This is a genomic window from Gelidibacter sp. (assembly GCF_053579655.1).
In genome coordinates, this window is record NZ_JBMDWE010000008.1 from 1 (window position 1) to 57671 (window position 57671).

Annotated in this window: 53 protein-coding genes and 1 pseudogene (1 of these 54 running past the window's edge); 20 read left to right on the forward strand and 34 right to left on the reverse strand. The window is 36.9% G+C overall.

The genetic code is table 11. The features are described 5' to 3' along the window. Positions 1–168: 168 nt before the first annotated feature. Entirely contained in the window at positions 169–1125 is a 957-nt protein-coding gene (locus ACOH2D_RS05805) for an endonuclease/exonuclease/phosphatase family protein (protein WP_449534671.1), read from the reverse strand. A gap of 72 nt (positions 1126–1197) precedes the next feature. On the opposite strand from ACOH2D_RS05805, the gene hflX reads away from it, so the two are divergent. Further along, complete coding sequence (gene hflX / locus ACOH2D_RS05810) at positions 1198–2415, forward strand: GTPase HflX (RefSeq protein ID WP_348037916.1); 1218 nt, start codon at positions 1198–1200, stop codon at positions 2413–2415. Between the two features lie 66 nt (positions 2416–2481). On the opposite strand, the gene ACOH2D_RS05815 is transcribed toward hflX, so the two are convergent. The 14 genes from ACOH2D_RS05815 to ACOH2D_RS05880 all read right to left on the reverse strand — a co-directional run bounded on the left by ACOH2D_RS05815 (position 2482) and on the right by ACOH2D_RS05880 (position 14720). Then, a complete protein-coding gene (locus tag ACOH2D_RS05815; protein WP_348037918.1) occupies positions 2482–3423 on the reverse strand; it encodes a DUF3078 domain-containing protein in 942 nt (313 codons plus the stop codon). Positions 3424–3511: 88 nt separating this feature from the next. Continuing rightward, on the reverse strand, positions 3512–4018 hold the full coding sequence (locus ACOH2D_RS05820; RefSeq protein WP_348037920.1) for a DUF2480 family protein: 507 nt from the start codon (positions 4016–4018) through the stop codon (positions 3512–3514). Positions 4019–4072: 54 nt separating this feature from the next. Beyond that, on the reverse strand, positions 4073–5908 hold the full coding sequence (locus ACOH2D_RS05825; RefSeq protein ID WP_449534672.1) for an ABC transporter ATP-binding protein: 1836 nt from the start codon (positions 5906–5908) through the stop codon (positions 4073–4075). 166 nt (positions 5909–6074) lie between these two features. Next, on the reverse strand, positions 6075–6398 hold the full coding sequence (locus ACOH2D_RS05830; protein WP_348037924.1) for an SUF system Fe-S cluster assembly protein: 324 nt from the start codon (positions 6396–6398) through the stop codon (positions 6075–6077). A 219-nt stretch (positions 6399–6617) separates the two neighbouring features. Beyond that, the gene (locus tag ACOH2D_RS05835) at positions 6618–7040 is read right to left on the reverse strand and encodes a SufE family protein (RefSeq protein ID WP_348037926.1); all 423 of its coding nucleotides are present in this window, start codon (positions 7038–7040) and stop codon (positions 6618–6620) included. A gap of 83 nt (positions 7041–7123) precedes the next feature. After that, positions 7124–7774, reverse strand: a complete 651-nt coding sequence (locus ACOH2D_RS05840; protein ID WP_449534673.1) for a DUF4377 domain-containing protein — start codon at positions 7772–7774, stop codon at positions 7124–7126. A gap of 26 nt (positions 7775–7800) precedes the next feature. Next, the gene (locus ACOH2D_RS05845) at positions 7801–9018 is read right to left on the reverse strand and encodes an aminotransferase class V-fold PLP-dependent enzyme (protein ID WP_348037930.1); all 1218 of its coding nucleotides are present in this window, start codon (positions 9016–9018) and stop codon (positions 7801–7803) included. A gap of 277 nt (positions 9019–9295) precedes the next feature. Further along, positions 9296–9535 (reverse strand): hypothetical protein, encoded by a 240-nt coding sequence (locus ACOH2D_RS05850; RefSeq protein WP_449534674.1) that lies wholly within the window; start codon positions 9533–9535, stop codon positions 9296–9298. Positions 9536–9724: 189 nt separating this feature from the next. Next, positions 9725–11038 carry a Fe-S cluster assembly protein SufD gene (sufD, locus tag ACOH2D_RS05855; RefSeq protein WP_348037934.1) on the reverse strand — a complete coding sequence of 438 codons (1314 nt, stop codon included), beginning with the start codon at positions 11036–11038 and terminating at the stop codon, positions 9725–9727. A gap of 56 nt (positions 11039–11094) precedes the next feature. After that, complete coding sequence (locus tag ACOH2D_RS05860) at positions 11095–11484, reverse strand: four helix bundle protein (protein ID WP_348037936.1); 390 nt, start codon at positions 11482–11484, stop codon at positions 11095–11097. A gap of 37 nt (positions 11485–11521) precedes the next feature. After that, entirely contained in the window at positions 11522–12274 is a 753-nt protein-coding gene (gene sufC, locus ACOH2D_RS05865) for a Fe-S cluster assembly ATPase SufC (RefSeq protein ID WP_348037938.1), read from the reverse strand. Positions 12275–12364: 90 nt separating this feature from the next. Continuing rightward, entirely contained in the window at positions 12365–12772 is a 408-nt protein-coding gene (locus tag ACOH2D_RS05870; RefSeq protein WP_348037940.1) for a hypothetical protein, read from the reverse strand. A 103-nt stretch (positions 12773–12875) separates the two neighbouring features. Then, on the reverse strand, positions 12876–14333 hold the full coding sequence (gene sufB, locus ACOH2D_RS05875) for a Fe-S cluster assembly protein SufB (RefSeq protein WP_348037942.1): 1458 nt from the start codon (positions 14331–14333) through the stop codon (positions 12876–12878). A gap of 57 nt (positions 14334–14390) precedes the next feature. Beyond that, positions 14391–14720 carry a HesB/IscA family protein gene (locus ACOH2D_RS05880; RefSeq protein WP_348037944.1) on the reverse strand — a complete coding sequence of 110 codons (330 nt, stop codon included), beginning with the start codon at positions 14718–14720 and terminating at the stop codon, positions 14391–14393. A gap of 173 nt (positions 14721–14893) precedes the next feature. On the opposite strand from ACOH2D_RS05880, the gene thiL reads away from it, so the two are divergent. After that, positions 14894–15943 (forward strand): thiamine-phosphate kinase, encoded by a 1050-nt coding sequence (thiL, locus tag ACOH2D_RS05885; RefSeq protein WP_449534675.1) that lies wholly within the window; start codon positions 14894–14896, stop codon positions 15941–15943. Here the strand turns inward: thiL and ACOH2D_RS18265 are convergent. The 3 genes from ACOH2D_RS18265 to ACOH2D_RS05895 form a co-directional block, all read right to left on the reverse strand. Beyond that, positions 15937–16191 carry a DUF1660 family phage protein gene (locus tag ACOH2D_RS18265; RefSeq protein ID WP_510172134.1) on the reverse strand — a complete coding sequence of 85 codons (255 nt, stop codon included), beginning with the start codon at positions 16189–16191 and terminating at the stop codon, positions 15937–15939. The two genes, thiL and ACOH2D_RS18265, sit on opposite strands and share 7 nt — an antisense overlap. Positions 16192–16567: 376 nt before the next feature. Then, positions 16568–16813, reverse strand: a complete 246-nt coding sequence (locus ACOH2D_RS05890; protein WP_348037948.1) for a DUF1660 family phage protein — start codon at positions 16811–16813, stop codon at positions 16568–16570. Between the two features lie 62 nt (positions 16814–16875). Then, positions 16876–17652, reverse strand: a complete 777-nt coding sequence (locus tag ACOH2D_RS05895) for an alpha/beta fold hydrolase (RefSeq protein ID WP_348037950.1) — start codon at positions 17650–17652, stop codon at positions 16876–16878. A gap of 79 nt (positions 17653–17731) precedes the next feature. On the opposite strand from ACOH2D_RS05895, the gene brnQ reads away from it, so the two are divergent. Beyond that, positions 17732–19015: a branched-chain amino acid transport system II carrier protein gene (brnQ, locus tag ACOH2D_RS05900; RefSeq protein WP_449534676.1), complete on the forward strand. Its 1284-nt coding sequence runs from the start codon at positions 17732–17734 to the stop codon at positions 19013–19015. Here brnQ and ACOH2D_RS05905 read toward each other — a convergent pair. Next, positions 18993–19649 carry a hypothetical protein gene (locus ACOH2D_RS05905; RefSeq protein WP_348037954.1) on the reverse strand — a complete coding sequence of 219 codons (657 nt, stop codon included), beginning with the start codon at positions 19647–19649 and terminating at the stop codon, positions 18993–18995. The two genes, brnQ and ACOH2D_RS05905, sit on opposite strands and share 23 nt — an antisense overlap. 102 nt (positions 19650–19751) lie before the next feature. On the opposite strand from ACOH2D_RS05905, the gene ACOH2D_RS05910 reads away from it, so the two are divergent. After that, complete coding sequence (locus tag ACOH2D_RS05910) at positions 19752–21074, forward strand: aspartate kinase (RefSeq protein ID WP_449534677.1); 1323 nt, start codon at positions 19752–19754, stop codon at positions 21072–21074. A 92-nt stretch (positions 21075–21166) separates the two neighbouring features. Here ACOH2D_RS05910 and ACOH2D_RS05915 read toward each other — a convergent pair. Then, positions 21167–21553: pseudogene (locus ACOH2D_RS05915) on the reverse strand (M24 family metallopeptidase); the annotation flags it as partial. A gap of 156 nt (positions 21554–21709) precedes the next feature. On the opposite strand from ACOH2D_RS05915, the gene ACOH2D_RS05920 reads away from it, so the two are divergent. The 4 genes from ACOH2D_RS05920 (at position 21710) to ACOH2D_RS05935 (ending at position 26995) form a co-directional block, all read left to right on the forward strand. Then, positions 21710–22381, forward strand: a complete 672-nt coding sequence (locus ACOH2D_RS05920) for a succinate dehydrogenase cytochrome b subunit (protein ID WP_348035823.1) — start codon at positions 21710–21712, stop codon at positions 22379–22381. A gap of 12 nt (positions 22382–22393) precedes the next feature. Next, positions 22394–24391 carry a fumarate reductase/succinate dehydrogenase flavoprotein subunit gene (locus ACOH2D_RS05925; RefSeq protein WP_449534678.1) on the forward strand — a complete coding sequence of 666 codons (1998 nt, stop codon included), beginning with the start codon at positions 22394–22396 and terminating at the stop codon, positions 24389–24391. Between the two features lie 11 nt (positions 24392–24402). Next, a complete protein-coding gene (locus tag ACOH2D_RS05930) occupies positions 24403–25149 on the forward strand; it encodes a succinate dehydrogenase/fumarate reductase iron-sulfur subunit (RefSeq protein ID WP_449534679.1) in 747 nt (248 codons plus the stop codon). Between the two features lie 76 nt (positions 25150–25225). Continuing rightward, positions 25226–26995 carry a MutS-related protein gene (locus ACOH2D_RS05935; protein WP_449534680.1) on the forward strand — a complete coding sequence of 590 codons (1770 nt, stop codon included), beginning with the start codon at positions 25226–25228 and terminating at the stop codon, positions 26993–26995. Between the two features lie 112 nt (positions 26996–27107). On the opposite strand, the gene rpmA is transcribed toward ACOH2D_RS05935, so the two are convergent. The 4 genes from rpmA to ACOH2D_RS05955 form a co-directional block, all read right to left on the reverse strand. Continuing rightward, a complete protein-coding gene (rpmA, locus tag ACOH2D_RS05940) occupies positions 27108–27368 on the reverse strand; it encodes a 50S ribosomal protein L27 (RefSeq protein WP_348038874.1) in 261 nt (86 codons plus the stop codon). A 41-nt stretch (positions 27369–27409) separates the two neighbouring features. Continuing rightward, positions 27410–28072, reverse strand: a complete 663-nt coding sequence (gene rplU, locus ACOH2D_RS05945; protein WP_348038876.1) for a 50S ribosomal protein L21 — start codon at positions 28070–28072, stop codon at positions 27410–27412. Between the two features lie 620 nt (positions 28073–28692). Beyond that, the gene (locus tag ACOH2D_RS05950) at positions 28693–28851 is read right to left on the reverse strand and encodes a P-loop NTPase family protein (protein WP_449534681.1); all 159 of its coding nucleotides are present in this window, start codon (positions 28849–28851) and stop codon (positions 28693–28695) included. A 191-nt stretch (positions 28852–29042) separates the two neighbouring features. Further along, positions 29043–29531, reverse strand: coding sequence for a DUF4199 domain-containing protein (locus ACOH2D_RS05955; protein ID WP_348038880.1), 489 nt, complete (start codon positions 29529–29531; stop codon positions 29043–29045). 191 nt (positions 29532–29722) lie between these two features. Between ACOH2D_RS05955 and ACOH2D_RS05960 the strand changes: the two genes are divergently transcribed. Continuing rightward, positions 29723–31042, forward strand: coding sequence for a M16 family metallopeptidase (locus ACOH2D_RS05960; RefSeq protein ID WP_449534682.1), 1320 nt, complete (start codon positions 29723–29725; stop codon positions 31040–31042). A 27-nt stretch (positions 31043–31069) separates the two neighbouring features. Further along, the gene (locus tag ACOH2D_RS05965; RefSeq protein ID WP_449534683.1) at positions 31070–33145 is read left to right on the forward strand and encodes a M16 family metallopeptidase; all 2076 of its coding nucleotides are present in this window, start codon (positions 31070–31072) and stop codon (positions 33143–33145) included. A 54-nt stretch (positions 33146–33199) separates the two neighbouring features. On the opposite strand, the gene ACOH2D_RS05970 is transcribed toward ACOH2D_RS05965, so the two are convergent. Next, complete coding sequence (locus tag ACOH2D_RS05970; RefSeq protein WP_348038889.1) at positions 33200–34078, reverse strand: DMT family transporter; 879 nt, start codon at positions 34076–34078, stop codon at positions 33200–33202. 215 nt (positions 34079–34293) lie between these two features. Here ACOH2D_RS05970 and ACOH2D_RS05975 point away from each other — a divergent pair, with 215 nt between their 5' ends. Beyond that, positions 34294–34689: a heavy-metal-associated domain-containing protein gene (locus ACOH2D_RS05975; protein ID WP_348038891.1), complete on the forward strand. Its 396-nt coding sequence runs from the start codon at positions 34294–34296 to the stop codon at positions 34687–34689. A gap of 140 nt (positions 34690–34829) precedes the next feature. Here the strand turns inward: ACOH2D_RS05975 and ACOH2D_RS05980 are convergent, their stop codons facing one another. Together ACOH2D_RS05980 and ACOH2D_RS05985 are read right to left on the reverse strand one after the other, a co-directional pair. Further along, positions 34830–35312 carry a CYTH domain-containing protein gene (locus tag ACOH2D_RS05980; protein WP_348038893.1) on the reverse strand — a complete coding sequence of 161 codons (483 nt, stop codon included), beginning with the start codon at positions 35310–35312 and terminating at the stop codon, positions 34830–34832. Further along, positions 35305–35964: an NAD(P)H-binding protein gene (locus ACOH2D_RS05985; RefSeq protein WP_348038895.1), complete on the reverse strand. Its 660-nt coding sequence runs from the start codon at positions 35962–35964 to the stop codon at positions 35305–35307. Before ACOH2D_RS05985 ends, ACOH2D_RS05980 begins: the two co-directional genes overlap by 8 nt. 43 nt (positions 35965–36007) lie before the next feature. Between ACOH2D_RS05985 and dinB the strand changes: the two genes are divergently transcribed. Next, complete coding sequence (gene dinB, locus ACOH2D_RS05990) at positions 36008–37117, forward strand: DNA polymerase IV (protein ID WP_449534684.1); 1110 nt, start codon at positions 36008–36010, stop codon at positions 37115–37117. Positions 37118–37358: 241 nt separating this feature from the next. Here the strand turns inward: dinB and pyk are convergent, their stop codons facing one another. From pyk to ACOH2D_RS06015, 5 genes are all read right to left on the reverse strand, one after another. Next, positions 37359–38801 (reverse strand): pyruvate kinase, encoded by a 1443-nt coding sequence (gene pyk, locus ACOH2D_RS05995; protein ID WP_348038175.1) that lies wholly within the window; start codon positions 38799–38801, stop codon positions 37359–37361. Between the two features lie 3 nt (positions 38802–38804). Then, positions 38805–39284 carry an IPExxxVDY family protein gene (locus tag ACOH2D_RS06000; RefSeq protein ID WP_348038177.1) on the reverse strand — a complete coding sequence of 160 codons (480 nt, stop codon included), beginning with the start codon at positions 39282–39284 and terminating at the stop codon, positions 38805–38807. A 126-nt stretch (positions 39285–39410) separates the two neighbouring features. Continuing rightward, positions 39411–40157: a ribonuclease III gene (rnc, locus tag ACOH2D_RS06005; RefSeq protein WP_348038179.1), complete on the reverse strand. Its 747-nt coding sequence runs from the start codon at positions 40155–40157 to the stop codon at positions 39411–39413. Between the two features lie 7 nt (positions 40158–40164). Continuing rightward, entirely contained in the window at positions 40165–41415 is a 1251-nt protein-coding gene (gene fabF / locus ACOH2D_RS06010; protein WP_348038181.1) for a beta-ketoacyl-ACP synthase II, read from the reverse strand. A 12-nt stretch (positions 41416–41427) separates the two neighbouring features. Beyond that, complete coding sequence (locus ACOH2D_RS06015; RefSeq protein ID WP_007647141.1) at positions 41428–41661, reverse strand: acyl carrier protein; 234 nt, start codon at positions 41659–41661, stop codon at positions 41428–41430. 300 nt (positions 41662–41961) lie between these two features. Here ACOH2D_RS06015 and purN point away from each other — a divergent pair, with 300 nt between their 5' ends. Together purN and ACOH2D_RS06025 are read left to right on the forward strand one after the other, a co-directional pair. Then, positions 41962–42531: a phosphoribosylglycinamide formyltransferase gene (gene purN / locus ACOH2D_RS06020; protein WP_348038185.1), complete on the forward strand. Its 570-nt coding sequence runs from the start codon at positions 41962–41964 to the stop codon at positions 42529–42531. Positions 42532–42655: 124 nt separating this feature from the next. Next, complete coding sequence (locus ACOH2D_RS06025; RefSeq protein ID WP_348038187.1) at positions 42656–43294, forward strand: ribonuclease H1 domain-containing protein; 639 nt, start codon at positions 42656–42658, stop codon at positions 43292–43294. A gap of 906 nt (positions 43295–44200) precedes the next feature. Here the strand turns inward: ACOH2D_RS06025 and ACOH2D_RS06030 are convergent. Continuing rightward, positions 44201–44446 carry a hypothetical protein gene (locus ACOH2D_RS06030; protein ID WP_348038189.1) on the reverse strand — a complete coding sequence of 82 codons (246 nt, stop codon included), beginning with the start codon at positions 44444–44446 and terminating at the stop codon, positions 44201–44203. A gap of 223 nt (positions 44447–44669) precedes the next feature. On the opposite strand from ACOH2D_RS06030, the gene ACOH2D_RS06035 reads away from it, so the two are divergent. Together ACOH2D_RS06035 and ACOH2D_RS06040 are read left to right on the forward strand one after the other, a co-directional pair. Then, positions 44670–45605, forward strand: coding sequence for a PfkB family carbohydrate kinase (locus ACOH2D_RS06035; RefSeq protein ID WP_348038191.1), 936 nt, complete (start codon positions 44670–44672; stop codon positions 45603–45605). 282 nt (positions 45606–45887) lie between these two features. After that, the gene (locus tag ACOH2D_RS06040) at positions 45888–47786 is read left to right on the forward strand and encodes an amidophosphoribosyltransferase (RefSeq protein ID WP_348038193.1); all 1899 of its coding nucleotides are present in this window, start codon (positions 45888–45890) and stop codon (positions 47784–47786) included. Between the two features lie 569 nt (positions 47787–48355). On the opposite strand, the gene ACOH2D_RS06045 is transcribed toward ACOH2D_RS06040, so the two are convergent. Next, positions 48356–48964 carry a superoxide dismutase gene (locus ACOH2D_RS06045; protein WP_348038195.1) on the reverse strand — a complete coding sequence of 203 codons (609 nt, stop codon included), beginning with the start codon at positions 48962–48964 and terminating at the stop codon, positions 48356–48358. Positions 48965–49175: 211 nt separating this feature from the next. On the opposite strand from ACOH2D_RS06045, the gene ACOH2D_RS06050 reads away from it, so the two are divergent. From ACOH2D_RS06050 to ACOH2D_RS06065, 4 genes are all read left to right on the forward strand, one after another. Further along, positions 49176–52322, forward strand: coding sequence for a UvrD-helicase domain-containing protein (locus ACOH2D_RS06050; protein WP_449534685.1), 3147 nt, complete (start codon positions 49176–49178; stop codon positions 52320–52322). 22 nt (positions 52323–52344) lie between these two features. Beyond that, on the forward strand, positions 52345–53538 hold the full coding sequence (kbl, locus tag ACOH2D_RS06055) for a glycine C-acetyltransferase (protein WP_348038199.1): 1194 nt from the start codon (positions 52345–52347) through the stop codon (positions 53536–53538). 121 nt (positions 53539–53659) lie between these two features. Then, the gene (locus ACOH2D_RS06060; RefSeq protein ID WP_449534686.1) at positions 53660–55021 is read left to right on the forward strand and encodes an OmpA family protein; all 1362 of its coding nucleotides are present in this window, start codon (positions 53660–53662) and stop codon (positions 55019–55021) included. Between the two features lie 61 nt (positions 55022–55082). Next, a protein-coding gene (locus tag ACOH2D_RS06065) for a PD-(D/E)XK nuclease family protein (RefSeq protein WP_449534687.1) crosses the window boundary here: on the forward strand, positions 55083–57671 show its 5' portion. It continues 174 nt past the right edge of the window; 2589 of the gene's 2763 nt are visible here — the first part of the coding sequence; its start codon is at positions 55083–55085; its stop codon lies beyond the right edge, outside the window.

The following is a 57671-nucleotide window of genomic DNA, read 5'->3' on the forward strand; positions in this document are numbered from 1 at the left end:
TGGATTCAGTACAGCGGTAAAAAACGAAAAATCATGAATGCCAATCAAAAGAAGAAAACCAACTACGGCATTATCACGTTATGGTCAATCCCTATTGTGGCTTTGTTTTTGGCTCTAATTTTTATGAGAGTTTTTTAATTTAAAAGCTAGCTTTTCTAATTATGAATTTTACTTTTTCAACTGAATATATACCGGAAAGTGATCACTAAAACCACCCAAATATCTTTTTCCCTCATAAGTTCTATAAGGCTGGCCCTTAGAGTTACCATAATTTTGAGTTAAGAAGGTTTCATCAAAAATGTCTGCTTTTAAAAACTTAAGTCCTTTTTGCTGTGGTTCTAAAAAATTAGTAGTCATCAATATTTGATCAAACAACATCCATTTCGAATTATGATTGAAACTGCCTCTTTTATAAGACATCAATTTCTCCATAGGATTAAAGAGCGCCGCTTCATTTTTTAAAAATTGAATACTGTTGTTTTTAGGATTGTCATTAAAATCGCCCATAATAATGACTTTCGCGTTGGCATCATCAGTGAGGATTTCGTTAATAAGCTCCACTATCTTTTGGGCTGCAAACATGCGATTATGCCCTGTTCTGTCCGACTGTTCATGTCTGGACGGCCAATGGTTAACCAAAACATGAATCTTTTCGTCCTTCAAGTAGCCGCTTACCTTAAGAATATCTCTTGTATTACCCTTTACACCGAACTCACTTTCAATAGGAAGAACAATAGCTTCTGAGTTTTCAAGCGTAAAACAGTCCTTATCATATAACATGGCGACATCAATACCACGCTCATCTGGAGAGTTAAAATGTACAAAACCGTAATTATAATCTTCTAAATAAGTGCTCTTGATTAAATCTGTCAAGACCCTATCGTTCTCAACTTCAGCTAAACCTATTAATGCGGGTGGCTTTTGAAGATCCTCACTTCCAATTTTGGAAATGGCCATCCCTATTTTATAGATTTTATTTTCGTACCGCTCCTTATGCCATCTTTTAGTTGATGTTTCTAAAAGGCCAACCTCATTCGTCAATGGACCGTTTATATAATCAAATAAGTTCTCAGTATTATAAAAGGCAACCGTGTAGATATCAGGATTTGGGGATTGTAAGCTCACATAAATAATTTAGCTTTAAAAATACTAAATGATAGCCAATCAATTATGTAACTTTGTGTTTTAATCCCATTTATGCTAGAAAAGAAAGACTTTAATTTAGAAAGAGCCGTTTTAATTGGTGTGATCACCAAAGATCAAGATGAGGTAAAATCTAAAGAATACTTAGATGAACTCGAGTTCCTGACCTTTACAGCCGGCGGAGAAGTGATAAAACGCTTTACACAAAAAATGGACCTGCCCAATCCCAAAACTTTTATAGGGACTGGAAAAATGCAGGAAATTCAAAATTTCATCAAGGAAAACGAGATCGGCACCGCCATTTTTGATGACGAATTATCGGCGGCCCAAGAACGAAATATAAGCAAGGTTTTAGAATGCAAGGTCTTGGACAGAACCAACCTTATTCTTGATATTTTTGCTCAACGCGCACAAACAAGTTATGCCAGAACACAGGTAGAACTTGCACAATGTGAATATTTATTGCCGCGACTAAAAGGAATGTGGACGCACTTGGAACGACAACGAGGTGGTATTGGTATGCGTGGTCCTGGAGAGCGCGAAATTGAAACTGACCGTCGTATTGTTAGAGAACGCATCACACTATTAAAGGATAAACTAAAAACGATTGACAGACAACAGGCCATCCAACGTGGCAATAGAGGCCAATTGGTGCGTGTTGCTTTAGTGGGTTACACCAACGTAGGTAAGTCGACTTTGATGAATGTGATTAGCAACAGCGAGGTTTTTGTCGAGGATAAATTGTTTGCAACGCTTGATACCACCGTAAGAAAAGTAGTGATTGGTAATCTGCCATTTTTGGTAACGGATACGGTAGGATTTATCAGAAAATTACCTACCCAATTGGTGGAATCCTTTAAAAGCACTTTGGATGAAGTGCGAGAAGCTGACTTATTATTGCATGTCGTAGACATTTCGCACCACAACTTTGAGGATCAGATTGCTTCTGTAAATAAAATCTTAGGCGAAATTGGCTGTGCCAATAAACCCACCATCATGGTGTTTAATAAAATTGACGCCTACGAAGCCGTTCCTTTTGATAACGACGATTTAATCGCTGTAAGAACAAAAGAAAACTACACACTTGAAGAGTGGAAAAGGACCTGGATGAACAAAATTGGCGATGATGCCATTTTTATTTCCGCCTTAAACAAAAAGAATTTAGAAGGTTTTAAAAGACGTGTTTATGATGAAGTCAGAAACGTTCATGTCACCCGTTTTCCTTATAATGACTTTCTTTATCCTGATTATGAAGGAGAAGAAGAGGAATAATATCAACTTAATCTAAACAAAAAATGCTACCTAAAACAGGTAGCATTTTTTTATGATCTTTAATTTTTACATGAATTTATAACTCAAACCAAGCGTATAGTAGGTTTGTAATTTATTATCAACATTTCCGAAAGTAGGTTCGTTAGCAATTGGACCGGTATACTGACCAAGTGCATAATTTAAAGCTTCTTGTTTGTTGCTTCTTAAAGCAAAGTCAAAACCTACACCAATGTTTTTCCAAAGCGTATAGCTAAACGCATTGCTCCACTGCCAGTTGGACAAGTAGGACTTTTTGTAGCTTAAAAATGCAGACAGGTTAGATTTAAAAGCAATAGAACCAATTTGTCTGGTATAATCAGCAAGAATTTTAGCCCCCAAAGAAGATTCAAATACAGCGCTGTTATCAGAAAACACAAAGTTGTAGTTCAAAGGATGGATGACCACGATTAGATTATCAAGAGGCGTCCATGTAAAACCGACACCCACGTCAAGATATCCTGGATCATTAAAATTGCTTAAAACAGTAGTCCTATACTCTGCCAAAGCAGACGCGGCCCATTTTTCAGTCAATTTCTGACCGTACAAGGATGAGATATCAAACACATCCGTAGTGGGCTGAAATTTGTTACTATCGTTTGGATTGTCCTTATTATCCAATTTTACCCATGCGAAGTTAGCCGTCAAGGAATTTCTCCAAAAATAGCTGTCTTCCAATTTATTGGCAAAAGCATTAAAATTGATACCAATATTACCCGAACTATTATTGGGTGCACCTTGTGCATACCAATTATTGAAATTGGAAAGGCTTCCTCCTATCACACCAAAAGCACCTATTCTCCAACCTGGAAGTGCGTCTATTTTTGCCTGAATCGCATTTGCTTCTTTTTGTTCTGCATCTGCTATGGCTTGTTTTTCTGATTTTTGAGCCTGTAATTCTTCTCTAGTTTGTGCAAAACCAAAGGAGACTGTCAGCATCAAGGCGAGGGATACAATTAGTTTGTTCTTCATCTTTTTTTGGATTAATTATTAAAAAAGAGCAGTCTGTACTGTATATAAAGATAATGAATAATTATTTTTATTGTATCAATCCCTCAACTTATTTCCGTTTGTACAAAGGCACCGAAGAGCAAGCTTCTCCATACATGATAGATTTTGCAAGTGGCTTCAACTTTTGAGACAACATAACATAAGCATTTGCAGGAACAGGTTTATGTGCACAACCTTTAATGATGAGCATTTGGTCAACATAGCTTTCAGTTTCCAAATTTTGAATAATCTCCTGATAAATTGAGGTTTCTAGCTGTTCCAAATTCCCTACAACTATTCTTTTCGCAAAAGGTTCCAAGTGCATGGTCAACAACATATAGGCCCAACCAGGAATTATGGCGTCTGCTGTGCAGGTCAAGGCCACATAATGATCTTGATATTGCGTCCAATCATGTTGGTTGACATAGTCCCTAAAATCCTTTTCGCGCAGCACTAATTCGTGAAACAACCAATCCTTGATATCGAAAACAGTCCGAGGACCTTTTGGATAATAATCTTCTAAATCGACAACGACCAATTTACTATTGGCTACTCTGTTGATAATTTCATCTTCCATAATATAAAATTAAGTTATTTATTAGTCAAAGCGCTCAATGACGGTCCATTTTAATTACTGATAACCTTCGGCCTGCAATTGAAAAAGTTCGGAATACAAGCCAGCCTTTTCCATCAATTCCTCATGCGTCCCCATCTCCAAAACCTTACCTTCTTCCAATACCAAAATCCGATCGGCCTGTCTTACCGTACTGAATCGGTGCGAAATGATGATACTCGTTTTCCCTTGCGTCAAGCCAATAAAGCGTTTAAAAACATCACTTTCAGCCTTGGCGTCCAGTGCTGATGTTGGTTCATCCAAAATCATGACTTCGGCATCCTTCATATACGCTCTTGCCAAAGCCACTTTTTGCCATTGTCCGCCAGATAATTCCTGGCCTTTATAAAAACGCTTTCCAAGTTGTTGGTCATAGCCCTTTTTCAATCCAGCGATGACTTCGTTGGCCAAACTCAATTGGGCAGCATTCTCAATTTTTTCGATATTATCCAATTGATCAATGTCTCCGATGGCAATGTTTTCTTTAACGGTAAATTCATATCGAAAAAAGTCTTGAAAAATGACTCCAAAAAACTCTTGATACTCCTCCATCTTAAAGCGGTTGATATTAATCCCATCCAACAAAATCTCTCCTGAAGTCGGTTCATAGAACCGTAACATCAATTTGGTAAGCGTTGTTTTTCCAGCACCATTTTGACCTACAAAAGCCATTTTTTCGCCTGCAGAAATTTTAAAACTTACGCCTTTTAGGATTTCAGTTTCAGAATCTGGATAAGAAAAATGAACATTCCTAAACTCAAAGCCAGATTTGATTTTATCTGGTAAGTGTTGATCTTCATTGTGTTTTGGCGCGATAGAAATATCGATAAATTCAAAATAATCTTTTAGGTAAAGCGCGCTCTCAGTGATTCTTGTGAATTTTGAAAAGAAATCCTGAAGATTTCGAGTCAACCTATTGAACGATCCTGATAAAAAGGTCAACTCCCCGAGCGTTATCACTCCTGAAATGACCCGATAAATGATAAAAATATAAGCGCCATAATAGCTTAACGTTCCTAGCAGATTGAATACAAAGCCAAGAGAGGAGCGTTTGATCGTGAGCTTTTTATTCAACTCATAATATTCTTCTGATAGATTTTTGAAGCGATCAACGATAAAATCCGTCAGTCCGAAGAGTTTAATCTCCTTTGCCGTCATATTATTCGCCCCTATAAACCTGAGATAATCGAGTTCGCGTCGCTCTGCCGTCCAGCCTCTTGCCAAGGAATATTGCTGCTGACTGAACCAAATTTCATTAACAAAAGATGGAATGATACTCAGCACCAATAAAATGATCAAATAGGGTTCAAAATAAATCAGACCCGCGACAAGCGTTGCAATAGAAATTAAACTTTGAACTTCCCCCAACGCATTCGACATGAGCCCTACACGTCCTGCAGTTTGGATTCGGGCACGCTCCAACTTATCATAAAATTCAGAATCTTCCAAGAGACTGATATCTATTTGATTGGTTTTTTTAATAATCGTAACGGATGATTGTATGGAATACGCATCGCCCAAAAGACTGTCGGTCAAAGAAATGGCGCGGCTCATCAAATCAGAAATCACAATTAAGCCAAATTCAATCGCGACGTAAGTCCAAAGTTGTGTAAAGTCTGAGACCTCTATTTTAGTTTGAAGAATGATCTCATCAATAATGAGTTTCCCAACCCATAAAATAGCCACAGGTAAAACAGCACCAATAAGGCGGCAAAATGCGGATAGAAGGAATAGTTTTTTGTTTGTTCCCCAGATTTCCTTAAAGAAACGCGGAATAAAAACCAATGCACTAAAAGACTTTATTAAACTCGTCTTATCCTTATCTTTTAATGATTTTAGAGTTGGTCTTGCCATTTTTTAAGATTGAAGGCTTGGTTTGAGGTTGTGAATTCTTGTTTATTAATTAATTTTAATAACAAAGACTGATGACGAACGGCATAAGAAAGACTCGTTCATCATCAAAATTCTAAATAAAATCACACTGAAAACTGAAAACTGACAACTGAGGATTGAAAACTACCTAAAGCATTCCCAATTCCAACTTGGCCTCTTCACTCATCAAATCTTGTGACCAAGGTGGGTCGAAAGTCATTTCAACTTCGGCAGATTTCACCTCGTCTATGGATCTGATTTTCTCTTCCACTTCAAGTGGCAGACTTTCGGCCACAGGACAGTTTGGTGTGGTTAAAGTCATTAAGATTTTAACATCGTAATCTTCGTTCACGAACACATCATAAATCAATCCAAGCTCATAAATGTCCACTGGAATTTCTGGATCATAAATGGTTTTTATAACTCTTACTATTTTTTCGCCTAATGCGACAGTATCTATTGGCTCACTCATTTTTTAAAAAGTTTAGGAGTTTGAGGAGTTTAGGAGTTTAGAGACATTCAAAGATAAACCTCTATACTTTTAAACTCATCAACTTAATTAAATTCCGTTTGGCATGCAATGGCATACATTTTATTCTCTGTTTAGGCAGGTTCAAATTTTACTTTGACTACGTGTAATAACAATGAGAATAGCTCCGCTGAACCTAAAGGTTTCCTGCCTTCGCAGGAATTAGTTTAACTGTGTTTGGTATGCAATGGCATACATTTTTAATTGTTTTATCATACTTACCAAGCCGTTGGCACGGGTTGGCGACAAGTGTTCTTTAAGTCCGATGTCATCAATAAAGTCGGTATTGGCTTCAATAATATCCGCTGGACTTTGATTTGAAAACACCCGTATTAAAATAGCAATAATCCCTTTCGTGATGATGGCATCACTATCGGCAGTAAAAATCACTTTGCCATTATCCATTTCAGCATGCACCCAAACTCTACTTTGGCAGCCTTTAATAATGTTCTCTGGCGTTTTAAATTGCTCGTCAATTAGAGGTAATGATTTACCCAAATCAATCATGTATTGATAGCGCTCTTCCCAATCTTCAAACATTGAAAATTCATCAATGAGCTCTTCCTGTATCGCTTTTATAGTCATTCTAAAATTTTATACAAAGTTACAATATATCTCATCAAAATTGACATTTTAAAGATGGATATCAAGATCTTAATTCCTAAAAACTATTCGTGTTTTAAGTAATCACATTCAATAAGTACATTCTTATTTTCATCTAATAGTTGAAGCTTTTCTTCGTTTAATGTGTAAGAAGAAATACTTTTTAAAGCCTCAAGAAAAGCAGATTCAACGTCAATGTCTTTGCATAACATTTCAGTGGATGACAGCTCAGATATATCTACCTTGTTATTTTTAACGGCAATTTTTGCTGAAAATCGATTGCAGCTGGTATTACCATTAATTTCATTCTGTGACAGGTCGATTTTAATGAACGGATTTCTGCCAAAACTGTCCCGGTTTTTTATGCGTGTTACCAACCAAGACCCTTCATCTAAGATTATAGGCACTTTGGATTTAGCCAAAACCTCAATCAATTTATAGTGCAATGAAGATCCGTCGGCTGCAGGATTTTCAATTTTTGTAACTTCAACTTTAAGCTTGTAAAAGAATCCTTTTTCATAATCAAAGCCTTCTATTTGATCATAAAAATAAGTCCAATCAGTTTTACCCTCTTCTTTAATTTGAAGACATTTTTGAGGAGCAACACCTTCACAATCTACTTTAGCATCTGCTATATAGATAATTTTTTTGGAACTATTGGAACATGAAAAAGAGAACAATACGATTGCAAAGACCACTAAAAACTTGGAACTCATAAATAATTTTATTGAAAACAAAAATCTTAAGACAACATCATTTTAGCCTTTTTGACACCTTCAACCAAAGCATCAATTTCCTCTTTGGTATTGTAAAAAGCAAAAGATGCTCTTACAGTCCCTGGAATTTTAAAGTACTCCATGATAGGCTGTGCACAATGATGTCCAGTACGTACGGCAATCCCCATTTTGTCCAAAAGAGTACCCACGTCATACGGATGAATGCCTTCCAAATTGAAAGAAATTACCGAAGTTTTATGTTTTGATGTCCCATATATTCTTAAACCTTCAATTTCCAGAAGTTGTTTTGTCGCATATACTAAAAGCTCGTGTTCATAAGCAGCAATTTGTTCAAAACCAATAGCGTTCATATAATCTATGGCCGCTCCAAAAGCAATACCACCACAAATATTTGGCGTTCCTGCTTCAAATTTATGTGGCAAACCTGCATAGGTTGTTTTCTCAAAAGACACTTCTGCAATCATCTCGCCACCGCCTTGATAGGGTGGTAATTTGTTAAGCCACTCTTCCTTTCCATAGAGCATTCCAACCCCAGTTGGGCCGCACATTTTATGGGCAGACGCCACATAAAAGTCAACATCCAACGCTTGCACATCAGGTTTGATATGCGGACAGGCTTGCGCACCATCCACTAAAACCGCGGCGCCTACGACATGTGCTTTTTGAATTATTTCCTTAATAGGATTAATGGTGCCTAAAGCGTTTGAAATATGATTGACAAAAACAAGTTTCGTTTTTTCTGAGAGTAAATCGCTGTAAGTCGACATGACCAATTCGCCTTTGTCATTCATAGGAATGACTTTTAAAATGGCACCAGTGCGTTCACACAACATTTGCCAAGGCACGATATTACTGTGATGTTCTAAAGCCGACACAATTATTTCATCGCCTTTATGTAAAAGTGACGTAAAACCACTTGCCACTAAATTAATGCCATGCGTTGTACCAGAAGTCATAATGATTTCATGAGACGATTTGGCATTGAAGTGCTTTTGGATCTTTAATCGGGCTTGTTCGTATTTATCAGTTGCTTCCTGACTTAAGCTATGCACACCGCGATGGATATTCGCGTTATAATTGGAATAATAATCCACAATGGCATCAATCACTTGATGTGGGGTTTGTGAGGTGGCAGCATTATCAAAATAAATCAATGGCTTTCCATTGACTTTTCTTTGAAGGATTGGGAAATCTTTTCTTATGGTTTCTATAGGAAAAATCATTACAATTTCAATTTTTTCGGATTTTGTCTAGGGTCTCAAATTGTCAAAATAATTACTTTAGTATCAACAATTTCATAAAACATTAGAAAATCCTTAATTACTTTAATCCCGACGTTTTCGTCTCAAGTTGGCTTTCCAATTTCTGAATAGTGAGAAATAAATTTTGAAGCTTCTTCAAAAAGTCTATTGAGTTTAACACTGTAAGAATTAGATTTATTTCTTTCAATCCAATACTCAAAAATAGCTTTTCTATCGTTTTGGGCTCGGAGCGTCCAAACTACTTCTTTAGCCATTTATCAATGTCTAGTTTCGCTTGTTCGCTACTCAATAATCTTCCGTTTTTAATATCATCCCTAGCTTCGGCAATAGCATATTGCTGTTCCTCATTGAGCTGATAGGTATCGGTTTCGTCAACTTTTTCCAAAATTAATAAACGTTGAACTTCCTCAAGAAGTGCACTGTTTTCTGTTGCTTGAATCTTATCGATAAGTCTCTTTTTCAATGTGACGATATCCATAGTCTAAGGTTTTAAAACTAAAATACGATTTTAATTATTTCCAAACCATTTTTTAGCCCCGATAGTAGTGGCATCCTTTTTTGCTTTCTTTCAAAGCAAAAAAGATAGAACGAATAGCGGGATTAGCTCCAAATAAAAAAAAATGGAATTCATTTTATGAGATTTCCGTCTTCACGGAAATGACAAAAACTATAGATCAAACCCAATACTAATCCCCAATTTATTAGCGATAATATTCGTGATACGTTGTTTAATTTCTGGGATTTTAACGGAGCTTAAGACGCTATTTCCAAAAGCATACATCAGTAAAGCTCTCGCTTCTTTTTCTGGAATACCTCTGGATTGCATATAAAATATAGCACTATCATCTAATTGACCGATTGTACAACCATGTGAACATTTCACGTCATCAGCAAAAATTTCCAATTGAGGCTTGGTGTTGATGGTCGCTTTATCACTTAACAAAATATTGTTGTTGGCCTGAAACGCATTGGTTTTTTGAGCTTCCTTATTAACCAATACTTTCCCGTTGAAAACACCTGTACTACTGTCTCCAAAAATACCTTGATAGTCTTGATGGCTTTCGCAGTTAGGCTCAATATGATGCACTAAAGTATTATGATCAACATGTTGTTTATTGCCAATGATGGTCACTCCTTTTAAAGTAGAATCGATGCGCTCTCCATTTTGATAAAACTTCAAATTGTTGCGCGTCAATTTCCCACCAAATGAAAACGTATGCACTGAAGCACAGCTTTCCTGTTTTTGATTGATAAATGTACTATCGATCAACGATGCATTTTCATTATCATTTTGAATCTTGTAATAGTCCAAAATACCGCGTTTGTCAACAAATATCTCGGTAACACAGTTGGTCAAGACCGGATTATCAGTCAAACTTTGATGGCGCTCTATAATTTGAACATGAGAATTTTCATCCACAACGATCAAATTACGAGGTTGTAACATCAAGGCCGATTCATTACCCGTTGAAAAGTGTATAATCTGAATAGGTTTTGCCACCGATTTGTTTTTCGGAACATGGATATAAGCTCCTTCTTGGGAGAAAGCGGTATTTAATGCCGATAAACTATCTTTTGTGGCCACTTTATTGAAGTAATTTTCAATAATTGGTCGGTATTTTGGTTTTGATAAGGCCGATGACATCAAGCACACATCCACACCATCATGGGTCGTTTCAGAGAAATGTGACGAATATTGGCCATCGATAAAGACAATTTTATAGGTGTCAATATCATCAATGAAATATTTTTTAATGTCGTTATAGTCAATATGATGGTCACGTTTTGGAAAAACGCTGTAATCATGTTTTAAAATACTATTTAACGAGGTAAATTTCCAAGCTTCATCACGTTTGGATGGAAATCCTTGGGCTTCAAATTGCTTTATTGCTTCACTACGCACATCATGAATAGGCGAATCGACATCCACCAGATTTTCGAATGCCATAAATGAGGCTATGAGTTTTTCTTTTAGTTCCATTCTGTAAGTTTCAAGTTTCTTTTGTTTCTTGTTTCAAGTTGAGTGTGGTTAAGCATTCACTTGAATTTGTTCCCTTTGAAATCTTGTTTGTTTAAATATGTTATAAAATTGGCGATTCGTTTACTTAATTGTTCGTATTCGTTTACCAATTTCTCAAGCTTTTCTTCTGTTATATAACCATAATCAAAAACTCTATATAATTGAGATCTTGATTCTCCTGCTGAGCCTTTCGCTACGGATAAAAATTGTCTAAACTCAATATTTCCATCTCGCTCAAATCCTTCAGCTATATTATCCATTACTGATCCTGACGATCCTTTAATTTGATCTCTCAGTTTGAAATCATTTTTCAATTCAGAATTTAAAACGATTTCTTTTATTTCATTCGAAAGTTTACGCGCTTCTTGCCAAATTTCTAAGTCTTCAAATTTTTTAATCGTTGCCATAACTTGAAACTTTAAACAAGAAACCTTTCAAACCAAACTAAGCGTTCAATTCTTCCTTGATCCAGTCGTAGCCTTTTTCTTCAAGCTCGTGTGCCAATTCCTTACCACCAGATTTTACGATACGGCCTTCATGCAATACGTGTACAAAATCAGGTACAATATAATCCAACAAACGTTGGTAGTGCGTAATCAAAATCACAGCATTATCCTCACTTTTCAATTTATTGACACCGTTGGCTACAATACGCAGTGCGTCGATATCCAAACCAGAGTCGGTTTCGTCAAGGATGGCCAATTTAGGCTCTAACATGGCCATTTGGAAAATCTCGTTACGTTTCTTTTCACCTCCTGAAAAACCTTCATTTAGGGATCGGGATAAGAACTTGCGATCAATTTCTAACATCTCCGATTTTTCACGAATCATTTTCAACATCTCATTAGCAGGCATCGCTTCAAGACCTTTGGCTTTGCGCGTTTCGTTAATGGCTGTCCTAATAAAGTTGGTTACTGAAACACCTGGGATTTCAACAGGATATTGAAAAGACAAGAAAACCCCTTTATGAGCTCGCTCTTCTGGATCTAACTCACTAATGTCTTCATTTTCAAAGAGGATTTCGCCTTCAGTCATTTGATATTCATCCTTACCAGCAATAACTGATGCTAAAGTACTTTTACCTGAACCGTTTGGGCCCATAATGGCATGTACTTCGCCTGCTTTTACTTCTAAATTAATGCCCTTTAAAATGGCTTTATCGTCAACACTTGCGTGCAAATTTTTAATTTTCAACATATGCTTTTAACTTTTCAATTTTTAAGTACTTAACTTCTATAGCTTCAATTTTCGTTCCAAATTTCGGAACTGGAAGTTGGAAGTTTTTTATTAATGATTTTTATTTTCCGTAATTATCTTTATGATTTCGCTGTCTTTCGGATTGACCTTCAACACGTTTATAATATCAATAATATCTATTCTATTTTCCCAACCTTCTTCATGCTCGGGTTTTTTCACCACCATCACTTTTAAAGTTACTCTCACTTCATCTGTTGGCGCGTCTTTTAAAGGCTCTGCCATTGTAATCAATTCTTGTGCCTTTTCGTTTTCAACAACACCAAATAATTCATTTTTGGTTTGAAAAACAGCGGCATCAGCGAAATAGGTAAAATTGCCTGAAATTTCTCTAACACTAAGTCCATCTCGACTGTCGTCCAAAGAAACTTCAGATTTCGAATCGTTTTTACAGCTTATAAATAATGTAGCTATAAATAAAATGGCAATTTGGTTTTTCACTGGCAATCAGACTTTATTTATATGATGGTTTATAGATTAGCTGCGCTGAACCTAAAGGTTTCCTGCCTTCACTTCGACAAGCTCAGTGAGAACGAAGGATTTTCTATCCAACAGATCCTTCTAAACTTATTTCCAATAATTTTTGTGCTTCAACGGCAAATTCCATCGGCAATTTGTTCAACACGTCTTTACTAAAACCGTTTACGATAAGTGCAATGGCTTTTTCAGTATCGATACCACGTTGGTTGCAATAGAAAATTTGGTCTTCACCAATTTTACTGGTCGTGGCTTCGTGTTCTATTTTTGCTGTTTTATTTTTCACTTCAATATATGGGAAGGTATGTGCACCACATTCATTACCCATTAATAAACTATCACATTCCGTGAAATTACGTGCATTTTCAGCTCTTGCGCCAATTTGAACTAAGCCTCTGTATGAGTTTTGAGATTTTCCAGCAGAAATACCTTTAGAGATAATGGTCGATCGGGTGTTTTTACCCAAATGGATCATTTTTGTTCCAGTATCTGCCTGCTGATGATTATTAGTCACGGCAATTGAGTAAAATTCGCCCACTGAATTATCGCCTTTTAAAATACAACTTGGATATTTCCAAGTTACGGCAGAACCAGTTTCCACTTGTGTCCATGAGATTTTTGCATTCTTTTCACAAATCCCTCTTTTAGTTACAAAGTTGAAAACCCCGCCTTTTCCTTCAGCGTTTCCTGGATACCAGTTTTGGACGGTAGAATATTTAATTTCTGCATCGTCCATCGCAATTAATTCCACGACGGCTGCATGCAATTGATTTTCATCACGACTTGGCGCTGTACAACCTTCTAGATAACTAACATAGCTCCCTTCATCGGCAATAAGAAGCGTTCTTTCAAATTGTCCTGTCCCCGCTTGATTAATTCGGAAGTAAGTTGACAATTCCATTGGGCAACGAACCCCTTTAGGAATATAACAGAAACTTCCATCACTAAAGACCGCAGAGTTTAATGCCGCATAAAAATTATCCTTTTGAGGTACCACGGTACCAATATATTTTCTAACTAATTCTGGGTGCTCTCTAATCGCTTCACTAATCGAACAGAAAATAATTCCTTTTTCGTTCAATGATTTTTTAAAGGTTGTTGCTACTGAAACGGAGTCAATAACGACATCCATAGCTACCCCTGCGAGCATTTTTTGCTCATCCATAGATATACCCAACTTCTTGAAAGTCTCCAATAATTCTGGATCTACTTCATCCAAGCTGTCGTATTTTGGTTTGGTATTGGGTGCTGAATAGTAAGAAATGGCTTGGAAATCTGGTTTTTCATAATGAACATTCGCCCATTCTGGCTCCACCATCTTCTCCCACGCTCGGAATGCTTCCAAACGCCATTCGGTCATCCATTCTGGCTCTTCTTTTTTAAGAGAAATACCTCTGACAACATCTTCATTTAATCCCGGAGGAAACGTATCTGATTCTATATCGGTATAAAACCCGTACTCATATTCCTTGGTTTTTAATTCTTCTCTTAAATCGTCTTCTGTATATTTCGTTAATTTCGTCATGTCATTTTCATTATCATTATTTATTCAATTCCTTCCCTTAGGAAGATTGCGATGAACTTATAGAGAGAAAGACTCTCCACATCCGCACGTACGATTTGCATTTGGATTATTAAATACAAAACCCGCACCATTCAAACCTCCTGAATATTCAAGGGTTGTACCAATAAGGTATAAAAAGCTTTTCTTGTCAATAATAATTCTGACACCATTATCTTCAAAAATTTTATCCTCGTCTTTTTGTGATTTATCAAACTTCAGATCATATGATAAACCGGAACAACCACCACTTTTCACACCAACGCGTACAAAGTCGGTTGCATAGTCAAAGCCATCTTCACTCATCAATTCGATGACTTTTTTCTTAGCCGTTTCAGATACTTTTATCATTCGTTATTAAGATTATTTCTAAATAGAGCACAAATATACAATATTACTAGGCCATTCCCATGCAAGTCTTCATTATAATCCGAAATAGACGGATTGATTTTTTCGATATTCAAGCGGTTATTTTTTTATTCAATTGTTTCGCATTTTGTCAGCCATATCCCTAAATTTGCAGTATGATAGAAGATAAAAATCAGACGCGTACCTCCATTAGTGAATTAGGCGAATTTGGCCTTATAGAGCATTTGACCGAACATTTTGAGATCAACCAGAAATCGACCATCAAAGGGATAGGCGATGATGCTGCTGTTTTAGAATTCAAGTCCAAACAGATAGTTGTGACTACCGACTTAATGGTAGAACATGTGCATTTTGATTTAAGTTACATGCCGTTAAAACATTTGGGTTACAAGGCCATTATGGTTAATTTATCGGATGTTTATGCTATGAATGCCAATGCAACGCAGGTAACGGTGTCGATTGCGATCTCCAACCGATTCCCTTTAGAAGCTCTTGAAAAACTTTATGCAGGTATTGAAACTGCAGCGAAAGCTTATGATGTGGATGTTATTGGTGGCGACACCACCTCTTCTACCACCGGATTAATTATTTCTATTACCGCGATTGGGGAAGTTAATAAAAACGATGTTGTTTACAGAAGTGGCGCAAAACCGAACGACTTATTAGTGGTCACTGGTGATTTAGGTGGTGCATATATGGGACTCCAAATTTTAGAACGCGAAAAAGAAGTCTTCAAAGTCAATCCAAACAATCAGCCTGATTTAGATCCATACGCCTACATTGTGGAGCGTCAACTAAAACCAGAAGCTCGAAAAGATATCGTGAAACTTTTGAAAGATTTGAAAGTGAAACCTACTTCGATGATTGATGTTAGCGATGGACTTTCTTCAGAAATCATTCATTTATGCAAGCAAAGCAACGTAGGCGCTGCCTTATACGAAAATAAGATTCCACTCGACCCACAAGTGATTTCTACCTGCGAAGAATTTAATATTGATAGCACCACGATTGCCTTAAATGGTGGCGAAGACTATGAATTATTAATGACCATCTCGCAAGATGATTTCCTTAAGATTAAAGGCAATCCTAATTTGACGGTTATTGGTTATATGACTGAAAAAGAAAACGGGATGCATTTGATAACGCGCGGAGAGACGCTTATTCCGTTAATTGCCAAAGGTTGGAATCCATTAAAGGATCAATAAACCTTTTGCTTAAGTTTACGTCTTTTATTGTAGAGACTTTTTAGCTCTTTATTGATTTCCCGTCTTTTATCGGTCAATGGAATAAGTTTTCCCTGATCGCTCGTGGTTAATTCTTTCCCACAATTTAAACAGACGTATTCCTTGACGAACTTAGTAATGTCGTTTTTTACAACATACTTGTGATTAAATAAACTGCAATATAGGTTTTTCAAAACTCGAGATTTGATTACAAAGGAGACTGCAATCAAAACGAATTTTATTCGAAAAGATTATATGCTATTTGTTAAAAATAATAGAAAACAGAAGTTCGAATTTTATATACTAGAATTAGTGCTCAAAAACGAGCAAGCCTTCCATCCCTTTAAATTTTCGTTTTTTATGGATAAGTTTAAGAGTTGAATTGATTTCCTTAAACTTTGGCGTTAGCGGAGTAAGTTCTACATTGCTATTAGTGGTCATTTGAGCATGGCAATTCGCACATTTATACACAACAGAGTTATGTCCAAAGAAGGAACAGAAAAACGGTCTTCAATTGCTATTAAGTTTTTATTATTATTTAGAGGATAGCTAAATATATAAAAATCACAACTATATGTCAATCTTAACGTTTAATAAATCGATGGACTAAACACTTTCTGGTGAACGCTCCATTCTGCGTAAATACATTTCTTCCAAAATAGAATTGATTTCTTGAAACTTAGGCGTCAACTCTGTCAAATCTCCGTCACTGTTGGTGGTCAATTGTCTTTTGCAACACTTACACGTGTATTCTTTAACATGTGAAGTGACCTTTTTTGTAACTTCGTAATTGTGACCAAAAAGGCTGCAATAAAGCTTCATAGGAGCTGGGGCAGTACTGTTTTTTTTCATGGCTGTAGTTGTTAGAAGCTCCTAACTTACGAAATTAAATCAAAAATAAACGCCTAAAGACATTAATTTTCGATGAATTGCATTATTTTGTAAGCTAATTCATTTTTATTTTCGATGTGTGACATATGTCCACCTGAAAATCCACTAATTTCAATCCCTAAAACTGATAATTGAGCAGTTAGGCTATCATATTCCAAAACAGGATCTTTCTCACCCAAAAGAACGATTTTGGGAGCAGTCATTTGTTTCAGAACTAAACTTCTATCTTTCCTTATTTTCATACCTTCCAAAGCGGCCACAATGCCTTGTAAAGGTAATTTCATGGCCACTAACTTTATAAATTCGATTTCCTCGACAAACTGTAATCTGTTGTCTGGGCTGAACAAATTCACAATGGACATTCTTATAAAATTCTTGTGATTATGCTTTACTGCTTTTATAGCACGATCCCGGTTAATTTGACGCTCTGGACTATCTGCAAAAGGCGTGGAGTTCAACAAGCAAAGTCCATCAATGCGTTTAGGATAAGTTTCAGCAAGTGCCAAAGCCACATAACCGCCCATAGAATGTCCAATGAAAAATGATTTTTTGATTTTCAAATGATTTAAAACAGCCACAACCGCTTCAGCCATCATCTCCATGGTGTGGATATATCCCAAGCAACCCGTTTGTCCGTGTCCCAATAAATCGATGGTAATAAGTCTGTAGCTATCTTTAATATCTGAAACCAGATTTTCCCACATTACAGAAGTTTCCAGAAAACCATGAAGCAGTACCAAGACCTTTCCTTGACCTTCATCATTATAAAAAACGGGGATGTCTTTGTATTCTAAAATCATTTTAAACTATATTCGGCAAAGATATAAAGAGTTTGAATCTTGAAGTAAAAAGCTCGATCACATTATCATTAATTTTCAGATGAATAAAACCAAAGATATACTCGTTACTGGCTTCGCCTTATTTTCCATGTTTTTTGGAGCTGGAAATTTAATATTGCCGCCATACTTAGGTTTCAACGCCGGCCCAGATTGGCTATTGGTAACCCTCGGATTTGTAATTACGGCAGTCGCCATTCCTATTTTTGGAATTATAGCACATGCCAAATTACAAGGGACGATGTACGATTTCGGTAAAAAAGTATCGCCTCTTTTCAGCAGTATCTTCTGCCTGTTAGTGTACGGAATTTGTATTGTACTGCCGTCTCCTCGCACAGCATCTGTAACTCATGAAATGGCTATTGCTCCATTTTTTAACAGCAGTAGCTTACTCACGAGTACGATTTACTTCGTCTTAGTGTTCATTTTTGCAATGAACCGCTCAAAAGTTTTAGACCTCCTAGGCAAATACCTAACACCTATTATAATTGTAATCTTATTGGCCATTATTGGCATTGCCATATTCTCGTCACCCGACGCGATTCAGCCTTCCCAATTTAATACGCCTTTGGTGGATGGGATCATGGAAGGTTATCAAACCTTTGATGCCGTTGCAGCATTGGTCGTTGGTGCCGTTTTGATTATCTCTATCAATTTAAATTATCCCGGTTCTTCAACCGAAAAAAAACAGCTCATTTTCAAATCTGGATTGTTGGCCGGTTTTGGACTCTTCATCATCTATACCGGACTTATTTTAGCAGGATCCTTAAATAATACAGAATTCCCTTTTGATGTGAGCCGATCAGAACTGCTTCTCGGTTTGGGTAACAAAACCCTCGGAAGCGCTGGTGCTGGTTTATTGAGTATATTAATTGGCTTAGCTTGTTTTACAACTGCAGTCGGAATTGTGACCGGCACCGCCGACTACTTTAAAGGCGTGTTTAAAAATTCACAAACCGCTTACACGATTACCGCAATCATTGGAAGTTTGCTGGGCGTCGTCATGGGGCAATTTGATGTCGCATTTATTATTGACATCGCCATTCCTGCACTGATGTTCATCTATCCTATTACCATTATTTTAATCTTACTGAATATCATTCCGGAGAAATATGCCTCAGCTTTAGTTTTTAGAGGCGTGGTCATCGTTAGTTTTATTTTCAGCATTCCTGATTTTGTAAAAATATTGATGCCTTCAGATACGATCAACGCCATCATTGAGGTGATCCCATTGGGGAAATTCAATCTCGGTTGGGTATTACCGTCTATTTTGATGTTCGTACTTCTGAATATGTATAAAAAATTTAATTCTTCAAACGCTTCATAACCGAAAAGGCCTTGTCAACGACTTCGTCCTCTACCAAAATGGTAAACTCATTGGTTGTGGACACCACTTCGTAGAGCGCGATGCCTTCCCAAGCCAAACGTTTAAAGATTTGATAGTAAAGTCCGGTTACTTTGGAGTTATCAGAAGGCAAACTAATGGTAATGGCTGACAACTCCGCCTTTTCTCCCAATAAAACTTCGTCCTCAAAACTCTTCAGAACATTGTGCTTCTGAGAGGTTGAGATGATGATATTGCTTTCGTAAATTCCTCTTGTAAATGCATAAAACACATTAGAAAAACCATCCATCTGCTCCAAAATCTTGGAATGGCTATGACTTAGGGTTTGCGAGTTTTGAAATGTGAAATCGGTCAAATTTGATCTTACCGTAATATCTCCCAGATTCTGAATGACGCGCTTGAGTTTTAATGAATTCCCAAAATCGATAGGCGGTTGATATCTCCGCAACGCCATCATTATGGCACCCGATTTAACCGGTTTTTTTAGCATTTCCCCAATAGTATCCACCAGTTCTTCGGCCAAAGCAGAATAGTTAATAATACCTCTGGATAAAGCCTCTTCTAAAAAGGGTTGTGCAATCAAAATCTCTTGGACACAAGCTGTAATCGTTCTCATTTGTTAACTATATAACATTTTGTGTAAAATTAGTCAAAATTTTTAATTTTTATGGTCGTAAGATATGTTACGTTTAATTTCGCTCCATCAAAAACTAAAAATATGCTTGTTTTAAAATTTGGAGGAACGTCAGTTGGGTCCATAGAAAGTATGACCAATGTCAAAAACATCATCAACGATGGCCAGCGCAAAGTCGTGGTACTATCTGCCATGTCAGGAACCACAAATGCTTTGCTTACCATTGCCGATTGCATCAAGTTTAAGGAGATAGAAAATGCTTTGGAACAAATTTCTGAATTGCATCAAAATTATAAGTTGACGGTTAGTCAATTAATCCATCACAATGGATTAAGAGCTGAAGTGGACACTTATATAAATTCTATTTTCGATATGCTTAAAGCATCGGTAAATGTCAACTACACAACTTTCTTATCCAATAAAATCGTTGCGCAAGGCGAATTGCTATCTACCTTTATTTTTAATAGATTTTTAAAACAAGAAGGCCTGAATGTTTGTTTACTGCCTTCCCTTGAATTTATGCGCATTGATAAATTTAACGAACCTGATAATTTTTACATCCGTCAGAACTTTAATCGCATCATCAACGAACTTCCGAATGCTGACATTTACATCACCCAAGGCTTTATCTGTTTGGATGCTGACGGCAATATCGCAAATTTACAACGCGGCGGAAGCGATTATACGGCCACCATTATCGGTGCCGCTTTACATGCCGAAGAAGTTCAAATATGGACTGACATTGACGGCTTTCATAATAACGACCCGCGTTTTGTCCCAGAAACTCATGCGATTTCCAACCTCTGTTTTGACGAAGCAGCGGAGTTGGCCTATTTTGGAGCTAAAATTTTACATCCTCAAACCGTTATGCCTGTAAGGGATTTAGACATTCCGGTGCGTTTAAAAAACACAAATTCGCCATCAGATCATGGCACACTGATTACCAATCAAGTCCATGGCGAAGGCATCAAAGCCATTGCCGCCAAAGATGGGATTACCGCCATTAAAATAAAATCTGCCAGAATGTTATTGGCACACGGATTCTTGAAAAAAGTGTTTGAGATTTTTGAGAAATACGAAACGTCCATTGATATGATCACAACTTCAGAAATTGCGATATCACTAACGATTGATGACACCAAAAATCTTAATGAAATCGTCGCGGAGCTGGAAAAATTTGCGTTGGTGGAAGTTGATAGTTTTCGAACGATAGTTTGTCTAGTGGGAAACCATATTGTTTACCATCCAGACACACCTAAATTATTCCAAATTTTACAAGATGTCAACGTCAGAATGATTTCTTATGGTGGAAGCAGCAACAATATTTCCTTACTGATCAATACGGGCGACAAGATTGAAACTTTAAGAAAACTCAATCGCTATGTCTTTGATTTGGTGCCGGCATAAAAAACTTGAAAGTCCCATCGCTTCCGGATGAAAACCTCTCAGGTTTGAAGTACAATAACGAAGGCACTTTTTTCAAGTGCCTTCCTCTTATTCTATGAATTCATTAATTCTTCAATCTCCTCCGCTTCAATAGGAATATTGCCCATCAAGTTAAATGGCTCTCCTTTCTTCTGGATGACCAAATCATCTTCCAATCGAATACCAAAGCCTTCTTCAGGAATATAAATACCAGGCTCCACGGTAAACACCATATTGGCTTGCTTGGGCTCGGTTAAAATTCCATAGTCATGCGTATCTAAGCCCAAGTTGTGACTTGTACCATGCATAAAGTACTTGTTGTATGCTGGCCACTCTTTATTCTCATTTTGAACATCGGCCTTATCCAATAATTTCAAACCTAACAATTGTGAGGTCATGATTTTTCTAACTTCTATATGGTAGTCTTCACAGATCATTCCTAGAATCAGCATTTTCGAAGCATTATATAATACAAACTCATAGCATCTGAAGGAATTTGGATACTATAAAACTTATTTTTTAATTAAACTCATTCCAAATAAGTATAATTAAATCTATTTTTTGGGTTTCAAACGTTTGAGACGTATCTTTGCGGCACAATAAACTAACTTCAAAAGATGAGCGGAATTTTTAATTCTTCAGTTGGAAGAAAGTTTGCCATGGCACTTTCAGCATTCTTCCTAATGATTTTCCTAGTACAACATTTTGCAATTAACATCCTTTCAGTGTTTAGTGCAGACGTTTTTAACAACGTTTCCCATTTCATGGGAACGAATTGGGTGGTACAATATATTGCGCAACCCATTTTAATTTTCGGTGTGCTTTTTCACTTTGTGATGGGCTTCGTATTGGAAATAAAAAACAAAAAGGCAAGATCCATTGCTTATGCCAAGAATAACGGCAGTGCCAATTCTACTTGGATGAGCAGAAACATGATTTACACCGGTGGTGTTATCTTTCTTTTTCTAGGTCTTCATTTTTACGATTTTTGGTTTCCAGAAATCAATGTGAAATTCATTAATGGCGACATGTCTGGATTACTCCCAAGTGGCGATTACCGTTATTATGAGCACTTACATCATAAATTTGTAGACGGGTGGCGTGTGGCGATTTACTGCCTTGCTTTTGTGTTCTTATCATTACACTTATTACATGGTTTCAGCTCCGCATTTCAGTCGGTAGGTGCCAATAATAAATATACAAGAGGATTAAAAGGATTTGGTAAAGCTTATGCAATATTGATCCCAGCAGGATTTATTTTCATCGCTCTCTACCTTCACTTCAACTAAAAAACATCTAATATGGCTTTAGATTCTAAAATACCAGAAGGTCCACTTGCAGATAAGTGGACTAATTATAAAAATCATATAAATCTGGTCAATCCAGCCAACAAACGTAACATTGATGTTATCGTGATTGGAACAGGATTGGCAGGAGGTTCTGCTGCGGCAACGTTGGCAGAATTGGGTTATAACGTAAAAGCGTTCTGTTTTCAGGATTCTCCACGTCGTGCGCACTCGATTGCTGCACAAGGAGGAATCAACGCTGCAAAAAACTATCAAGGTGATGGCGACTCCACCTACAGATTATTTTATGATACTGTAAAAGGTGGCGATTACCGCTCCCGTGAAGCTAACGTGTATCGTTTAGCAGAAGTATCAGGAAATATCATTGACCAATGTGTGGCACAAGGAGTTCCTTTTGCTCGTGAATATGGAGGTCTTTTGGACAACCGTTCTTTCGGAGGTGTATTGGTGTCCCGTACATTTTATGCCGCTGGACAAACAGGTCAACAATTATTATTAGGCGCTTACTCTGCCATGAACCGTCAAATAGGTCGTGGAAAGATTGCCATGTACAACCGACACGAAATGTTGGATGTCGTTATTGTTGGAGGAAAAGCCCGAGGTATTATCGCAAGAGATTTAGTTACGGGGAAAATTGAGCGTCATTCGGCGCATGCTGTGGTTATTGGATCTGGAGGTTACGGAAACGTATTCTTCCTTTCCACCAACGCCATGGGAAGTAACGTGACTGCAGCTTGGAAAGCTCATAAACGTGGTGCATTTTTCGCAAACCCATGTTATACACAAATTCACCCAACCTGTATTCCAGTATCTGGAGAGCATCAATCAAAATTGACTTTGATGTCTGAATCGCTTCGTAATGACGGACGTATTTGGGTACCAAAAAACATGGCGGATGTTCAAGCTATTAGAGACGGGAAATTAAAACCAATAGATATTCCTCACGAAAATAGAGATTACTATTTGGAACGTCGTTATCCAGCTTTTGGAAACTTGGTGCCTCGTGATGTGGCCTCTCGTGCAGCAAAAGAACGTTGCGATGCAGGATATGGTGTAAACAAAACTGGTGAAGCCGTCTTCTTAGATTTCGCTTCAGCTATTGAACGTTACGGAAAAGAGCGTGCTCATATTAGAGGTTTGGATGAGAACGATGCCAAATTAGTCAAAAAATTAGGTCAAGAGGTCATCAAAGAAAAGTATGGCAACCTGTTCCAGATGTACGAAAAAATCGTGGATCAAGACCCATATGAAACCCCAATGATGATCTATCCTGCGGTACATTATACCATGGGCGGACTTTGGGTAGATTACAACTTAATGACCACCGTTCCTGGATTATATTCTATTGGAGAAGCCAATTTCTCTGACCATGGTGCCAACCGTTTGGGAGCATCGGCATTGATGCAAGGTTTAGCGGATGGTTATTTTGTATTACCATATACTATTGGCGACTATTTAGCTCAAGATATTAGAACGGGCGCAATTCCAACAAACACGCCTGAATTCGACGAGGCAGAAAAGAACATCCAAGACAGTTTGGATCACTTGATCAATAATAAGGGTTCACATTCTGTTGACCATTTCCATAAAAAACTTGGAAAGATCATGTGGGACAAATGTGGAATGGCTCGTAACGCCGAAGGTTTAAAAGAAGCGATCGTTGAAATTGCAGCACTTCGTAAAGAATTTTGGAAAGAAGTGAGAGTTCCTGGAGTTCAACATGAATACAACGAAGAATTAGCGAAAGCAATGCGCGTTGCTGACTACTTAGAATTAGGTGAACTTTTCGCAAAAGATGCGCTTGAAAGAGAAGAATCCGCAGGAGGCCATTTTAGAGAAGAATACCAAACTGAAGAAGGTGAAGCCTTAAGACGTCCAGAATTCCAATATGTTGCGGCATGGGAATACAAGGGCGAACCAAAAGACGCTGTCCTTCATAAAGAAGAATTGGTGTACGAGAATATTGAAGTGAAAGAGAGAAGTTATAAATAAGAAGGAACGTTATGAAATTAACCTTAAAAATATGGCGTCAAAAAAACGCTGACACCAAAGGAAAAATAGTCGATTATCCAATTGATGGTATTGAAGGCGATATGTCTTTCCTCGAAATGTTGGACATTTTAAACGAAGAGCTCATCAACAAAGGTGAAGAGCCAGTAGCATTTGACCATGACTGTCGTGAAGGCATTTGCGGTACCTGCTCACTTTTTATCAATGGCGAAGCACACGGACCTGATACGGGCATCACGACTTGTCAATTGCACATGCGTATGTTTAAAGATGGAGACACTATTTATATTGAACCATTTAGAGCCAATGCATTTCCTGTCATCAAAGACTTGGTAGTGGATAGAAGTTCCTTTGATCGTATTCAGCATGCAGGTGGATTTATTTCAGTAAACACTTCTGGAAACACCATCGACGCTAACACTATTCCAATTAACAAACACGATGCCGATGCAGCGTTTGAAGCAGCAACCTGTATTGGTTGTGGTGCGTGTGTGGCGAGTTGTAAAAACTCTTCGGCCATGTTATTTGTAGCTGCCAAAGTCTCTCAATTTGCCTTATTACCTCAAGGAAAAATTGAAGCAACAGACCGTGTTTTAAATATGGTGAAACAAATGGACGACGAAGGATTTGGTAACTGTACCAATACAGGAGCTTGCGAAGTAGAATGTCCTAAAGGCATCACGCTTGAAAGCATTGCACGTATGAACCGTGAGTATTTGTCAGCCAGTCTAAAAGGCTAACAAATCCCATAATAAAATCTTAAATCCCAAGTGAAAACTTGGGATTTTTTGTTTCTTTGAATTTCAAATTAAGAAAATGAACACCCCAAACACATACTACCAACAACATCTAGACAGCTATCAAGTAGAAGTATCAGCACTTTACAAAAGAATGACGCTCCTTAGCATTCTTCGGCTTTTAGTATTTCTATTCACGGCATTTGGTATTTATATGACCTATACCAATTGGCAAATTTCAGTTGCAATTGCTGTTATCGGTATCGGTGTTTTTATAGTGCTACTTACAAAATACACCAATATTAAAGCCGAACGACGGTTAAAATTGGCCTTAGTAGCTATCAACCAAACAGAATTAGAGATTTCTGATGGAAATTTTCACAATCGCCCTGACGGATTAGCATTTCAAGATCCAATGCATTATTACAGCCTGGATATCGATTTATTTGGTCGGGGCTCCTTTTTTCAATTCATTAATAGAACTTCTATTCATGAAGGTTCTCAAAAATTAGCCGATGCCTTAAAGGCCAATAATGTCAACGACATTGTACAACGCCAAGAAGCCATCCAAGAACTCGCTTCCAATCCCGAATGGCGCCAATTATATTCCGCCACGGCCAGTTTAATCAAGGCAGAAACCTCAGCAAGCACCATTATTAATTGGCTAAAGAATAACAAGTCGTTTTTACCAAAAATCATGACCTGGTTACCTTACGCTTTTTTGGGTGGAACTGTAATTATATTTTCCTTCTTCTTTCTTGACCTCTTGAGTGCTGGATTTTTAGGCTATTGGCTTTTATTGGGCTTAGTCATTACCGGAGCCTATTTAAAAAAAATCAACGACTTATCAACGCATACCGATAAGGTCAAACAAACCTTTAAACAATACGCTTTACTGCTGGACCAAATTGAAAAACAGAAGTTCTCTTCCACATTGTTAACCGCCAAACAAAAACAGATTCAATCAGAATCGGCACAAGCATCCGTCATCTTTGGGAAATTATCCAAAAGTTTAGATGCTTTAGATAACCGAAACAATCTTATTTCTGCCATCTTCGGAAATGGCTATTTCTTAACCGATTTAAAAAACAGCTATAAAGTTGAGCAGTGGATCAAAGCCTATGGACATAAAGTAGAAGACTGGTTTGAAGTCGTTTCTTTTTTCGATGCGTACAATAGTCTAGGAAATTATGCTTTTAATCATCCACATTATGTCTTTCCAAAAATCACGGATGACAAAGACGTTATCAAAGCAAAAGATTTAGGACATCCATTGTTAAAAGTAGCCAAGCGCGTAGATAACGATTTAACCATCGAGAATGAACAATTCTTTATTGTTACAGGCGCTAATATGGCTGGTAAAAGTACATTCTTAAGAACGGTGTCGCTACATATTGTTATGGCCAATGTTGGCCTGCCGGTTTGTGCAGCATCAAGTGCCTACAATCCCGTAAAACTGATTACAAGCATGCGCACGAGCGATTCTCTTACGGATGATAGTTCTTATTTCTTTTCGGAATTGACACGCTTAAAATTCATCGTAGATGCGATTCAAAAAGAATCCTACTTTATCATCTTGGACGAAATCCTAAAAGGCACAAATAGTACAGACAAAGCCATAGGATCGCGCAAATTTGTAGAAAAACTAGTGGCTTCCCACGCCACCGGAATCATCGCCACTCACGATTTAAGTTTGTGTGAGATTGAAAACGAACTTGAAGAAGTAAAAAACTATTACTTTGATGCCGAAATCATCAATGACGAACTCTATTTTGATTATACCTTCAAAACCGGCGTTTGCAAAAATATGAACGCAAGCTTTTTATTAAAGAAAATGCAGATTATTTAGATGAACAAGACCTGACAGGTTTTGAAAACCTGTCAGGTCTGAAAAGCCTCCAAACAAAAAACCCTCTCTGTTGCCAGAAAGGGTTTCTATCTATTAAAAGAATCTGTAAAAATTAAACGTCAAACGGTTCAATTGATACATAAGACTTATTGTCTTTTTTCTTTGTGAATTTCACTAGACCATCAACTTGTGCATGCAAAGTGTGATCTTTTCCACCATACACATTTTCACCTGGGTGATGTGTATTGCCTCTTTGTCTTACGATGATATTTCCCGCAACAGCAGCTTGTCCACCAAAAATCTTCACACCAAGGCGTTTCGATTCTGAGTCTCTACCGTTTTTAGAACTACCTACTCCTTTTTTATGAGCCATTGTCTTAAGGTTTTATATTGTTATACTTTAATGGATTGAAATTATCTTTCAATTCCACCGTCCAATTTGTCTTGATAAACTTTCAACTCATCCCACTTACCATCTGCAGCCAATTTAGCTTGTTTTGGCCAAGTATCGGTTACGATGTGTGCCAAATTTGAGCTTGCCTCACTTAGGATAGTGCTTAAATCTTCAGATTTCATAGCTGCTACTTTAGCAAATGTATCAACACCTGCTGCAACTAATGCTTCAGCCGCTTTAGGACCTGCACCTTCGATTTTTTTCAAATCGTCAGCTTTTGCTGCCGATTTTTTTGGAGCTGCTTTTACTGGAGCCGCTTTTTCAGCTTTAGCTGGTTTAGCTTTTTCAGTTTTTTCTGCTTTTTTTCCTCCTGAAGCAACAATGCTTTCAATTACGATTTCAGTAAGAGCTTGACGGTGTCCGTTTTTCACACGGTAACCTTTACGTCTTTTCTTCTTGAAAACGATAACTTTATCACCTTTAAGGTGACTTAAGACTTTTGCTCCTACAAGAGCTCCGTCTATAGCTGGGGCGCCTAAAGTAATAGAATCACCATCAGCAATTAAAAGAACATTATCGAAAGACACTGTCTTTCCTTCTTCTGTTGCTAAACGGTGAACAAACACTTTCTGGTCTTTTTCAACTTTGAATTGTTGCCCTGCTATCTCTACAATTGCGTACATAGCGTAACGTTTAAATTAGTTAATTTTTATTATAAAATGGGTGCAAATATACACCTAAATAATTAAACTACAAACGTTTTTCGCCTAGAGAATTGAATAATTCTATAAAAATAAAATAACATTTAGCTTAAAGAATAAAAATGCTCTACCTCTCTCTTTTTCTCGAAGACGAATTCTAGAGAGGTTTTTTATTAAAATTAAGATTTTATTCTTCCCTCAGAACTGATTTTTTGAAGTATTAATTTCTATATATGGGACCAATGACTTCTCCACAATATGGGAAAAACAGATCATGGTTATTTCAGTGTTCTCTATTAAAGTATTTATTTAATCGCGCAACCAAATTGGTTTTTTTTTGATCAAGCTCTTCAAAAGGTTCATCCAATATCAATAAAGGTGACTATTTAATCAATGCTCTAACAATCAACACCAATCGCTGTTATATTTGGAGATTGGTATAGACTCTGGAATTATTGAAATCTCTAAGGAACTGTAATTCAAATAGCCTTTTTTATTTATAAAGGGCAAAAGCACTTCTTCCCGACTTGACAATTGAATTATGGAAATAGACCTTGACAACTCCGTAAGCTGCTTTGACAACTCTTTTCGTCATCGCTAATCTAAATGATCAAAGGGATATCAGAAATGATATAGTCTGGTTTTTGTTCTAAACAATATTCCAATAACAATTTTCGACGTTCGCCAGAAGAAAAGGTATGCAATGATCGGTTTTCAGCTTTGGAAATTTCAAGACTAGCCGGTGCTCCTTTTCTATACATTGAGCAATGGTCAAATCAGAAAACAGAACGTCGTTATAGTTATTTAAAACGACTAAGGCCCCATGACGCTCGCTGGATAGATTAGTGTTTATAAAAGCTTTTTTATTGACCGAATTGGATAATAAAATTCCAAAATGTACAAGATTTTGCTTCAAAGTTCTGGGTTTGATCTACAAATAAATGATAATTATCTACAACTTAGCTTTTGGATTATTATCAATTAAATGCTCTTGTTGGCCAATATGATCGCTTTTCTTAAAAATTTGCATGAAAGTCAGGGTCAATATTGCAGTTGATGAAAGCCCCTCCATTATGATAATAAGAATCAAAAGAGGACCACCTTGATCGCCACTGTTAAACCAATGTTTAATTATATTATGGGCAAATTCCTTATCCAGATGGAACATATAAATAGCCATAAAAAGCGTGAAACATCCTGTAGCAATAAACCCAGTGAGCAGTCCTGTTTTAAAACCATCCACATACGTAAAATCGGCATTGTACTTATCTTTATAAGTTTTTATTGCAAAATAAATCCCCGCGGCCATAAACAGTCCATTGGCTACTCGAAACCAAATACTAGTATGTAAATTAAATAATCTTAAAATTAAAAAATAGGCAATTAAACAACCGGTAATAATAAGCCCATATTTTAATGCTACTGACAAGGATCGGTTCATGATTTTTGCTTTTTAAACTGTTCGACACTTAAAATTCGTGAAAAAATTTCGATTATTAACATTTTTAGAGGTTGTTTATGAAGATTTTAGCTAAATAGTATAATCATTTCTTATTTTTGTCAGTATTTGTAACATATACATCTATACCACTACTAATAATAAATATTAATTAATTCCTAAAATAACACATAATGAAAAAATGCTTATTCTCTCTGGCTGCTTTGTTGCTTTTTGGCAATTTTGCCAATGCGCAAAAGGTCGAATTTGAAGAATTTGATTTAGACAACGGCTTACATGTCATTCTTCATCAAGACAATTCAGCTCCCGTAGTAATTACCTCAGTTATGTATGACGTCGGTGGAAAAGATTATGAACCTTCCAGAACAGGTTTTGCTCACTTTTTTGAACATCTTTTATTTGAGGGCACCCAAAATATTGGTCGTGGCGAATGGTTTACTGTTGTTTCTTCAAATGGAGGCACCAACAACGCCAACACGTCTCAAGACAGAACTTATTATTACGAAATTTTCCCTTCCAACAGTTTAGAGCTAGGATTATGGATGGAATCTGAGCGTTTAATGCACCCCATCATTAATCAAATAGGCGTCGATACTCAAAATGAGGTCGTGAAGGAAGAAAAAAGATTACGTATGGACAACGCACCTTATGGCGGATTTCTTTCTGCAATTGGAGAGAACTTATTCAAAGTGCATCCTTACAAAGAAAAACTCATTGGTGAAATGGAAGACTTGGATGCTGCTACTTTAGAAGAATTCAACGCTTACTTTAAAAAATATTATGTACCAAGTAATGCGGTGTTAGTCGTTGCGGGCGACATTGATAAAGCAAAGACCAAGAAAATGGTCAAAGATTATTTTGGCCCGATCCCAAGAGGAGAGAATCCAGTTAGAAACTTCCCTAAAGAAACGCCTATCACTCAAACCATTAAGGCCAAAGCTTATGATAATAACATTCAAATCCCTGCAATTATCGCGGCTTACCGTACGCCAGGATTTAAAGAACGCGAATCGTATGTTTTGGATATGATCTCTAGCTACTTAAGCGGCGGAAAAAGTTCTGTACTCTACAAAAAACTTGTAGATGAGAAAAAAATGGCACTTCAGGCACAGGCTATTAATCTTGGACAAATGGATTATAGTGTATTTGCAATTTTAGCATTGCCTTTAGGAGATGTAACGTTGGACAGTTTATTGGCTGAAATGGATGTGGAAATCGCAAAACTTCAAACGGACTTAATTTCTGAAAGAGATTACCAAAAACTTAAAAACCAATTTGAAAACCAATATGTCAATTCCAATTCAAGTGTTGAAGGTATTGCTGAGAATTTGGCGACCAACTATTTGCTAAAAGGCGATGTGAACCTTATCAATACTGAAATTGACATCTACCGAACCATCACAAGAGAAGAAATCAGAAATGTTGCCAAAAAATATTTAAGTCCAAATCAACGTCTTGAGCTGGAGTATCTTCCAAATAAGGATAACCAATAATAAAAATTTAAAAAAACAGTATATCATATGAAAACTTATATATCAGCGTTCTTAATGGTGTTTTTTCTGGCTTTTTCTGCACAAGCACAAATTGACCGTTCTAAACAACCACAACCTGGACCTGCTCCAAAAATCGATTTAAAATCGCCACAGGAATTTACCCTTAAAAATGGGATGAAAGTGATGGTTGTTGAAAACCATAAACTGCCAAGAGTTTCTTTTAGCTTAACCATCGATAACAAACCATCAACAGAAGGCGCTAAAGCTGGGGTTTCAAGTTTGGTTGGCTCAATGATGGGCAATGGAACAACATCGATCTCAAAAGAGAAATTTAATGATGAAATTGATTTCTTGGGCGCACGCTTAAGCTTCAATTCGTCCGGGGCTTATGCGAGTTCACTCATTCAATATTCGGAGAGAATATTAGAACTAATGGCTGATGCTGCTATGCACCCGTTATTGGTTGAAGAGGAATTTAACAAGGAAAAAGAAAGACTCATTGAAGGTTTAAAATCACAAGAAAAAAGTGTGGATGCCGTAGCTAGTCGCGTAGGAAATGCTTTGTCTTATGGCGTTCATCATCCTTATGGCGAATTTGTATCTACCGAAACTGTTAATAACGTCACTTTTGCAGATGTCACCGCTTTTTACGAAAAGAGCTTCAATCCGAACAATGCTTATTTAGTTGTTGTGGGTGATGTTAATTTCAAAAAGATCAAATCTCAAATCGAGAAACGTTTCGGAAACTGGAAAAAATCAATAGAAATCCAAACGACTGTTCCTGAAGCTAATCCAAATGCACAATACACACAAATAAACTTTGTGGACATGCCTAATGCTGTACAGTCTAACATTTCATTGACAAACAACGTCACTTTGAAAATGAGTGATCCAGATTACCACGCCATTTTGATTGCCAATAGCATTTTAGGAGGCGGTTTCAGCAGCTACCTTAATATGAACCTACGTGAAAAACACGCTTATACTTACGGTGCAGGCTCTAGAGTGGGTGCCGACAAATATGTGTCGCGTTTTTCTGCTGGTGCTGCAGTAAGAAACATGGTTACAGACAGTGCGGTAGTTCAATCATTGAAAGAAATCAACCGTATAAAATTAGAACCTGTAAGTGACGACGATCTTAAAAATGCAAAGGCCAAATATGTAGGCGACTTCGTATTGGCTTTGGAAAACCCTCAAACTGTGGCACGTTATGCTTTAAACATCAAGTTAAATAACTTGCCAAAAGATTTTTACGAAACTTATTTGCAGAAAATAAATGCAGTGACTGCTGCCGATGTGAATCGTGTGGCTAACAAGTATTTTAAACCAGAGAACGCACGTATTGTCGTAGTTGGTAAAGGTGCTGATGTTTTAGAGAATCTAGAAAAAACAGGGATTCCAATCTTGTATTTTGATACGTTCGCAAACCCGGTAGCGAAACCTGAATTTTCAAAACCAATCCCTGCTGGCGTTACGACTCAAACCGTAATGGATGCTTACTTTAAGGCCGTTGGAGGCAAAGACAAAGCAAAAACTGTAAAAACAGTTTGGACTACTGCAAACGTAACTATTGAAGGCATGCCTTTTTCTCCTATAGGTGAGTTGAAAGCGATGGCACCAAACAAAACCTCTATGGAAATGTCTATCGAAGGCATGGGCGTGGTCATGAAGCAAAAATTCAATGGCACTGCGGGTTACATCGAACAACAAGGGGCAAAACAACCTCTTTCAGAAGAGCAGGTTGCAGACCAAAAAGCAGAAAACTCAATTTTTCCTGAATTGGAATATGACCCATCGTTTTTAACTTTAGAAAGCATTACCAGCATTGATGGTAGTGATGTTTACAAAGTAAAAGTAACTGCAGTTGGAGATGATTCTTACCGTTATTATGACGTCAAATCAGGACTTTTAGTAAGAATTGAAAAAACAGCGAAAATGCAAGGACAATTGTTTACAACTATTCAGGATTTCGGAAATTACTCCCCGGTGAATGATATTTTGTTTCCATATAGTATGTCAGTGACTACTGGACCACAAATCATTAAAATGAACGTGACCAACGTGAAAGTTAATAATGGTGTGACTGAAGCTGATTTCAACTAAGAAGTCAATGAGTATAATAAATTAAAGTCTGAAGCATAAAACTTCAGACTTTTTTTATGCCTCACTTTTATGCGATAAAAACACGCCTACTAAGATGATGACAGCAGCAAGTCCTTGCATGGCATTAAAACTTTCGCCGTCCAACAACCCCCAAACTATGGCTACCAAAGGAATTAAATAAGTCACAGAGGATGAAAATGCCGGGGTTGAAATCTGAATAAGCTTATAATACAACACCTTTAACAATGCAGTGCCAAACACAGCAAGAATAGCAACATAAAAAATAGCCATCTTGAAATCGGGGTGTGCATAGGTCCTTTCCGTAAAGAATTCTGACCAATACAGTACCAACAATGCCGGAATAAAAATAGTCATATAATTGCCTATGACGATATACACAGGTTTCACATCCTGAAGATAGCGCTTAATGATATTAACATTGGCAGCATACATTACTGTGGAGAGTATTACAAACAATATGTATACATAGTTTTGACTGGGATGAAGTTCTGCGCCCTTAAAAATGAGTAATGAGGTACCTATAAATCCGACAATGACTCCCGCAACCTGGCGTCTGGTAGAAGCGATTCCAAAAATCGCAAATCCCAACAACACCGTATTTAAGGGCATTAAAGAGTTAATAATCGAAACCACCGAACTGTCTATTTGAGTTTCTGCAAGTGCTAGAAAAAAAGCAGGGAAAAAAGAACCTATAAATCCAGACACCAATAGCCACTTCCACTGAGCCTTTTCTATATGTAGAATTGCCTTATAGCCAAAAACAAATAGAAACAAGGTTGTTAAAACAATTCGCAACGCTCCCAATTGATAAGGCCCCATCCCCATCAATCCTTTTTTCATCAATATAAAAGTGCTGCCCCAAACGAAGGCAAGCGCTATCAGATAAAACCATTTCACTGGTATTCCTTTCATCTTTTAAGTCTCGTCAGGTTTTAATATATATTCTGCGTGCAAACAACGTGAATATTTCTTAATTTTGTTATTTACCACTATTTAAATAATCGATAACTCAATTGGAGTTTTAACTATCTTAAGTTATGAAATGAGCATGATAAAAATTTGGCCACAAACACGAAAGAAGATTTGCGAATTCCATATAACCGTTAAAAAACAATAAATATCTACATATGAAAACATTAAAGACTTTGGCCCTGCTTACAACCCTGGCATTATTTTCAGTGAGCTGTAAAGACAGTGCACAACCAGAAATAAAAACAGTTGAAATGGCCCAACCAACAACTGTTTCAGAAAAACAAATGGATCCTAATGCGACCTACGCAAAAGCTGAATTTGCAATTGAAGGAATGACCTGCCAAATGGGTTGCGCCAAAACTATTGAAAAGAAAATAGCCAAAATGGAAGGCGTAAAATCAGCTGTCGTTGATTTTGACAGACGTTTAGCCATGGTGGAATATGACAACGCCAAAGTAACACCAATCGCTCTTGAAGAGGCTGTAGAATCAATTGGAGACGCCTACAGTGTTAAGGACATGAAAACCGTTGATGCATTTTCTCAAGATTAGCAAGATCAACGAGATTGTAGTAAAGATTAACTCTTTAAATATCCATAAAAAAGCCACTATTTAGTCAATAGTGGCTTTTTTATAATACAAATCCCAAGGATCCTCTCTTTGAAACTGCTTAAATCCTACTTGACTTTGAATTACTTTGGCCAGGCCGTGAAGGGATGTATTATTAATTGAGAATTGTAGTACTTTGATTGACCTGTAACTTCCACACCCAACCAATCCGGCTTCTTAAAAACTTCGGACACATTCTTAAGCTCAACTTCAGCGACAATCAGTCCGTCGTTGTCTCCAAAAAATTCGTCAACCTCAAAGACGTGATCTCCACATTTAATCTCGTGCCGTATCTTATCGATCAAGCCTTTTTCACATAACTTCAAAAGCGCTTCCGCATCGGATTTAGAGATTTGCTTTTCCCATTCAAAACGTGACAATCCATCTTCAGAAGGTTTGCCTTTTACGGTCAAGAATCCGTCGTTGTCTCTTAGTCTGATTCTTACAATCCTGTCTATATCAGAATTCAAAAAACCCTGAACAATCCGTGTTTTTTTAAAAGCTTCAGATTTAAAAGCGTCAGATAACACTAAAAACTTACGTTCTATTTCAATTAATTCACTCACCTAATTCCTGTATTTTTTTTGATTTTATGCGTTCTAAATTATACGTGTTATTTGCCAACCACACCATACATTTGGCAATCGTTTCTGGATGAATGGGAAGATAGCGTTTCAAGTCTCCAATATGTAAAATGGGTTTAAAAACAGTCATAAGGAAGTTAAGAAAGGATTCGCCAAATCTAAATTCCTCACGATTACCTGTGATTAATGACGGCTGTAAAATATGGGTATTCGGAATCTGTTGCTCTAATACCGCAGCTTCCATTTTACCTTTAACTCTATTGTAAAAAACCTTACTCTTCTTTTTAGCTCCCAAAGCCGAAATAACTATAAATGTATCAATCCCATTTGCCTTACACAACTTTGCCGCAGCAACAGGAATACCATAGTCGATCTTCAAATAAATCTCCTTATCTGAGGTTTTAGCCTTTGTCGTTCCAATGCAACAGTATACTTCATCGGCCTTAAATTTACTGGCATAATGTTCCAATTCAAATAAATCAATAATATATTCTTCTAATTTAGGATGTTTGATATTGCAACTATTTCTGCCAAAAACAATAATATCACTGTATCGCAGATCGTCCAAAAGCATTTTCAACAAAATGTTTCCAGTAAGTCCGGTTGCGCCCAAAACGATCGCTGATTTTGCCATATTTTTTAGATTTTGTTCCGTTAAGATGTCATAAATTTACGGCATGCCAAACGATTTACCAATAAGAAAGATCATTCATGTAGATATGGATGCGTTTTACGCATCTGTGGAACAAATGGACCATCCTGAACTTAAAGGTAAACCACTTGCCGTGGGCGGAAGTGAATTACGCGGTGTTGTGGCTGCGGCAAGTTACGAAGCGCGAAAATTTGGAGTGCGCAGTGCGATGAGCGGTATGCAGGCCAAACGCAATTGTCCCGAATTGATTTTTGTTCCTCCACGTTTTGATCGGTATAAGGAAATCTCTAATAAAATCCGATCCATTTTTTTAGATTATACGGATTTGGTAGAACCACTTTCGTTGGATGAAGCGTACTTGGATGTCACTGTGAACAAAAAAGGAAATCACAGCGCTTCCTTAATTGCTCAAGAAATCAGAGAACGTATTTTCAAAGAAGTTGGGTTGACCGCTTCCGCAGGGATATCGGTTAATAAATTTGTAGCGAAAATTGCCAGCGATTATAACAAGCCCAACGGTCAAAAGACGATTAATCCAGAAGAAGTTTTAGGGTTTATGCAGACATTGGATATCCGAAAATTTCATGGCGTAGGAAAGGTCACGGCAGATAAAATGTACCAATTGGGGATATTTCTGGGAAGCGATTTGAAATCAAAAACCTTGGACTATCTTGAAGAGCATTTTGGGAAATCAGGCAGCTATTATTACCAGCTTGTTAGAGGCATCCACAATAGTGCGGTTAAGCCTAACCGCATCCGGAAATCATTGGCTGCCGAGCGCACCTTCAATGAAAATCTATCCAGCGAAATCTTTATGCTCGAAAAGTTAGAAAAAATCGCCAAAGAAGTCGCAAAACGCTTGGAACAAAGTAAAGTTTCGGGAAAAACAGTGACTTTAAAAATAAAGTATAGCGATTTCACGCTACAAACCAGAAGTAAAACTTTGCCTTATTTTGTCAGTAATAAAGATATTATTCTTGAAACTGCGAAAGATTTGCTATACCAAGAAAAGATGAACAATTCTGTAAGATTATTGGGTATTTCATTATCTAATTTGAATACTGAAGACCCAAAATCAAAGTCGAAACTTCAACCAGAAAAAAGTGTGAATGTCCAATTAAAATTTTCTTTTTAAAGCGCAAACTGTATTTAAATGTAATGGCGTTGTATTCAGAACCACTATCCCCACTATAATCTTTAAGATCCATTTGCTAATCCGCGACTTTATAAGCCGAACAATTGTCTCAAAGGTTGAAACTTCAAAAACTCATCTCACTGGTAATTTCTGCAATAAATCAAAAACAAAAAACCTCAAAGCCATTGAAAGACTATGAGGTTTGTATATTTAAAAGCTAAATGCTTTAAACTTTTGAACTCTAAAAACTACAATTAGTAATCTCAGTAATTCTTAAGGTGTTTACCATTCCCTTCTCTTGAATAGGCATTGCTGCTAAGCTCACGAGCATGTCTCCAGTTTCCAAATAACCTTTTTTACATGCAATCGCATTCACATCTTCAATAGTTTCATCTGTACTGACAAACTTATCATAGAAAAATGCTTTAACACCCCAAAGCAAGTTCAGTTGTGTTAGAATGCGTTTATTGGACGTAAACACTAAAATATGTGAACTTGGTCGCCATGCTGAAATTTGAAATGCCGTATACCCACTATTCGTCAAGGTTGAGATCGCTTTGGCATTAATTTCATTGGCCATATTAGCCGCATGATAACAGATAGACTTCGTAATATAACGTTTGGTACGAATATGAGGAGGCGATTGCGGCACTTTAATCAATGGCGAATCTTCAACACTTTTAATGATATTACTCATTTGTCTGATAACCTGAACAGGATATTGTCCAACCGAAGTTTCTCCAGAAAGCATCACGGCATCAGCACCATCCATAACGGAATTGGCAACGTCGTTAACTTCTGCTCGTGTTGGCGTTAAACTCGTAATCATCGTTTCCATCATTTGCGTAGCAATGATTACAGGAATACGGGCACGTTTAGCGCGTAATACCAATTCCTTTTGGATCAATGGCACTTCCTCTGCAGGAATTTCCACACCCAAATCGCCACGTGCCACCATTAAACCATCACAATGAGCCACTATTTTATCAATGTTTTCAACGGCTTCTGGTTTTTCTATTTTCGCAATGATCGGAATTTTGTGATCACTATGCTTTTTAATCAACTCTTCCAATTGCATTAAATCTTCAGCATGACGCACAAAAGATAAAGCCATCCAATCCACTTTCAACTTAATTGCAAAAATGGCATCTTCAATGTCCTTTTCTGTCAAGGCTGGCTGAGAAATATTGGTGTTTGGTAAATTGACGCCTTTCTTCGATTTTAATGGACCACCTTGGATGACACGGGCTTTAACCTCGGATTTTTTATCCGTCGAAACCACTTCAAAGATCAATTTTCCATCGTCAAGTAAAATGCGTTCGCCTGGTTTTGCGTCTTGAGGAAATCGGTCATAAGTCATATAGACACGCTCTTTTGTGCCTTCAAACTTTTTACCGGTAGCAAAGATGATTTCATCGCCTTCATTGACAATAACATCGCCCTTCATAACACCCACACGTAATTTCGGACCTTGTAAGTCGGCCAAAATGGCGACATTGTATCCAAATTCATCATTGAGTTCACGAATCATATTGACGCGTTCTTCCACATCGGCATAATCAGCGTGTGAAAAGTTGATTCTAAAAACGTCCACGCCCTCATCGAGCATTGCTTTTAATACCGCTTTAGTACTTGTAGCCGGTCCTAGTGTGGCTACTATTTTTGTTTTTTTTCGTTTTTGCATTAATCAAAAAATTAAATTTTCCTTAGACTTTAATTGGTCTACGTCTATTGTGTAAGTAGTTATAATTTGAGGAATCGCCTGAATTTTTTCAAGCATCTCCTTTTCATCAAAGTAACGGTCATCATTTGAAATTTTAATCAAATAATCGACATTTTTCAGTTCTGGTAACAAGTGGTATGTTTTCAGGACCTTTTCATTAGTCGAAAATAATGAACCTGAGCTTTGCAAGCTATCTTCTTCCTTTTTACAAACGTTAGACACCATATGCCACGTTGCAAAATGTTCTTCATCATTCCATTCATAAATAGAATAAGTCGCTGCAAAATACCTGTAGTCCAAATCCTGAGGTTGGCGCTTTAAGTTTAGTTTTAAATGTTTATTGAGAAGATATGCTAATCTGTAATCTTCCAACCTACAATGAATGGCTAAAAGCGAATAGGAAGCGTCATAAAAATCGTCTACAAGTAGTTTGTGTAACGCCATAGTGATACTAACGTGAAGTGTAAAGATAGCACTTTATCCCAAGTATAATATGAAGTTTAGAATATTCTTAACAGGCAGACCACTCGAAATCGTTGTAGTTAGTAACTTTTATCAGAAGCAATAAATCTATTCCTTAAAAGCTCTATTTATCCTGTTTTGAAAAGCGAAAAAAGCACGTTTAGCAGCCTTTTCTTCCGCTTTCTTTTTGGAGGTCGCTCTTGCTTTTGAAATTACTTTGCCATCAATGGATAGCTTAACTGAAAAATGTTTAATATTATCGTTGCCCGTGTCTTCATAAACATTAAAATCAAAAGTACTTTTTTCCTTTTGACACCATTCAATCAACAAGCTTTTGTAACTGATGACTTTCCCTTCAAGGGTTTCAATATCGATATGTTTGTTGATGACGTTCTTGTTGATGAATTTCTCGCATTGCTTATAGCCTTTATCCAAATAAACCGCACCAACCAAGGCCTCAAAAAGGTTCCCGTGAATATTGCTTCCAAAATTGCTTGTAGGGATTTTTGATTCGACAAAATCAATGAGCTTCAATTCTTTCCCCAATTCATTAAGATGCTCCCGGCTTACGACTTTTGAACGCATTTTTGTCAAATAGCCTTCATCGCCCTCGGGCACTTCGCTATAAAGGTAAGCCGCAATAACAGCACCAAGCATAGCATCTCCAATAAACTCAAGTCTTTCATAATTAAGTGCCACCCCATTTTTGTCCTTAATATTCATAGAACGATGGGTGAACGCCTTGACATAAAGATCCTTATCCTTAGGTTTATAGCCTAGGATTTTTTGAAGTTGCAAAAAAAAATTCCCGTCAGTATTAGAACGGGAATTTAATATGTTACGAATGTAATTCATTCGGGATTTAGTCTAATTTTTTGAATAATACACAGGCGTTATGACCGCCAAATCCGAATGTATTACTCATAGCCACATTAACAGTTCTCTTTTGAGCCTTATTAAGTGTTAAGTTTAACTGTGGATCAATATTTTCATCTACAACCTCATGGTTTATTGTTGGGGGTACGATACCGTGTTCCATCGCCAAAATTGAGGCAATAGCTTCAATAGCACCTGCAGCACCCAATAAATGACCAGTCATTGATTTTGTTGAATTGATATTGATGTTTTTGGCATGTTTACCAAAAACTTCCGTAATTGCTTTAAGTTCGGCAACATCACCTAAAGGTGTGGAAGTCCCATGTGTGTTGATATGATCAACATCTTCAGGTTTCATTCCAGCATTTTCCAAACAATTTTTCATTACGGCAATAACTCCTATTCCTTCTGGATGTGGCGCCGTCATATGATAAGCATCAGAAGACAATCCGCCTCCCACCAGTTCAGCATATATTTTTGCGCCTCTTGCTTTTGCGTGCTCATATTCTTCAAGGATAATCGCCCCCGCACCTTCTCCCAAGACAAAACCATCTCTGGTCGCGTCAAAAGGTCTCGAAGCTGTTTCTGGACTATCATTTCTTGTTGATAAAGCATGCATCGCATTAAATCCTCCCATTCCTGCTATGGTAACCGCTGCTTCACTTCCACCAGTCACAATAACATCACAATACCCCAAACGAATATAGTTTAGAGCATCAATCATTGCGTTGGCAGCCGATGCACAAGCCGAAACCGTAGTATAGTTAGGTCCCATAAACCCATGTTTGATGGAGATGTTACCTGGAGCTATATCTGCAATCATCTTTGGAATAAAGAAAGGGTTGAAACGCGGGGTTCCATCGCCAGCGGCAAAATTAAGAACCTCATCCTGAAAAGTCTCTAACCCTCCAATACCTGCGCCCCAAATGACACCAACGCGAAGTTTGTCAACCACATTAAGATCCAATTTAGCATCTGCTATAGCTTCATCAGAAGCTACCATGGCATATTGCGTAAAGCGATCCATTCGGTTCACCATCTTCCTATCAATGAATTTGGTCGGCTCAAAGTTTTTTAGTTCGCATGCAAATTTGGTCTTGAACTTTTCAGTATCAAAATAAGTTATAGGCGCAGCGCCGCTTTTACCACTGATCAAAGCTTCCCAAAATTCATCTTTGGTATTCCCGATCGGTGTAAGAGCACCTAACCCAGTAACTACAACTCGCTTTAATTCCATAAAGTTTACTGCTTATTTTGCTGCTTCTATATAAGAGATAGCTTGACCAACTGTAGCAATGTTTTCGGCTTGGTCATCTGGAATTTGGATATCAAATTCTTTTTCGAATTCCATGATCAATTCTACAGTATCCAAAGAATCTGCTCCCAAATCATTTGTGAAGCTTGCTTCAGTGACAACTTCGTTCTCGTCTACACCTAATTTGTCTACTATAATCGCTTTTACTCTTGATGCAATGTCTGACATAATCTTTTAATTTTAAGTTTTATTAATTGGCAAAAATAAAAAACTTTATTTTAAAACCCATTCTTATTTCTAGAATATGCTAGAATGTGTTTGTAATTTAGTGAAAATACGATGAAGTATTTCTATTTTACCTCTTAATTGTTATTTATTATTCTTTTTTTTGTTTCAGAATTTGAAGCTAATATCTGTAAATGAAACGAGATTACGGAACTTTGCTGAACATTTTTTTAATTTACTAACCAATGACATCTGCATATCAACAAACTGTGCGGATAATAATTTATAAACAGAAAGTTGCAGATGAAACGTATCGTCATTTTTGCGTCCGGAAGTGGTACTAATGCTGAAAATTTAATCAAGTATTTTCATAACAATGATATTGGCTCTGTCATTCAGGTCTTGACGAACAATCCTCATGCCAAAGTTTTAGATCGCTGCAAAAACCTTAAAGTGAGCGCGCTCTCCTTCAACAGAATAGCATTTTCACAAAGCAATGATGTGCTCAACATTTTAAAGGCATCAAAACCCGATTTGATAGTTTTGGCTGGCTTTCTATGGAAGTTCCCTGAGTTCATACTTCATGAGTTTCCAAATAAAGTTATTAATATCCATCCTGCTTTACTTCCTAAATATGGAGGGAAAGGCATGTATGGGGATTTTGTGCACGAATCTGTAGTAGCCAATAATGAAACTGAAACCGGAATCAGCATTCATTATGTCAATGAGCATTATGATGAAGGTGCGATTATTTTTCAGGCGAAATGTGAGGTCACCACTTCAGATAGTGCAGAAACAGTGGCTTCAAAAATCCATGAGTTGGAGATGGCACATTTTCCGAAAGTTGTGGAGGAACTATTGAAATCACAATAATTTAGCTCCAAAAAACTACGGATACAGATTTTTGCAGTTGCACCTGACTCGTGTCAAATGGTGTAATTCTCGATCACAAATAATTAGTAATTTAATTAGATTCCCGCCTTCACGGGAATGACATATGAGTAAAAAGAAAAAATACTACGCCGTCTGGAAAGGCCATAAAACAGGCATCTTTGAAAAATGGAACGACTGCAAAGCCCAAATCAAAGATTATCCTGGCGCGCAATACAAATCCTTTGAAACTCTTGATGCAGCTCAAAAAGCCTTGGCCGGAAATTATTTTGACTATATCGGGAAATCCAAAAGCTTTACAAGTGGGCTATCCAAAGCTCAACTCGAAAAAATAGGCCTCCCTAACTATAATTCCATTTCGGTGGATGCTGCATCAAGTGGGAATCCGGGTATTATGGAATATAGAGGTGTGGACACTAAAACAAAAAAACAATTATTTATTCAAGGCCCTTTTCCGGAAGGCACCAATAATATTGGCGAGTTTTTAGCGCTTGTTCATGGCTTGGCATTTCTCAAAAAACACGAAAGCTCACGTATCATGTACACCGACTCAAAAATTGCGATGAGTTGGGTCAGAAAGAAAACTTGTAATACGAAGTTACCGAGAAATGAAAAAAATAAAGAATTATTCGATTTAGTTGACAGAGCAGTGACTTGGCTTAAAACGAACACCTACAATACGACTATCGTGAAATGGGAAACCAAGGCTTGGGGAGAAATTCCTGCGGATTTTGGGAGGAAGTGATTATATGAAATAACTAGAAATTGCTTGATGGTTTGATATAAATGTTACCAAATACTTAGGAACTTTCTTCTCAAAGAAGATATACCAGGAAGTCCTTTTATTACTTTTATAAAACATGTAAAAACTTCCTAAATGTGCTAAGTTGAGTGAGGTAAGTTTTCTTGAGAATGTAGATATGTTATCTTCGATAAAATCAATAAGGCTGTTTTTGTACTCTAACGCGCTTTCTAAAAAACCAAAATACTCGTTTTTATAGAGGATATAAACCAAATAATTAATATAGTTAACGACCTCAGACTTATAATAAACGGTTACTTTTTCCAATCCAGCGATTTTAAATAAACATCTGTTTCCTCTTTAAGTTCGTTGACGGTAATAGCTTGAGCGATGGCTTTGTCAAAATCTCTCCTTTTCAATTTCTGAATTGATAAATTTGCTCTAAGGTATCTTTATCTTGAAGATCTCAAATCCATTTGATCAATTCTTCTTTTTTGTCGTTGGTTGTCATATCGAAACGTAATTTGATTAAAGAAATGATTTTCTAAATATTCAAATATTGTTTATGGAATCAAATTTCAATGAATTCAACATTTTGAGAAATCTCCCGCTGATTTTTGGGAGAAAGTGATTTACTCATACAGTAGTTTTTGGTGAATAATTCTTTGAACATAGATTGTGTTTCCTTCGATTAAATAGTGAATACCAAATGGAAATGTATTCGTGAAAACAATCTTGATATTGCGATAACGTTTTTGAAAATGCTTAGGATTAATGGTTATTCGCTCAATGGTTGCGATAATTCGTGATTAAATTTAGAATTCAAACTCTTTGAAATCGACAAATAATAAATATTAGCTTCTCTTAAATCTAATCGTGCTTCATCACTTAATTTAATATAAAAAGACATTAAATCATATCCTTTTTAACGTCATCCCAAGAGGTATAATTAGTTTTCCCCTTGTGATGATTGTCAATCATTCTGTCCATCATATCTTTGTATTCTTCAGAAGGTTCAAAAGCATGAGCATCTTCCCTCAATACAAACTCCATGTAATTCTTAAGATTCCTCCCTTGATTTTTTGCTTTTTCTTCAAGAATAGCAAGCGTTTCCTCATCTAAAACAACTTCCTTTCGTTTTTTTTGTGATGACATAAAATATAATTTAATTAAATATACGTATTATATACGTAGGTCAATATATCAATTAAAAATTATTTTTAAACAACAATATTCTATAAATAAGAAATGAGTTTAGGTAAGTTTTCTTTAGAATCTCCATGGAAATGTTTAGTTTGTTAAGATTTTTTTATCAAAATACATTCGTGAATTCGTGGCTAAAAAGCCTTATATTTGCAGCAAATTTTGAAACCTGATTATGAGCAAATTAGTAATTGTAGGTACCGTTGCCTTTGACGCTATCGAAACACCTTTTGGAAAAACAGACAAAATATTGGGTGGCGCTGCGACTTTTATCGGATTGGCAGCTTCCCAATTTAATGTAGATGCCGCAGTTGTTTCAGTGGTTGGTGGCGATTTTCCTCAAGAGTATTTAGACTTTTTATCAGATAGAAAAATTGACATTTCCGGTGTTGAAGTTGTAAAAGAAGGCAAAACTTTTTTTTGGAGCGGCAAGTACCACAATGACATGAACACACGTGATACTTTGGCAACAGAACTTAACGTACTTGCTGATTTCAGTCCTGTAGTTCCAGAAGCTTACAAAGACGCAGAAGTGGTTATGCTAGGCAACTTGCACCCTTTGGTACAAATGAGCGTTTTGGAGCAGATGAACAAAAAACCAAAAATGGCAATTCTGGACACCATGAATTTTTGGATGGATTGTGCTTTAGAGGAATTAAAAGCAGTGATCAAAAAAGTGGATGTCATTACCATTAATGATGAAGAAGCACGCCAATTAACTGGAGAATATTCTCTTGTGGTAGCCGCGCAAAAAATTCATGAAATGGGCCCCGAATATGTAGTGATCAAAAAAGGAGAGCACGGCGCTTTATTATTCCATGGTGAAAACGTATTTTTCGCCCCTGCCTTACCATTGAGAGAAGTGTTTGACCCAACAGGCGCAGGCGATACTTTTGCCGGCGGTTTTGCTGGATATTTAGCGAAGACGGAAGATTATTCTTTTGAGAACATGAAAAATGCAGTCATCTATGGTTCGACACTGGCGTCCTTTTGTGTTGAAAAATTTGGGACAGAGCGCATGATAAACCTTGATGATAAAGAAGTATATCAGCGTTTGAATCAGTTTAAGCAATTGACGCAGTTTGAAATCGTGTTGCAGAGCAATCAATAAAAATCGAATAATAAAAAAACGATTAAATATGATCTTTAAAAAACAAATATTAAAAGCATATAAAATTGTTCTTGCAAAAAACATCTAATTATCATGATTTTAAATTCTTTGGACATGACATTTAAACAACAACTTTTCGAAGGTTATAAAATTCAATTGACATAAACTTAAACTAGCGCGCTCCAAATGGGCGCGTTTTTTAATTTCCTTAAGTCGTAATTAAAGTGAATATATTCCGACTTTAAATAGTAACAATAGCAAATCTAAAATTAGAAAAACCCAATGAGCGATGCATTAAAACATGAGTGTGGAATTGCACTTATAAGACTTTTAAAGCCTTTAGATTTTTACAAACAAAAATATGGCAGTGCATTTTATGGCGTCAATAAAATGTATCTGATGATGGAAAAACAGCATAACCGTGGACAGGACGGCGCTGGTTTTGCAAGCATCAAATTAGATACCGCCCCCGGCGAACGTTATATCAGTCGTGTACGCTCCATTGCACAGCAACCTATTCAGGATATTTTTGCGCAAATGAACGAACGCATCAATAGAGAATTTGCTGAAAACCCAGAATATGTAGACGATGTCGACCTACAAAAAAAGAACATCCCTTATTTGGGCGAAGTGCTTTTAGGCCACGTGCGTTACGGGACTCATGGTAAAAATAGTATTGAGAACGTTCATCCTTTTTTGAGACAGAATAACTGGATGCATAGAAACCTTATTGTTGCGGGTAACTTCAACATGACCAATGTTAATGAGCTTTTTGAAGGCTTGGTTAAAATTGGGCAGCATCCAAAAGAAAAGGCAGACACCGTTACGATAATGGAAAAAATCGGTCATTTTCTAGATGATGCGGTTGCCAAAAAATACAAACAACTTAAATACGAAGGGTATAATAAAAATGAATGTTCACCCTTGATTGCCGACCGTTTGAATGTTGCTAAAATATTGAAACGCTCTGCTAAGGATTGGGATGGAGGTTATGCAATAGCAGGACTTTTAGGCCATGGCGATTCATTTGTATTACGCGATCCTGCCGGAATCAGACCAGCCTACTATTATCAAGATGATGAAATTGTTGTGGTCGCTTCTGAACGTCCTGTTATCCAAACCGTGTTTAACGTTGATTTTGATGATGTGAAAGAGTTGACTCCTGGACATGCCATCATCACAAAAAAATCCGGAGAAACATCGATCAAAAAAATCCTGGAGCCTTTAGAACGTAAAGCTTGCTCTTTTGAACGCATCTATTTCTCACGAGGAAGTGATGCCGAAATTTATCAAGAGCGAAAAAAATTAGGTAGACTACTCATGCCGAAAGTATTGGAAGCCATTGATTTTGATACGAAAAATACGGTGTTTTCCTATATTCCAAATACCGCTGAAACGTCGTTCTTCGGGATGATTGAAACGGTTGAAGACCATCTCAATAAAAAGAAAACCCAAGCCATTCTTGCTGGTAATGGTGGACTTTCTGCAGAAAAAGTGACGCAGATATTATCAGAGCGACCTCGTATTGAAAAGATTGCTATTAAAGACGTCAAACTCCGCACTTTTATCACTGAAGACAGCAGCAGGGACGATTTAGTAGCTCACGTCTACGACGTCACTTATGGTGTGATCAAGCCAACAGATAACCTTGTTATTATTGATGATAGTATTGTACGTGGCACCACTTTAAAAAAGAGTATCATTAAAATGATGGACAGGCTCAACCCAAAGAAAATAGTGGTGGTCTCCTCTGCACCTCAAATTCGTTATCCAGACTGTTATGGTATTGACATGGCAAGATTGGAAGATTTAATTGCGTTCCGAGCGATGTTAGAACTATTAAAGGAAAACGATAAATACCATCTTATAGAAGAGGTCTATAAAAAATGTAAAGCGCAAATTGAATTAGACGACAAGGATATCAGAAATTTTGTAAAAGATTTATACAATGAATTCACTGCAGAACAAATTTCAGATAAAATTGCAGAACTTATCTGTGATGCTTCCATAAAAACAAAAGTGATAACAATTTTCCAAAACATCGAGAACTTGCATTTAGCATGTCCGAAAAACTTAGGAGATTGGTATTTTACTGGAAACTATCCAACACCTGGTGGAAATCGTATAGTAAATAGAGCGTTTATCAACTTTTATGAAGGGAATAATAGACGTGCTTATTAATTTTAAAAAGAGTGAAATAATGGTGTTATCGAACACAAAGAGCGCTTAATCGGATAATTTAACAGTTTGCCTAATTTTTACATCAAGTTGTTATAATTCAACATACTTTAGTGATACCATAACATAAGTAGGTTAAGTTCATGGTAGATTTGGGGCAAAAAAAGGTGGACACTCGTCCGCCTTTTTTTATGCCCCTTTTATTTTAATGTCCAAATTAATAAATCCTCAATTTCACCCAATCAAATCATAACAATTACATTAATATATCCTTCAAAATCGAAATTTCTTATCAAAATCTCATTCAGCCTAATTTATATGTAGTTTATCTAATAAATTTAACTATTTCAATATAGTCCTCCTATATTTGCTCCACCATAACATAAGTAGGTTAAGTTCATGGTAGATTTGGGGCAAAAAAGGTGAACTCTCGTTCACCTTTTTTCATTTGAATTCCTTTGAAAATAGGAATCTCATACATCAAATACAAAAATTTATTTCAATCAAATTCTTCATTAAAAAAAAGCAAACCCATTTGAGTTTGCTCTTCTATAAATTAGTCAAGTTGAAATTTACTTCGCTTCCGCATAGCGTCTTTCAACTTCATTCCAATTGATTATACTAAAAAATGCATTGATATAATCTGGTCTTCTGTTTTGATAATGTAAATAGTAGGCATGCTCCCAAACGTCCAATCCTAAAATTGGAGTTCCACCACAACCTACACCAGGCATCAATGGATTATCTTGGTTTGGCGTCGAGCAGATTTGAACCTTCCCTCCTTTGTGCACGCACAACCAAGCCCATCCTGAACCAAATTGTGTAGCCGCCGCTTTGCTAAATTCATCTTTAAATGCATCAAAAGATTTAAATTCAGCTTCAATGGCATCCTTCAAATCGCCAGCCAATTCTCCTTTACTCTCTGGGTTTATGACTTCCCAAAATAAGGAATGGTTATAAAAACCGCCACCATTATTTCTAACAGCCTTATTGTCCATATCTAAATTGATCAAGATATTTTCAATGGTTTTGCCTGCCAAATCAGTTCCTTCAATGGCAGCATTTAAATTATTGGTATATCCTTGATGGTGTTTTGTATAATGGATCTCCATTGTTCTTGCATCAATATGAGGCTCTAAAGCGTCATACGCATATTTTAATTTCGGTAATTCGAAAGCCATAGTGTATAAGTTTTTTATGTGTTAATATTTATTCTACCCAAATTTACACATAAAACCGTGCATTAAAAAATATTAACCACTTCGTTGCTTAAGACTTAAGAAAATTTTAACGTTGCCATCTGTCAGGCGTATGATCACATTTCCCATCGAAAACTTGAAATTTCATCTTATAAATCGGCATTAGTTTTTATCTTGTATAAAAAACCAAATAATGGACGTTCAACCTCCTTTTTTAATTTATAATGCTTCCGCAGGTAGTGGAAAAACCTTTACTCTAGTCAAGGCCTATTTAACAATCTTGTTTACTTCCAATCAGCCGCACGCTTTTAAAAACATACTGGCGCTAACCTTTACAAATAAAGCGGTTGCCGAAATGAAAGAACGTGTAGTTGATATGTTGATCGCCTTTTCAGATCCTGTTATTTTGGATAAACCGACACCAATGTTTGGGATGCTTTCAAATGAACTTGATATTGATACCCTAAATCTGCATCAAAAATCGAAGGGCATTTTAAATACCATTGCTCATAATTATGCAGCTTTTGATATTTCCACGATTGACAAATTTAATCATCGTTTGATAAGAACTTTTGCTCATGATTTGAAATTGCCTCTCAATTTTGAAGTGGAATTGGATACCAGAACAATTCTTGCAAAAGCCGTAGATCAATTGATTGACAAAGCAGGCACCGAAAAAGAGCTTACAAAAATATTGGTCGATTTTGCCATTGAAAAAGCAGATGAGGACAAAAGTTGGGATGTCGCTTTTGATTTTAATCAGATTGCACAATTGCTGGTCAATGAAAATGACATTCCATATATTGACTCCTTAAAAGATAAATCACTAGATGATTTCAGCAATCTTAAAAAACAGCTAAAGCACGATTTAAATGCGCTCGAAGTTTACATTGCTGAAAAGTCTCAAGCCGCCTTGAACCTCATTGATGAAAGCGGATTGGAACATTCTGACTTTTCCCGGAATTCGTTGCCAAACCATTTTATCAAATTAAGGGATAAAACTTTTGATATGAAATTCGACAATAAATGGCAATTGGAAATTGGAGAATCAAAAATGTATCCAACGCGAGTTTCATCTACAACTGCCGCAACTATTGACAGCATACAACCCACGTTAGCCTCGGTATTTGAAGAAACAAAACAAAAGATTCTACATATTAAATTCCTTAAAAATGTGCTTAAAAACATAACGCCTTTATCTGTTTTAAACGCCATTTACAAAAGTCTTCAGGACATCAAAATTGATGAAGATTTAGTCCTCATTTCAGAATTCAACAACCTCATCAGCACTGAAATAAAATCGCAGCCGGCCCCATTTATTTATGAACGTATCGGCGAAAAGTTCAAACATTATTTTATTGACGAATTTCAGGATACTTCAACAAAGCAGTGGGAAAACTTGATTCCATTAATCGACAATGCTATTTCTGGTCAAAATTTAAAGGGCGAAACGGGATCTGCCATGTTAGTGGGCGATGCTAAACAGGCTATTTATAGATGGCGCGGTGGCAAAGCTGAACAGTTTATCGATTTATACACCGAGCAGCAACAACCCTTTTATACCCAACAAAAGGTTGCAAACTTGCCTGCCAATTATAGAAGCTTAGAAACCATCGTAAGCTTTAACAATGATTTTTTTAAGCATTTATCCACTTTTGTTTTTTCTCATCGCTCACATCAGGACATCTACGAAGCGAGCCATCAACACCAATTTTTAGATGGTGAAGGTTTTATTGAACTCTCATTTTTAGAATTTGAATCGGAAGATAAAGACGAAGCCTATGGTCAAAAAGTGCTGGAAGCGATCCAAAAAGCAAAAGACAACAAATTTGAGTTACGGGATATTTGCATTATTACCAGAAAAACCAAAGAAGGCATCGCACTTGCGGAGTATCTGAGCATTGAAGGCGTTCCCATTATTTCTTCAGAATCGTTGTTGCTTAAAAACTCACCTGAAGTACAGTTTTTAACAAGTGTCATTGCGCTAGCTTCACAGCCTTATAACGATATGTTGAAAATTGAGGCCTTGAGCTATCTGGCCGACCATCAACTTCACCTGGAAGATAAACACTTGTTTTTCGCCAGCCTAGTACATTTGGAGGCTTTCGACATGTTTAAAAAACTAAGTGAATACCAACTGTTTTTCGATTTTAATCAATTTTTACAGCTTCCATTTTATGAGGCGGTAGAAAGTGTGGTCAGACAATTTCAATTAAATAAAACATCTAATGCTTATATTCAGTTTTTTCTGGATGAAGTTTTAGATTACTCCCAAAAATATAATGCAGGATTTTCCAGTTTTACATCGCATTGGGACATCAAAAAGGAGAAACTTTCCATAACCTCTCCACAAGGCAACAATGCTGTACAAATCATGACCATTCATAAATGTAAGGGATTGGAATTCCCGGTGGTCATTTTTCCTTATGCCAATCAGGAAATTTATTTTGACATGAATCCTAAAATGTGGTTTCCAGTAAATCCGGAAGCCTTCAATGGCTTTTCAAATGTCTTCATAAATGTCAATAAAGATTTAGAAGATCTTGGAGAGTTAGGTCAAACACTCTATGCAGATTACCGATCTCAATTGGAATTGGACAGTATCAACCTCTTATATGTTGTGCTTACCAGAGCAGTCGAGCAACTCTATATTGTATCAGAATATGACGTAGATAAAGGACAAAATGAAAAATTAGGCTTATATTCAGGCCTGTTCATGAATTATCTTAAATCGGCTGGTTTATGGGATGACGCTTTAAAAACATATACAATGGGAAATCCAACACGTATTCTGTCAGCAAAAAAAGTGGAACAATCCACGATTCAAAAGCAATTTATTTCGATAGCTAAAGAAAACCACGATTTACGAATCGTGACCAATGCTGGGTATTTATGGAATACCGAACAGGAAGCTGCCATTGAAAAAGGAAACTTGGTGCATTTAATCATGTCAAAGATTAGGACCGAGAATGATATTAATTTTGTTTTTGAAGAATTTGAGAACAAAGGCGACCTCAATGCTCAACAAAGTTCCGAACTCCAACCCATAATTAGGGGCATTGTAAATCACGAGCAATTGAAAGATTATTTCCTGCCAGAACTTACCGTTTATATCGAAAAAGACATCATCGTTTCCGGCGGGCTTATTTTACGACCAGACCGCATCGTTATAAATGATAGGCGCGAAGCGGTAATTATGGATTATAAAACAGGGGCTGAACGTCCAACACATCAAAACCAGATTAGGGAATACCAAACCATTCTTGAAGAAATGGGTTTTAATGTGGTAAGGAAAATACTTGTCTACATAAATGAGGACATTCAAATAAAAGAATTTTAACTTTGTATAAAATTAATTGATTATGTACGGTAAAATACAACAACACTTACAAAAAGAACTTGAAAACATTAAAGAAGCAGGTCTTTATAAAGAAGAGCGCATTATCACTTCTCCACAAGGGGCAGAGATCACGCTTAATACTGGCGAGACTGTTCTTAATTTTTGTGCCAATAACTATTTAGGGCTGTCCTCGCATCCCGAAGTAGTGCAAGCGGCCAAAGATGCACTGGACACTCATGGTTTTGGTATGTCATCAGTACGTTTTATTTGTGGGACTCAAGACATCCACAAAACCTTGGAGCAAAAAATAGCTGAATTTTATGGCACTGAGGATACTATTTTATATGCAGCAGCTTTTGATGCTAATGGCGGTGTTTTTGAACCGCTATTGGATGCAGAAGATGCCATCATCTCAGATTCCTTAAACCACGCGTCTATTATAGATGGTGTTCGTTTAAGTAAAGCTGCGCGCTATCGCTATCAGAATAGCGACATGGAAGATCTCGAAAAACAACTTATTGCTGCTGATGCTAATGGTGCACGCTTTAAAATCATCGTTACTGACGGTGTTTTTTCCATGGACGGATTGGTGGCGCCTTTGGATAAAATTTGTGACTTAGCTGATAAATATGATGCTTTAGTCATGATCGACGAATGTCATGCGACAGGTTTTATTGGCGAAACAGGACGTGGTACTTTAGAAGAAAAAGGTGTTATGGGACGTGTTGACATCATAACCGGAACCTTAGGAAAGGCTATGGGTGGTGCAATGGGCGGCTATACCACAGGAAAAAAGGAAATTATAGAAATGCTTCGTCAACGTTCAAGACCTTATTTATTCTCCAACTCTCTTGCTCCAGCAATTGTTGGCGCTTCGATAAAGGTATTTGAGATGCTATCAAGTGAGAACCCCTTCAAGAAACAGCTAGACCAGAATACCAAATATTTCAAGGAAGGCATGCAAAAAGCTGGATTTGATATTATAAATGGCGATTCGGCCATCGTGCCAGTAATGCTTTACGATGCCAAGTTATCTCAAACCATGGCCACAATGCTTCTTGAGGAAGGCATCTATGTCATCGGATTCTTTTTCCCTGTTGTTCCTAAAGATAAAGCAAGAATTAGAGTCCAATTATCAGCGGCCCACACAAAAGAGCATTTAGACAAGGCAATTGCTGCTTTCATTAAGGTCGGAAAAACATTAGAAATCATCTAAAATTATTCAAAACGTTCCCCTTTTAACGTTATGAGTCAACATTTTGACCAATTATCTTTGTTAATAAATTTTAACAACTTACTTTTGTAAGTAATTAACACTTAAAATTAAATTAAAGAATATGAAAAATCTTAGCAGATTATTTTTCGCTATGTTGCTTGTATTGAGCTTTAGCAAAGCCAACGCACAGGACGCTAATAACCCTTGGGCAATTGGGATTGGCGCAAACGCAGTAGACTTTTACCCAACAGGTGAAGACGGACAAGGTGGAATCTTTGACCAGTACTTTAATTTTGGAGACCACTACAACGTTTTGCCTTCACTATCTTCAATTTCAGTTTCGAGATATTTATCAGACGGTTTTTCTTTAACTGCAGCTGGTACTATCAACGAAATCAGCAAAATGGGCAATACACGCGTAGATGATTTATCATACTATGCAATAGATGGTACAGTTAAATACAGCTTTGCCAACCTATTGAATTCAAAGGTTTTTGAGCCTTACCTAGGAGTAGGTGGTGGTTACACTTGGGTTGATGACATCGGAGCTGGTACCGTAAATGGAACTTTAGGTTTCAATGTATGGTTTTCAGAGAATATTGGGATCACAGTTCAATCTGCATACAAACATGCATTTGAAGATTACCTAGCTACACATTTCCAACACACTGTTGGTTTAGCTCTTAAATTTGGTGGAAAAGACACTGATGGAGATGGCATTTACGATAAAGATGATGCTTGTCCAGACGTACCTGGTTTACCACAATTTAACGGCTGTCCAGATTCAGACGGTGATGGTATCGAAGATTCTAAAGACGACTGTCCTAACGAAGCAGGTTTAGCTGAATTTAACGGTTGTCCTGATACAGATGGTGACGGTGTTCCAGATAATATGGATGATTGTCCTACAGTTCCAGGTTTGAAAGCTTTAAAAGGTTGTCCAGATGCTGATGGTGATGGTGTTCCAGATCATTTAGATGAGTGTCCAAACCAAGCTGGTCCTGCTGCTAACAAAGGTTGTCCTTGGCCAGATAGAGATGGAGACGGTGTTTTAGATAAAGATGACAAATGTCCAGATGTTCCTGGTACAGTGGCTAACAACGGATGTCCAGAAAACAAGCCAACTGTAGAGAAAATGAAACAATTGAACGACTACGCTAGAACAATCTTATTTGATACAGGAAAAGCTACATTCAAAAAAGAATCTATCCAAACGTTAAATTCAATGAATGCGATCTTCAAAGAATTCCCAGAAGCTACTTTTGCTCTTGAAGGATATACTGACAGTGTAGGTTCAGATAAATCTAACCAATTGCTTTCTGAAAGAAGAGCTAATGCGGTAAGAGATTGGTTAATTGCTAATGGCATTGATCAAAATCGTTTGACTGCAAAAGGTTTCGGTGAAGAAAATCAAATTGATTCTAATGCAACTGCTGCTGGAAGAACTAACAACAGACGTGTAGAAGTAAAACTTACAAACTAAGTTTTAAAATAAATAATTGAAAAGACGCTCCGATATTCGGGGCGTTTTTTATTTTTATACAATGACAAGTTTTTTAAAAGAAGTTTTAGACGATATACAAAAGAAAGGGCTGGACATTTCTGAGCTCACTTTTATTTTACCAAGCAAAAGAGCGGGTACCTTTTTAAAAGATATCCTTTCTAAATCCATTGATCGAACCATCTTTGCTCCGGAAATTTTATCCATTGAAGAGTTTGTTGAAAGTTTATCTGAACTCCATTACGCCAGCAACACCGAACTTCTATTTAGTTTCTATCGGGTTTATCAGGAATTGACACCTGAATCTGAACAGGAAACCTTTGATCAATTTTCAAAATGGGGACAACTTTTACTTCAGGATTTCAATGAAATTGATCGTTACCTCATCGATGCCGATCATATTTTTGATTATTTAAAATCTATTAAAGAAATCAATCATTGGTCTTTAGCAGAAGAGCAAACCACTTATATCAAAAATTATTTAGCCTTCTGGAACCGATTAAAAATATATTACAATAGGTTTAGGGAAGCGTTAATTCTGAATAAAAAAGGTTATCAAGGCTTAGTCTATAGACAGGCTGCAAACAGCCTTGAGCCCTATATAGTCTCTCATCCTAACAAAAAGCATATTTTCATTGGTTTCAACGCTTTAAATAAGGCTGAAGAGCGCATTATTCAAGAATTACTACAACAAGATCTGGCGATCATCTATTGGGATATCGATACCGTCTTTTTAGATAACCCTATCCATGATGCCGGATTATTCATAAGACAACATTTAAAAACCTGGCCGTTTTTTAAGCAAAACGATTTTAATTGGATTGGTAACAACTACCGTTCAGAAAAAAACATTCATACGATTGCCGTTCCAAAAAACATTGGTCAAGTTAAATATATTGGAGAACTACTAGATACCTTGCCACAGGCCGATCTAAAAAAGACTGCCGTAGTTTTAGGCGATGAAACGTTGTTGATGCCTTTACTTAATTCCATCCCTCAAAAAGTTGAAGCCATCAATATTACCATGGGGCTTCCTCTTAAATCAGTACCCTTGGCATCCTTATTTGACTTGCTTTTCAAGATTCAAAAAAACCATGTCAATCAACTGTACTATAAGGACGTTGTTGCTATATTATCACATTCGTTTATCCAAACGGTTTTGACTCATGAAAACCATAATTATGGTAATCATATCATAAACTATATTCAAAGCAATAACATTGTTACCCTAACGGTTGAAAAAATAATAGCCCTAGCAAAAGCTAAGGAGCATGTTATAACAACGCTATTCCAATCCTGGGAGAACAGTCCTGAAAAGGCATTTAAAAACTGCACGCAACTCATCTTAACCTTAAAAACACAACTCGATTTAGAAAAATCTAAAAATCTGTTGGCGCTCGAATACCTATACCGATTCAATCAAATTTTTAATGAGCTTCAACGTTATAACGAAACCTATAAGCTCATAAGCAATAGCACAACTTTGCATTATCTCTACAAAGAACTGTTAAGCAATGAAACTTTAGATTTTCAAGGTGAACCATTACAAGGTTTACAAATTATGGGTATGCTGGAATCTCGTGTCTTAGATTTTGAAACGGTCATCATTTCATCAGTTAATGAAGGCATTCTTCCGGCAGGAAAAAGCACCAATTCATTCATTCCTTTTGATGTAAAGCTCGAGAACGGATTACCAACTTATAAAGAAAAAGATGCGGTTTACACCTATCACTTCTACCGATTGTTGCAACGTGCAAAAAATGTATATATCATTTATAACACAGAACCAGATGTTTTAAACGGAGGGGAAAAAAGCAGATTCATAACACAACTGCAAATTGAAAACATTCATACTATAAAGCATAGCATTGTTGCTCCAAAAGTAGAAGTCGCACAAAAGGAACCTAAAGTCATAAAAAAAACAGAGACCGTTATCAAACGTTTACAACAAATTGCCGCTAACGGATTTTCGCCATCCTCATTAACAAATTATATAAGAAACCCACTTGATTTTTACTATGAGAAGGTCCTCAAGATTCAAAACTTTGAAGATGTTGAAGAAACCGTTGCAGCCAACACTTTAGGAAGCGTCATCCATCAAACCTTGGAAGATTTTTATACCCCACACAAAGGACACTATTTGACCGAAGAACACTTAAAGCAAATGAAAAACCTCATAGATGGCAATGTCACACATCACTTTAAGATGTTTTACAAAGAGGGCGATATGACAAAGGGGAAAAACCTGATTATTCTTGAAGTGGCCAAACGTTATATCTTAAACTTTATCAATAAAGAAATTGAAACTTTAAAAGAAGGCCATCAAATTAAAATAATAGATCTCGAAAAGGAACTGGATATCCTCGTTAACATCCCAGAATTGGATTTTAAAGTGCGTTTAAAGGGCACAGTGGATCGCATAGATGAATTTGATGGCACACTCAGGATCATTGATTACAAGACAGGAAAAGTCAGCCAAGGCCAAGTGGAAATTATAGATTGGGAAGATATCACTCTGGATTATGACAAATACAGCAAGAGCTTCCAGATTTTGGCTTATGCCTATATGATAAACGAGACCCAAGAGTTTTCTCAAACCATTGAAGCAGGCGTCATTTCCTTCAAAAACTTG

Excerpts from the sequence above, each read along its gene's own strand:
- ACOH2D_RS05975 (WP_348038891.1), top strand. The coding sequence starts at position 34,294 with ATGAAAACATTAAAGACTTTGGCCCTGCTTACAACCCTGGCATTATTT.
- hflX (WP_348037916.1), top strand. The coding sequence starts at position 1,198 with ATGCTAGAAAAGAAAGACTTTAATTTAGAAAGAGCCGTTTTAATTGGT.
- ACOH2D_RS06030 (WP_348038189.1), bottom strand. The coding sequence starts at position 44,446 with ATGTCATCACAAAAAAAACGAAAGGAAGTTGTTTTAGATGAGGAAACG.
- ACOH2D_RS05860 (WP_348037936.1), bottom strand. The coding sequence starts at position 11,484 with ATGGCAACGATTAAAAAATTTGAAGACTTAGAAATTTGGCAAGAAGCG.
- ACOH2D_RS05965 (WP_449534683.1), top strand. The coding sequence starts at position 31,070 with ATGAAAACTTATATATCAGCGTTCTTAATGGTGTTTTTTCTGGCTTTT.
- ACOH2D_RS05815 (WP_348037918.1), bottom strand. The coding sequence starts at position 3,423 with ATGAAGAACAAACTAATTGTATCCCTCGCCTTGATGCTGACAGTCTCC.
- rpmA (WP_348038874.1), bottom strand. The coding sequence starts at position 27,368 with ATGGCTCATAAAAAAGGAGTAGGTAGTTCTAAAAACGGTAGAGACTCA.
- ACOH2D_RS05960 (WP_449534682.1), top strand. The coding sequence starts at position 29,723 with ATGAAAAAATGCTTATTCTCTCTGGCTGCTTTGTTGCTTTTTGGCAAT.
- ACOH2D_RS05840 (WP_449534673.1), bottom strand. The coding sequence starts at position 7,774 with ATGAGTTCCAAGTTTTTAGTGGTCTTTGCAATCGTATTGTTCTCTTTT.
- ACOH2D_RS05970 (WP_348038889.1), bottom strand. The coding sequence starts at position 34,078 with ATGAAAGGAATACCAGTGAAATGGTTTTATCTGATAGCGCTTGCCTTC.
- dinB (WP_449534684.1), top strand. The coding sequence starts at position 36,008 with ATGCCAAACGATTTACCAATAAGAAAGATCATTCATGTAGATATGGAT.
- purN (WP_348038185.1), top strand. The coding sequence starts at position 41,962 with ATGAAACGTATCGTCATTTTTGCGTCCGGAAGTGGTACTAATGCTGAA.
- ACOH2D_RS05985 (WP_348038895.1), bottom strand. The coding sequence starts at position 35,964 with ATGGCAAAATCAGCGATCGTTTTGGGCGCAACCGGACTTACTGGAAAC.
- ACOH2D_RS05950 (WP_449534681.1), bottom strand. The coding sequence starts at position 28,851 with ATGTATAGAAAAGGAGCACCGGCTAGTCTTGAAATTTCCAAAGCTGAA.
- ACOH2D_RS06050 (WP_449534685.1), top strand. The coding sequence starts at position 49,176 with ATGGACGTTCAACCTCCTTTTTTAATTTATAATGCTTCCGCAGGTAGT.
- ACOH2D_RS06025 (WP_348038187.1), top strand. The coding sequence starts at position 42,656 with ATGAGTAAAAAGAAAAAATACTACGCCGTCTGGAAAGGCCATAAAACA.
- rnc (WP_348038179.1), bottom strand. The coding sequence starts at position 40,157 with ATGAATTACATTCGTAACATATTAAATTCCCGTTCTAATACTGACGGG.
- ACOH2D_RS06035 (WP_348038191.1), top strand. The coding sequence starts at position 44,670 with ATGAGCAAATTAGTAATTGTAGGTACCGTTGCCTTTGACGCTATCGAA.
- ACOH2D_RS06045 (WP_348038195.1), bottom strand. The coding sequence starts at position 48,964 with ATGGCTTTCGAATTACCGAAATTAAAATATGCGTATGACGCTTTAGAG.
- ACOH2D_RS05845 (WP_348037930.1), bottom strand. The coding sequence starts at position 9,018 with ATGATTTTTCCTATAGAAACCATAAGAAAAGATTTCCCAATCCTTCAA.
- ACOH2D_RS05835 (WP_348037926.1), bottom strand. The coding sequence starts at position 7,040 with ATGACTATAAAAGCGATACAGGAAGAGCTCATTGATGAATTTTCAATG.
- ACOH2D_RS05825 (WP_449534672.1), bottom strand. The coding sequence starts at position 5,908 with ATGGCAAGACCAACTCTAAAATCATTAAAAGATAAGGATAAGACGAGT.
- ACOH2D_RS05830 (WP_348037924.1), bottom strand. The coding sequence starts at position 6,398 with ATGAGTGAGCCAATAGATACTGTCGCATTAGGCGAAAAAATAGTAAGA.
- kbl (WP_348038199.1), top strand. The coding sequence starts at position 52,345 with ATGTACGGTAAAATACAACAACACTTACAAAAAGAACTTGAAAACATT.
- fabF (WP_348038181.1), bottom strand. The coding sequence starts at position 41,415 with ATGGAATTAAAGCGAGTTGTAGTTACTGGGTTAGGTGCTCTTACACCG.
- ACOH2D_RS05905 (WP_348037954.1), bottom strand. The coding sequence starts at position 19,649 with ATGAGAACGATTACAGCTTGTGTCCAAGAGATTTTGATTGCACAACCC.
- ACOH2D_RS05955 (WP_348038880.1), bottom strand. The coding sequence starts at position 29,531 with ATGAACCGATCCTTGTCAGTAGCATTAAAATATGGGCTTATTATTACC.
- sufC (WP_348037938.1), bottom strand. The coding sequence starts at position 12,274 with ATGTTGAAAATTAAAAATTTGCACGCAAGTGTTGACGATAAAGCCATT.
- ACOH2D_RS06040 (WP_348038193.1), top strand. The coding sequence starts at position 45,888 with ATGAGCGATGCATTAAAACATGAGTGTGGAATTGCACTTATAAGACTT.
- rplU (WP_348038876.1), bottom strand. The coding sequence starts at position 28,072 with ATGTACGCAATTGTAGAGATAGCAGGGCAACAATTCAAAGTTGAAAAA.
- ACOH2D_RS06015 (WP_007647141.1), bottom strand. The coding sequence starts at position 41,661 with ATGTCAGACATTGCATCAAGAGTAAAAGCGATTATAGTAGACAAATTA.
- brnQ (WP_449534676.1), top strand. The coding sequence starts at position 17,732 with ATGAATAAAACCAAAGATATACTCGTTACTGGCTTCGCCTTATTTTCC.
- ACOH2D_RS05930 (WP_449534679.1), top strand. The coding sequence starts at position 24,403 with ATGAAATTAACCTTAAAAATATGGCGTCAAAAAAACGCTGACACCAAA.
- thiL (WP_449534675.1), top strand. The coding sequence starts at position 14,894 with ATGATAGAAGATAAAAATCAGACGCGTACCTCCATTAGTGAATTAGGC.
- sufD (WP_348037934.1), bottom strand. The coding sequence starts at position 11,038 with ATGGAACTAAAAGAAAAACTCATAGCCTCATTTATGGCATTCGAAAAT.
- ACOH2D_RS05890 (WP_348037948.1), bottom strand. The coding sequence starts at position 16,813 with ATGAAAAAAAACAGTACTGCCCCAGCTCCTATGAAGCTTTATTGCAGC.
- ACOH2D_RS05850 (WP_449534674.1), bottom strand. The coding sequence starts at position 9,535 with ATGGATATCGTCACATTGAAAAAGAGACTTATCGATAAGATTCAAGCA.
- ACOH2D_RS05925 (WP_449534678.1), top strand. The coding sequence starts at position 22,394 with ATGGCTTTAGATTCTAAAATACCAGAAGGTCCACTTGCAGATAAGTGG.
- ACOH2D_RS05880 (WP_348037944.1), bottom strand. The coding sequence starts at position 14,720 with ATGATAAAAGTATCTGAAACGGCTAAGAAAAAAGTCATCGAATTGATG.
- ACOH2D_RS05895 (WP_348037950.1), bottom strand. The coding sequence starts at position 17,652 with ATGATTTTAGAATACAAAGACATCCCCGTTTTTTATAATGATGAAGGT.
- sufB (WP_348037942.1), bottom strand. The coding sequence starts at position 14,333 with ATGACGAAATTAACGAAATATACAGAAGACGATTTAAGAGAAGAATTA.
- ACOH2D_RS05820 (WP_348037920.1), bottom strand. The coding sequence starts at position 4,018 with ATGGAAGATGAAATTATCAACAGAGTAGCCAATAGTAAATTGGTCGTT.
- ACOH2D_RS05910 (WP_449534677.1), top strand. The coding sequence starts at position 19,752 with ATGCTTGTTTTAAAATTTGGAGGAACGTCAGTTGGGTCCATAGAAAGT.
- pyk (WP_348038175.1), bottom strand. The coding sequence starts at position 38,801 with ATGCAAAAACGAAAAAAAACAAAAATAGTAGCCACACTAGGACCGGCT.
- ACOH2D_RS05935 (WP_449534680.1), top strand. The coding sequence starts at position 25,226 with ATGAACACCCCAAACACATACTACCAACAACATCTAGACAGCTATCAA.
- ACOH2D_RS06060 (WP_449534686.1), top strand. The coding sequence starts at position 53,660 with ATGAAAAATCTTAGCAGATTATTTTTCGCTATGTTGCTTGTATTGAGC.
- ACOH2D_RS05920 (WP_348035823.1), top strand. The coding sequence starts at position 21,710 with ATGAGCGGAATTTTTAATTCTTCAGTTGGAAGAAAGTTTGCCATGGCA.
- ACOH2D_RS06000 (WP_348038177.1), bottom strand. The coding sequence starts at position 39,284 with ATGGCGTTACACAAACTACTTGTAGACGATTTTTATGACGCTTCCTAT.